The sequence below is a fragment of the Bradyrhizobium sp. NBAIM03 genome, assembly GCF_020194055.1.
Lineage (GTDB): Bacteria > Pseudomonadota > Alphaproteobacteria > Rhizobiales > Xanthobacteraceae > Bradyrhizobium > Bradyrhizobium yuanmingense.
The window spans coordinates 115,344-168,142 of record NZ_JADYVS010000017.1 but is presented as its reverse complement, the minus strand read 5'-3'; the positions used below and the strand labels follow the sequence as shown (position 1 = coordinate 168,142).

Sequence of the window (52,799 nt, the reverse complement as noted above, 5' to 3'; positions counted from 1 at the left end):
CCCTCACCCGGATTGCTGCGCAATCCGACCTCTCCCCGCAAGCGGGGAGAGGTGAACTCTCTTACTTGAACGGAATGGCGTACATCAAGCCGCCTTTGCTCCAGAGGCCGTTGAGGCCGCGATCGAGCTTGAGCGGGCTGGCCTTGCCGACATTGCGCTCGAAAATCTCGCCGTAATTGCCGCCGGCCTTGATCGCCTTGACCAGCCATTTGTTGTCGAGCCCGAGCCGCGAGCCGAGGTCGCCGCTGGCCCCTAGCAGCCGCTGGATCGCAGGCGTTTGCGACTTCGTCATCTCCTCGACATTGGCTTGCGTGACGCCGAGCTCCTCGGCCTCGATCAGGCCGTAATGCAGCCAGGCGATGATGTCGCTCCAGACCTCGTCGCCATTGCGGGTGAAGGGTCCGAGCGGCTCCTTGCTGATGGTCTGCGGCAGCACAATGTAGTCGGCTGCGTTCGGCGCGGCCGTGGTCACCGCGCCGGCGAGGGCCGAAGCGTCCTGGGTCATCGCATCGCAGCGGCCGCCGAAGAAGGTCTGGTACATGGTGTCGACGCGGTCGAACACCAGGGGCTTCCAGTCGATGCCGTTGGCGCGGCCGTAATCGCCGAGCGTGACCTCGTGCGTGGTGCCCTGCGCGACGCAGACGGTGGCGCCCTTGAGGTCCTTCAGCTCCTTGACGCCGAGGTCCTTCTTCACGACAAAACCCTGGCCGTCGTAGAAGTTGATCGGACCCTGCCGCAGGCCCAGCGTCGCGCCGCGCAAATAGGTCTGCGTCGAGTTGCGATAGAGCACGTCGATCTCGCCCGATTGCAGGGCGGTGAAGCGGTTCTGAGCCGTCAGCGAGACGTAGCGCACCTTGGTAGGATCGCCGAGCACGCCGGCCGCCAGCGCGCGGCAATAATCGACGTCGAGACCCCTGTAATTGCCTTGCGAGTCCGGCGCCGAGAAGCCGGCAAAACCGGCACTGACGCCACACACCAGCGTGCCGCGGCTCTTCACCGTATCGAGCGTCGCTGCCGCTGCGATCATCGTCGATGCCGCGAGCAGGCCCGCTGCGATAACCACTTTCCTCATACTACTCTCCCCTCACTGATTGACACTACGCAACACGCTGTCGACGGCCGTGCCCAGCTTGTCGACGATCAGGTCGATTTCGTCCGCCGAGGCGATATAGGGCGGTGCCAGCAGCACGTGGTCGCCGCGCACGCCATCGACGGTACCACCGCTGGGATAGCAGCCGAGGCCACCGGCAAAGGCCTCCGCCTTGATCTTCTGGTGCAGCTTGAGGGCCGGATCGAACGAGATGCGGCTAGCGCGATCGGCGACCAGCTCGATCGTCCAGAACAGGCCGCGGCCCCTGATGTCGCCGACATGGCGATGATTGCCGAAGCGTTCGGTCAGGCGCTGCTCGAGCTGCTTGCCGCGCTCCTTCACGCGGTCGAGCAGGCCATCCTCGCGGATCACATCCTGCACCGCGAGCGCCGCAGCGCAGGCGAGGGGATGCGCCAGATAAGTGTGGCCGTGCTGGAACGCGCCCGAGCCTGCGCGGATGGTGTCGATGATCTTGCCGCTTGCCAGCATCGCACCGATCGGCTGATAGCCGCCGCCGAGCCCCTTTGCGATGGCCTGGATGTCGGGGGCGACACCTTCTTGCTCCCACGCATGCATCGTGCCGGTGCGGCCCATGCCGCACATGACCTCGTCGAGAATGAGCAGCGCACCGTGACGGTCGCAGATCTCGCGCATCGCTTTGAAGTAGCCGTCCGGGGCGGTCACGGCGCCGGCGGTGGCGCCGACGACGGGCTCGGCGAGGAAGGCGGCGACGGTGTCGGGGCCGAGCCGCTGGAACTCGGCTTCGAGCTCGGCGGCGAGGCGCGCGACGAACCGCGCGTCCGACTCGCCCTCGCGCTTCTCGCGATAGGCGAACGCCGGCGTGACGTGGCTGAAAGCGGTCGAGAGCAGCGGCGCATAGGGAGCGCGACGCCAGGCATTGCCGCCGGCGGCGAGCGCGCCGAGCGTGTTGCCGTGATAGCTCTGCCGCCGCGCGATGAAGTGCTGCCGCTGCGGTTCGCCGCGCTCGATGAAATATTGCCGCGCCAGCTTGATGCTGGCTTCGATCGCCTCCGATCCGCCGCTGACGAAATAGGCGTAGGCGAGCCCGCCGGGCTCGTGTCCGACCAGTATTTCAGCAAGTGCTTCCGCCGGCTCGGAGGAGAAGAAAGCCGTATGCGCATAGGCGAGGGTGGACGCCTGCTTGGCCATCGCCGCGATCACGCGCGGATGCTGGTGGCCGAGGCAGGAGACCGCCGCCCCGCCGGAGGCATCGATGATGCGACGTCCGTCCTCGGCGAAGAGATAAACGCCCTCGCCGCCGATCGCCTTTGGCGGGGTTTCGCGCAGCGAGCGATGCAGCACGCGGCTGGTGCGAGTGCTCATGGGTCAACCTTTCTCCGGGACGTAGGTGGAGGCAGCAGTGAGCCGCGCCTCGGTGTTTTCCAGCCGCTTCTTCGCGGCGGCGCCGCCGAGCGAGAACGTGACCGCCGCGAGCGACTGCGCGATCGCGATCGCGCCCGTGAGACTGGGGAAAAAGCCGGGCGAGGAGGCTGCCTCGAACAGCAGCACATGGTCGGCGCCTTCGGCCATCGGTGCCGACAGGCTGTCCGCAATCGCGATCAGCGTCGCGCCGCTGCGATGCGCGGCCTGCGAGACGCGGACGCTCGCATGCGTGTAAGGCAGGAAGCCGATGACGATGACGGCTTCGCTGGGCCGGAACGCGCCGAGATCGAGGTCGTCGGGCCCGGACGTGCCGACGAGCTGCACCTGTTCGGGCCGGAACAGGCGCAGCTCGTAGTTCAGGAGTTCCGCGACGCTGCGGCAGCTGCGATAGCCCGCGATCCAGATCCGCTTGGACTCGTGCAGCGCGCGCGCCGCTTCCGCGATCGGCTGTGCCGGGATGCGCGGAAGGCCGGCGGCCTCGGCCTCGAGCTTGTCGAGGATGAGCGTAACATCGGCGTTCGGCCCGTGACGGCGGCCTCTTGTGCGGCCGGAGAAGGGCGCGGTCTGGGACGGCCGCCGCGCCTCGGTCAGCGCCGCACGCAGCTCGTCCCATCCGGAATAGCCGATCGCTTTCGCAAGCCGGGTGAACGCGGCGGGATCGGCACCGGCTTCCGCCGCGAGATCGCGCATCGAGCGGGTGGTGGCATCGTAATCATTGGCGGCGACGAAACGGCCGACCTCCTGTAAGCGCAGGGGGAGCGACGGCAATGCGATGCGCAGTTCGCTCAGGGGCGAGGATTTCGCGGGCTCGGCCATGAAACATTTGTTGCATGAATTCGAATTCGGTGCAACAGTTGACGTGCGCGCCGGAAATCGCTGCATTCGACGAAGGATTGTTGTGCTGTGACCGCCGATCATCCCAGGCCGCCGCCGCGCCGCCGCTTCGTGCTCGGCCGCAACCAATTGATGGGCCTGTTCTGGCAGGTCCTGGTGGTCGGCATCGCGATCGCAGTGATCGCCTTCCTCTGGTCCAACACCGTCACCAATCTGTCGGCCCGCCGCATCACGACCGGCTTCGCCTTTCTCGGCCGCGAGGCCGGCATGCCGATTGCCGACAGCCTGCTCGCCTACAATCCCGGGGATACCTACCTCTGGGCCTTCGTCGTCGGCGTCGCCAACACCTTGCGCGTCGCCGTGATCGGCATCGTGCTCGCGACGATCCTCGGCACCCTGATCGGGATCTCGCGGCTGTCGGCCAATTGGTTGCTGTCGCGGCTTGCGGCCGTCTACGTCGAAACGCTCCGCGACATCCCGCTGCTGCTCCAGCTACTGTTCTGGTACGTGCTGATGCAGGCGCTGCCGGCTGCACGTGCCGCCTGGCGGCCCGTCGAGGGCGTATTTCTGTCCAATCGCGGCCTGATCCTGCCGGCGATCCCGTTCGGCCCGCCGCAGCTCACGGTGCTCGGCACCGCGGTGCTGGGCTGTGCGGTGTTCTTCCTCTTCCGTCGCTGGTTGGTCGCACAGCAGATGCGCGACGGCAAGCCGCGGCCGGCCTGGCCGTCTGCGCTCGGCCTCATCGTCGTGGTGCCGGCGGCGGTCTCGCTGGTGCTCGGCGTGTCCTGGACGGTCGAGTGGCCGCAGCTGCGCGGCTTCAATTTCGTCGGCGGGCTGACGCTCGCGCCGGAATATTTCGCGCTGCTGATCGCACTGGTGACCTACACCTCCGCCTTCATCGCCGAGATCGTGCGCAGCGGCATCCAGTCGGTGCCACGCGGGCAATGGGATGCCGCCAACGCACTCGGCCTGCGTCGCAGCTTCATGCTGCGGCAGATCATCCTGCCGCAGGCGCTGCGCGTCATCGTGCCGCCGATGACGAGCCAGTATCTCAACCTGACCAAGAACTCCTCGCTCGCGGTCGCGATCGGCTACCAGGACGTGGTCTCGATCGCCAACACAACGCTGAATCAGACCGGACAGGCCATCGAAGCCATCGCGCTGATCATGGCGGTGTTCCTGACCATCAGCCTTTCGATCAGCTTCTTCATGAACTGGTACAATGCGCGCATCGCGCTGGTGGAGCGCTGATCATGACCGCGATCACGGACATCCCCGATGCACCCCGGGCCGCTCGCCGACCGCAGCTGGGCAATCCGGTGCTGCACTGGCTGCGCAAGAACCTGTTCTCCTCGATCCCGAATGGGATCATCACCGTCCTGCTGCTGGTGCTGCTCGCCAAGGGCATTTTCAGCTCCGTGCAATGGGGCATCGCCAATGCGGTCTGGCTGACGCCCACCAACGATTCCAGCGCCTGTCGCGCCGCGCGTGGCCTCGGCGCCTGCTGGGCCATCGTCCCCGAGAAGTATCGCTTCATCCTGTTCGGCACCTATCCGTTCGACGAGCAGTGGCGGCCGGCACTGTCGGTCGTGCTGTTCATCGCATTGTACTACCTCTCGACCCGCCGCGCGCTATGGCGGCGCGAGCTTGTCTATCTCTGGATCGGCGCACTGGCGCTGATCAGCGTGCTGATGTGGGGCGGCGTGATCGGCCTGTCGTTCGTCTCGCAGGACCGCTGGGGCGGCTTGCCCGTGACGCTGATCCTGGCGACGTTCGGCCTCGCTGTCGGCTTTCCGCTCGGTATCCTGGTCGCGCTCGGGCGGCGCTCGAAGCTGCCGGCGATCCGCTCGCTCAGCGTGCTCTATGTCGAGCTGATCCGCGGCGTGCCGCTGGTGAGCCTGCTGTTCATGGCGAGCGTGATGTTTCCGCTATTCATGCCGGCCGGATTCAACATCGACAAGCTGCTGCGCGCACAGATCGCGATCATCCTGTTCGCCGGTGCTTACCTCGCCGAAGTGATCCGCGGCGGGCTTCAGGCCGTGCCGCGCGGACAATACGAAGCCGCCGACGCGCTCGGCCTGTCCTACTGGCGCAAGCACCGGCTGATCATCCTGCCGCAGGCTATCCGCCACGTCATCCCGCCGCTGGTCAACACCTTCATCGCCTTCTTCAAGGACACCAGCCTGGTGCTGATCATCGGCATCTTCGACCTGCTGACGACGGCGAAGACCGCGATCATCGATCCCGCCTGGCAGCAGTTTTCGGTCGAGGTCTACATCTTCGTGGCCGCGATCTACTTCGTCTTCTGTTTCGCGATGTCGCGCTACAGCCGGAGCCTGGAGGCGCCGACAACGCCGAAGTGACGGGCGGTTTCTGGTTTGGTGCCGCTTGTTTGCGCTTGCGCCGATTTCCGATCTTGATCTCTAATACCAGAGGTTGCTCCTGCGGTCGACTTGGCGAGGCTGTCATGCGCGTGGCCGTTTTGCGGCAATTCACCGCCGCCCAGATTTGCGTCCTGATCTTCACAACCGCTCTCGGCGTGTCATCGTGCGCCGCGGAGGGGTTGCGGCGCTATCGCGCGCCGATCGGTGAGAGTTCGATTTCGGGAATTTCGTCGGGCGCGTTCATGGCCGTTCAGTTCGGCACGGCATGGTCGTCGGTGATCAAGGGCGTCGGTGTGGTCGCGGGCGGCCCTTACTGGTGCGCAAAGGCGGACGCGTTCGACGCCGTCACCTGGTACTGGGGGCCGATCCGGCGGGCCACGGGTGCATGCATGAAAGGGCCGGCGTCGGATCTGAATCCGAGGGATTTTACGGCAAAGGCCGACGCGAAGGCCGCAGCGGGCGAGATCGACCCTCTCAGCAATGTAGGCAGGCAGAAGATCTATCTCTTTCACGGCTACAATGACGCGATCGTCGACAAGGCCGCGACCGATGCGGCCGCCGATTTCTATCGCCATTATCTGGGGGATGCTAATCGCGGCAACTTGTTCTATCAGGCCACGCTCGGCGCGGGCCACTCGTTCGTCGTGGCGAAACAGGGTGCACCCGGGCTCAACGACTGCAAGGCCAACACGGCGCCCTATATCGACCAATGCGGCTATGACCAGGCCGGCGTCATCCTGCAGCATATTTACGGCCGCCTGAATCCGCCCAATGCCGCGCAGCTTGCAGGTTCGGTGAAGAGCTTTGATCAATCGATCTATACCACGCCGCATCTGCCCGACGCGTTGAGCATGGGCGATACCGGCTATGTGTTCGTACCCAGGGATTGCGAGCAGGGCAGTCCGTGTCGCGTCCATGTTGCGCTCCACGGATGCAAGCAGGACGTCGCCGATATCGGACGCAAATTCGTGGATGAGGCCGGCTACAATGAGTGGGCGGACACGAACCGCATGATCATTCTCTATCCGCAGACCAAGACCAGCCCATACTGGCCAAGCAATCCGCAGGCCTGTTGGGATTGGTGGAGTTACGTCAACCATCAGGATAGCTACGTGACGAAGTCCGGATCGCAAATCAAGGCGATCAAGGCGGTGCTGGATGCGCTCACGGCCGCTGCCGCGGCGCCCGCCGGCGCGACCGCGCCCTCGCTATCGGCGCCGCAGTCGCTCACGGTGATCGATACGTCGGATAGCGGCGCTGACCTGGCCTGGTCTCCAGGAGACGACGGAACAACCTACCGGGTTTCGCGTGCGGGACCCGATGGTGCGTTCCAATCGGTTGGCGACGTGACAGGCGCGAGCTTTGGGGATTCCGGTCTGACGCCGCAAACAACATATCGATGGCGTGTCTCGGTCATTCTGAACGGGGCGGTGGGCCCGAGCTCCGAGGAGGCGACCGGCACCACGCGATCGACGCCTCCTCGCTGCGCTAATCCCGGCTCCTGCCCGATCGCCAAATAGCGAACCGAGTAACCGCCCCAGCCTGGAGGCGGCCAGCGGGAGGTGAGGTCTCGTGTCCCGGCTCTGCGACGCAGCGCTGGCGCGCTGCCCCTTGTCCGGGACACGAGAGTGAGGCTAGTCCTTCACCTTCGGATCGATCGGCGTCGTACCGCGCAGGCCCAGAATATCCTCCAGCACCTTCGCTCCGGCGATCACCTGCGCGTCGGCGCGCGGCGCGCCGACCAACTGCACGCCGACCGGCAGGCCCGAGGCCGTGAAGCCGCAGGGCAGGGAGAGAGACGGGCAGCAGGCCAGCGTGATGGCGTAGACGATGCCGAGCCACTCGACGTAGTTTTCGAACCTCTTGCCGGCGCATTCGGCGACATAGCGATGCTCGATCGGGAAGGGTGGAACGATCGTGGTCGGCGTCAGCAATAGATCGTAGCTCTTGAAGAACTCGACTGCCCGCGCCGTCATGCCGACGCGCTGCGCCTCGGCGCGCGCGAGCTGCTCGACTGTGAGCTTCAGACCCTCCTCGATGTTCCAGATCACCTCGGGCTTGAGCAGGTCGCGCTTGGTGCGCAACAGATTGGCCTTGGTGATCGCAAAGTCGAAGGCGCGCAGCACGTGGAAGCATTCATGCGCCTCGCGCCAGTCCGGATGCGCCTCCTCGACGATGGCGCCGGCTTCGGCGAAACGTTCGGCGGCCTTTCGTGTGATCGCCTTCACTTCGGGATCGACCGGGGTGATGCCGAGATCGGGCGAATAGGCGATGCGCCTCGGCCGCTTGCCCGCCTGGGCCGCCGACAGGAACGAGGTTGCGGGAGCCGGCAGCGACAGCGGATCGTCGGCATAGTCGCCGCTCATGGCATCCAGCAGCAGCGCGAGATCCTCGACGTTGCGCGCCATCGGGCCGACCACGCCGAGATTGCGATCGATGCCGGACTTTGGGGTATGCGCGACGCGGCCGATGCTAGGCCGCATGCCGACGACGCCGCAGAAGGCCGCGGGGCTGCGCAAGGATCCGCCCATGTCGGAGCCTTGGGCGAGCCAGGCCATGCCGGTTGCCAGCGCCACCGCCGCGCCGCCGGAGGAGCCCGCGGCCGATTTCGTCGTGTCCCAGGGATTGAGCGTCGGACCGAACACCTCGTTGAAGGTGTTGGCGCCGGCGCCGAATTCCGGCGTGTTCGACTTGGCGTAGACGACCGCGCCGTTGGCCTCGAGGTTCTCGACCATGAGGTCAGACTTCGCGGGGATGTTGTCCTTGAAGATCGGCGAGCCCTGCGTGTTCAACACGCCTGCAACGTCGGTCAGATCCTTGATTGGCACCGGCAGCCCGGCGAGCAGCCCGCGCGCGCCGGCCGGCTTCTGCATCAGTGTCTTCGCACTCTCCCGCGCGCGATCGAAGCACAGCGTCGGCAGCGCGTTGACCTTGCCGTCGACCTCCTGGATGCGCGTCTCCACCACGTCCAGGAGCTCGAGCGGCGAGACGTCGCCGGAGCGCAGCTTGTCGACGACGGTGCAGGCGGTTTCGCGGATCAGATCCTGGGACACTTAGTTTGCTCCTGTCCTTATTCGAGGGCTCGTCATTGCGACGAGCGAGTTGACTAAGCAATCCAGACCGTTGCTACAGAGGCATTCCTGGATTGCTTCGCTGCGCTCGCAATGACGAGAATAGAGTTAACCCCACCCGGCGCTGATGCCGCCGTCGACGGTGTAGATCACGCCCGACGTATAGCCGGCGCGATCCGACGCCAGGAACGCCATGAGGTCGCCGATCTCGCGCGCATGCGCGGGACGGCCGAGCGGCAGGCTCTTCTGGAATTCCTTGTAGCGGCTCTCGTCGCCGAACTGGTGCTTGGCCCGCGTCTTGAGCAGGGTGACGTGGCGGTCGGTGCCGACGGGGCCGGGATTGATGCCGACCACGCGGATGTTGTCGCCCAGGCTCTTGCCGCCGAGCGCCCGTGTGAACGCCATCAGCGCGGCATTGCCGGCGCTGCCGCAGATGTAGTTGGCGTCGAACTTCTCGCCGGCCGCGCCGATGTCGTTGACGATGACGCCGCCGCCCCTGGCTTTCATCTGGGCGTAGATGTAGCGAGTCAGGTTGATATAGCCGAACACCTTCAATTCCCAGGCGTGCCGCCAGGTCGCCTCATTGATCTTGTCGATCGAGCCGCCGGGGATGTCGCCGGCATTGTTGACGAGGACGTCGATGTCGGCGGCTTCCTTCGCCAGCCGGGCCACGTCGTCCTCCTTGCGCAGATCGACGATGCTCGTTGTGGCGTCGATCTGGTGCGCGGCGCGCAAACGGTCGGCCAGCGCCTTGAGCTGATCGCCGCTACGCGCCGCGAGGAGGAGATGCGCGCCTTCCTCGGCGAAGGCCTCGGCGGCGGCTGCGCCAATGCCCTTGGACGCGCCGGTGATCAGGACGCGCTTGCCGCGCAGATGCAGATCCATGGGGATACTCGTTCGTGGGAACAGGATCAAATCAGTAGGCGCTTGGCCGCGCCATGGTCAACATTGCAGTGCAGCGTTGCACTGCCGCCGCGTTTGGTCCATTGCAGTGCAGTCAGAAGGCGGCGACTGCCGGACCAACCAAGGACGTTCTCGATGAGCAAGAAGCAATACCGGATCGCGGTCATTCCCGGCGATGGCATCGGCAAGGAGGTGATGCCCGAGGGCCTGCGCGTTTTGGAGGCGGCGGCGAAGAAGCACAACGTCTCGCTGCATTTCGACCATTTCGACTTCTCGTCTTACGACTATTACGAGAAGCACGGCCAGATGATGCCCGACGACTGGAAGGAGAAGATCGGCAAGCACGATGCGATCTATTTCGGTGCGGTCGGCTGGCCGGCCAAGATCCCGGACCACGTCTCGCTGTGGGGCTCGCTGATCAAGTTCCGCCGCGAGTTCGACCAGTACGTCAACCTGCGCCCGGTGCGGCTGATGCCCGGCGTGCCGTCGCCGCTGGCGGGGCGCAAACCCGGCGACATCGATTTCTGGGTGGTGCGCGAGAACACCGAAGGCGAATATTCCTCGGTCGGCGGCCGCATGTTCCCGGAGACCGACCGCGAGTTCGTGACGCAGCAGACGGTGATGACCCGTACCGGCGTCGACCGCATCCTGAAATTCGCCTTCGAGCTCGCGCAGTCGCGGCCCAAGAAGCACCTGACCTCGGCGACCAAGTCCAACGGCATCTCGATCACCATGCCCTATTGGGACGAGCGCGTGGAGGCGATGGCCAAGAAGTTTCCAGGCGTGAAGTGGGACAAGTACCACATCGACATTCTCACCGCGAACTTCGTGCTGCATCCGGACTGGTTCGACGTCGTGGTCGGCTCCAACCTGTTCGGCGACATCCTCTCCGACCTCGGCCCGGCCTGCACCGGCACCATCGGCATCGCTCCGTCCGGCAACATCAACCCGGAGGGCGATTTCCCATCCGTGTTCGAACCGGTGCACGGCTCGGCGCCCGACATCGCCGGCCAGGGCATCGCCAACCCGATCGGCATGATCTGGTCCGGCGCGATGATGTTCGAGCATCTCGGCGAGAAGGAAGCCGGCAAGTCGATCGTCGAGGCGATCGAGCGCACGCTCGCCGAACGCACGCTGCGCACCAAGGATCTCGGCGGCAATGCCGACACGACGGCGTGCGGCAAGGCGGTTGCGGATATGGTGGATTAGTTCGCCGCCTCACCCTCTCCCCTTGTGGGAGAGGGTGGCTTCGATGCGAAGCATCGAAGACGGGTGAGGGGTCTGTTTCCGCAGATGCAGACCTATCAGCCGTAAAATTGTTCGCCGAGAGAACCCCTCATCCGGCGCCATAGCCGAAGCTTCGCTTCGGCGTTCTTAGGAACGGCGGCCCAAGGCCGCCTATGCCACCTTCTCCCACAAGGGGAGAAGGGAACGGCAGCAGTGCTTTGGCCTACGACTACACATACGACTTCCGCGACGGATCGAATATCGGCGGATAGTCGTTCTCGTCGAGCAGATCGAGAAACGGATCGAGCCCCCTGGACTTGATCAGCCCGAGCTCCTGATGCGAGATCAGATTCACGGTCAGGATCTCCACCGGATCGCCCGCAATCTCCAGCGCCTCGGCGATCTCCTTGTCGGGTCCGATGATCGGTGTGAGCAACAGGAACGTCTGGAAGTCCGTTCCTGCAACCGGCGGCCACGGAAGCGCGACGCGATGGCCGAAGCCGAACCAGGTCGTGTCGATGAACGGCAGATTGGCCAGCCAGCGCAGATTGGCGCAAACGTCCTGCGTCGGCTCGCGGACGTACCACATCAGCTCGGCCCGGGGCTTCGCGTCGCCGGGGACGCCGTGCATCCGTTGCTCGCTCATCCCGTTTGTGAGAAGGACATAACCTTCGTCGGAGCCCTCCTGGCAGACCGGGACGAAATCGCGGCCGAAGGCGTGGATGTCGATGCGGCGCTCTGCGTTATCAGTGAATGTGCGCTCGGGCTCGCCAAGCTCGCTCTCGTAGATGGCGAGCCGTTGCCGGTAGAGATCGGATCCGGGCGACGGAAGGTTTGAGCCGGACACGAATTTTGCGAGACGGGAGAGCATGCGAACCTCGGGCGGATGCAATCGGATATCCGCATTGTCGCAAGGTCATGCGGGGCGGTTCAAACCCGTGCCGCGAGCACGTCGACATTTCGCCGCCGTCCAGTCTCTCTTGCGCGATTGGTCATGAGGCGCGAGGCGACGCCGAGGAGCGCGCCTCGCTCCGATCAGCTCGCGATCTTCTCGATGGCCGTCTGTTCCAGCCCGAACTTCTTCCCGGCATCCAGGATCTCCTGCCAGGTGGTTGGGTCGACCGGGATGCCCTCGGCGAGACGTTTCTTCTTGATCTCGCGCTCCGGCTCGCCCGCGATTCTGACCTTGTCGATGCCGGGGGCAGGCGGCGAGCCGGTGTGCCAGCTCACGAAGCTCTCAACTTCGCGTGCAAGGTTCTCGCCGGTGCCGAGCTTGCCCGGATCGATGACGATCGAGAGCATGCCGTTAAGGACGTTGTACTTGCCGTCGGACGAGCCCTTGACCACCTGGCCGCCGGAGAGCGCGCCGCCGAGGATCTCGCACACCAGCGCAAGGCCCGAGCCCTTGTGCTCGCCGAACGGGAGGATGGCACCGTAGGGCGGGATCACGGTGTAGCGCGGATTGATCGTGGGCTTGCCTTCGTGATCGATGATCGTACCGGCCTCGAGCTCGACACCCTTGTTATGTGCAACACGGGTCTTGCCCTGCGCGATCCTGCTGGTGGCGAAGTCAAGCACAATGGGATCCTTGCCGGCGCGCGGGATGCCGACGCAGAACGGGTTGGTGCCGTGGCGTGCGTCGCTGCCGCCCCAGGGCGCCACGATCGGCCGCGAGATCACGTTGACGAAGTGGATCGAGACCAGGCCGTGGTCGATGCACTGCTCAGCCCAGTGGCCGATGCGGCCGATGTGATGCGAATTTGAGAGGCCGACAAGGCAAACACCGTTCTTCTTTGCGCGCTCGGCCGCGAGCTCCATCGCTTCATGGCCGATCACCTGGCCGTAGCCGGTGAGGCCGTCGAGGGTGAGAAGCGGGCCGGTGTCGAGCACGATCTTGACGTGCGAATTCACGGCGAGGCCGCCATTGGTGACGCTCTGGACGTAGCGCTGAATCATGCCGACGCCGTGCGAGTCGTGTCCCTTCAGATTGGCTTCGACGAGATTGGTGGCCACGAGCTCGGCCTCGCGGTCCGAGGAGCCGCCGGCCCTGACGATGGCATGGATGGCCTTGGTGAGCGACTCTGCCTTGATGATGCGATAGTCGGCCATTGTTGTTGCTCTTATCCCTTCACGATCCGGCGGCAATGGACCAACGCCGCTTCAATCAGGTTCTCGCTCGCCTCCGGTGTGCGGAAGGCCGAATGCGCCGACAACGTCACGTTCGGCAGCTTCGTCAGCGGATGATCGCCGGGCAGCGGCTCGATGTTGAAGACATCAAGGCCGGCGTGGCGGATATGGCCGGACTTCAGCGCCTCGATCATGGCGGCCTCGTCGACAACAGCGGCGCGGGCGGTGTTGATGAGAATGACGCCGCGTTTCATAGCAAGGATCTTCTCGCGCGTGATCATGCCGCGCGTCTCGTCGTTGAGCAGCAGGTGCAGCGACACCACGTCGCTTCTCGCCAGCACGCTGTCGAGATCGGTAAATTCGACCCCCGGATAGCTCTTCGGCGAACGGTTCCAGGCGATCACCTTCATGCCGCTGCCGGACGCGATGCGCGCGACCTCCGCGGCGATGCCGCCGAAGCCGATCAGGCCGAGCGTCTTGCCGGTGAGCTGCATGCCGTCCTCCCGCAGCCAGTTCCCGGCGCGCATCTCGCGGTCCATCATCGCAATGACGCGGGCCGACGCCCACATCAGCGCGATCGCGGATTCCGCAACCGCCGTGTCGCCGTAGCCCTTGATCAGATGCACGGAGATGCCGAGCTCGGCGAGCTCTTCCGGATTCATGTAGCTGCGCGCGCCGGTACCGAGGAACACGACGTGCTTCAGCCCGGTGCATTTCTTCGCGACTTCGGTCGGCAGTGCGGTGTGGTCGACGATCGCGATCTCGGCGCCGTCGAGAATATCAGGATATTGCTCGGGCGTGATGTCGGGATTCCTGTTGATCCGCACCTTGGGATCACCAGGCTTCTCCAGCCGCTCCATGATCACGGCCAGCGATTCATTGGCGTCGACGAAAACTCCGCGCATGGTTCTCTCCGCTCAGGATGCGACGCCGGCGACTGCCAGCACGGTATGCATGAGGACGTTGGTGCCCGCGGCGCAGTCGCCCTGCGTCGCATCCTCTAGCTCGTTGTGGCTGATGCCGTCCTTGCAGGGCACGAACACCATCGCCGCCGGCATGATCGTGTTGAGGTTGCAGGCGTCGTGGCCGGCGCCGGAGGTGATGCGGCGCGAGGAATAGCCGAGCGTCTTAGCGGCGTTCTCGACGGCAGCAATCAGCTTCGGATCGAAATGCGTCGGCGGCTTGCGCCATACCAGATCGATCTTGACCTCGACCTTGCGGCGCGCGGCGATCTCGGCGATTGCCGCCCGCAGATCGCGGTCGAGCGCATCCATGATGGCGCCATCGGCACTGCGGCAGTCCATGGTGAAGGCGATCTCGCCGGGAATGACGTTACGCGAGGGATTGGCGATGACGGCCTCGCCGATGGTGCCGACGGCGTTCGGTCCGTGCTTCCTCGCAATCGACTCCATCGCCAGCACGATTTCGGACAAGGTCGCCAGCGCATCGCGCCGCAGCGGCATCGGCGTGGAGCCCGCATGGCTCTCGAAGCCGGAGATCTTGCCGTCGTACCAGAGCACGCCCTGGCCGGAATCGACCACGCCGATGGTCTTGCCTTCGGCTTCCAGGATCGGCCCCTGCTCGATGTGCAGCTCGACGAAGCAGCCGAGCTTCTGGAAGCCGACCGGCTTGTCGCCGCGATAGCCGATGCCGTCGAGCGCCTGGCCGACGGTGGTACCCTCGGCGTCCTTGCGCGACAAAATGTCGTCTGTGGTGAAGTCGCCGACATAGGCGGCGGAAGCCATCATCGCCGGTGCGAAGCGCGAGCCTTCCTCGTTGGTCCAGTTCACGACGCAGATTGGCGCCTCGGTTTCGATGCCGGCATCGTTCAGCGTGCGAATCACCTCCAGCGCGCCGAGCGTTCCCAGGATGCCGTCATACTTGCCGCCGGTCGGCTGGGTGTCGAGGTGCGAGCCGATGCCGACGGGCAGCTTCGACATGTCGCGGCCCTTGCGCAGGCCGAACTGTGATCCGAGCGCGTCGACGTGGACTTCCAGTCCGGCATCCTCGCAGGCCTTGCGGAACCAATCGCGCACCTGCTTGTCTTCACGGCTCAACGTCAGCCGCCGCACGCCGCCTTTGGCCGTCGCGCCGAATTGCGCGGTCTCGTGGATGGAGCCCCACAGGCGGGCGGAATCGATTTGCAGGTTGGTCGCGGCTCGGCTCATGCGGTCGTTCTCTCTTTTGTCCGGCGCCTTTTTCAATGACGCGCCTGTGCGGGCGCGTCAACCGCGAGGCTGCTCTGCGCAATTTGCCGTGCAAGCTCGGCGACGCGCTCCACGGCGACGACATCGGGCGAGGCCAGCCAGCTCGCGGTGAAGGTCAGCGGCGCGATGGAAAGATCGGTGTCGAGCAGCTGCAGCCGTCCGTCGGCGAGCTCGTTCTCGACGATGGCGTCGGGGATCACGGCGATGCCAAGGCCCTCGACCGCCATGTGGATGACGGTCGCCAGCGAAGCGGACGCATGCAGGCGGATCGGCGGCAGCTCCGGCCGGTCGAACACCTCGCGCACGACCTCGTAGGGCTTGGTCTTGCGCGGGAAGGTGATGATCGGAAACCGCGCGAGGTCCGCCGGCGTCACCGGGCCCTTGCCGAGCCCGAGCGAGGGACTCGCGAGGAAGCCGATCGGATAATCGGCGAGCACGCGGTTGTGCACGCCGGAGGCGGACAGCGGTCCGACCACGAAGGCGAGCTCGATCTCCTGTGCGAGCAGGCGCGCGGTGAGGTTCGGCGTGATGTCGACCTCGATCTCCAGCGACAGGTTCGGATAGACCTCGTTGACGCTCTTGACGAGCCGCGGCAGCCAGGTGTGCACGATGGTCTCGGCGACGCCGAGCCGCATCACGCCGCGCATCGCCGAAGCATCGCCGATCTCCGCCATCATCGCAGCGCGCAGGCCGATCAGCTTCTCCGCATAGACCATCATCTGCCGGCCGCTCGGTGTCGGTGAGGCGATGCGATGATCGCGGTTCAGGAGCTTCACGCCCATCTCGCGCTCGAGCTGGGCGATGCGCTGGGAGATCGCCGGCTGGGTGGTGTTGAGCCGTTGCGCGGCGCCACGGAAGCTACCGAGCTTCACAACCCATAGGAACGTCTCGATCGACCTGAAGTCCAGCATTGGAAGGATTTCCCCAGTCGATAAATCAGATTTATCGAGATTGATTAGAAACGAAGATTAGACTTTATAGCACGCTTGGTGTTGGCTTGTCTTTGTCGAGTTTATAGGCAGGTCGATCACATGACTGTTTTGGTGGCAGCGCAGCAGACTGAAACACCCGACGCCCTCCCGAGCCGCAAGGCCCGGCTCGCCTACCGCGAGGGGCTGGCCGCCTCCACCGCCGGTGTCGCCCCCGGATACGTCCAGGGCAATCTGGCGATCCTGCCGGCGGAATATGCCGGTGCCTTCCACCGCTTCTGCCAGCTCAATCCCAAGCCGTGCCCGATCATCGGCATGTCCGACGTCGGCAGCCCTTACATCCCCTCGCTCGGCGCCGATCTCGACATCCGCACCGACGTTCCGCGCTACCGCGTCTGGCGCGACGGCGAGGTCGTGGACGAGCCCACCGACGTGAAGAGCTACTGGCGCGACGATCTCGTCACCTTCGTGCTCGGCTGCTCGTTCTCGTTCGAGGAGGCGTTGCTCGAGGAGGGCATGCCGATCCGCCACATCGAGAAGAACGTGCGCGTGCCGATGTACCGCACCAACATCGCCTGCGGTGTATCAGGTCCGTTCGCCGGTCCCATGGTGGTGTCGATGCGTCCGTTCAAGCCGGCCGATGCGATCCGCGCGGTGCAGATCACCTCGCGCTATCCGGCCGTGCACGGCGCGCCCGTGCATCTCGGCCATCCGCATCTGATCGGCATCAAGGATATCGCCAAGCCCGACTACGGCGATCCGGTGCCGGTCGCCGACGACGAGATCCCGGTGTTCTGGGCCTGCGGGGTGACGCCGCAATCGGTCATCAACGCCGCGAAACTGCCGTTCGCGATCACGCATTCGCCCGGCCTGATGCTGGTGACCGATCTCAAGAACAGAAACATGGCCGTGATTTAGTGGGCAGCGTCTGCTGCTTCTTCGGGCTTTACCGCATCCACCAATCGCTTCATTCGATCAGCCGAAATTCAGTAACAGGGGACTTTGCCATGACGATCACTCGCCGCGACGTGTTGTTGGGGGCCACCGCCACTGCCGCCCTAGTGCCGCTGGCAGCGCGCGCACAGAGCTCGGAAGTCGTGATCGGCGTGATCTATCCCTTCTCCGGCGGCAGCGCGCAGCAGGGCGTCGACGCGCAGAAGGCCTATGAGACCGCGCTCGAAGTCATCAACAAGGACAGCGATTTCGACCTGCCGCTGGCGAAGGGCGAAGGCCTGCCGGGCCTCGGTGGCGCCAAGATCCGACTCGTGTTCGCCGACCATCAGGCCGATCCGCAGAAGGGCCGCGCCGAGGCCGAGCGCCTGATCACGCAGGAGAAGGTCTGCGCCGTCATCGGCACTTACCAGAGCGCGGTGGCCGTCACCGTCAGCCAGATCTGCGAGCGCTATCAGGTCCCGTTCCTGTCCGCCGACAATTCCTCGCCGAGCCTGCACCGCCGCGGCCTGAAATATTACTTCCGCGCCTCGCCGCACGACGAGATGTACTCGGCTGCGATGTTCGACTTCTTCGACGCCATGAAGAAGAAGGGCACCAAGATCGAGACGCTGTCGCTGTTCCACGAGGACACCATCTTCGGCACCGATTCCGGCAATGCCCAGACCAAGATCGCCGGCGAGCGCGCCTATAAGATCGTCACCGACATCAAGTATCGCGCCAACTCGCCCTCGCTCTCTGCCGAGGTGCAGCAGCTCAAGACCGCCAATGCCGACGTGCTGATGCCGTCGAGCTACACCACCGACGGCATCCTCCTGGTCAAGACCATGGCCGAGCTCGGCTACAAGCCGAATGCGATCGTGGCGCAGGACGCCGGCTTCTCCGAGAAGGCGCTCTACGATGCCGTCGGCGACAAGCTCGAAGGCGTGATCTCGCGCGGCACCTTCTCGCTCGACCTCGCGCAGAAGCGGCCGATGGTCGGCAAGATCAACGAGATGTTCAAGGCCAGGTCCGGCAAGGATTTCAACGACCTCACCTCGCGGCAGTTCATGGGCCTGATCATCCTCGCCGACGCCATCAGCCGCGCCAAGTCGACCGACGGCGAGAAGATCCGCGACGCGCTGGCCGCGACCGACATCCCGGGCGAGAAGACCATCATGCCCTGGAAGCGCGTCAAGTTCGACGAGATGGGCCAGAACAACGACGCCGATCCGGTGCTGCTGCAATATGTCGGCGGCAAGTTCGTCACCATCTTCCCGCCGCAGGCCGCGATCGCCGAGGCGATCTGGCCGATGAAGTAAGCGCTGCGGGGGCAGCGGAGCAGGCGCTGTGGGAAGCAAGCTGCTCCCACACCGTCATTGCGAGGAGCGAAGCGACGAAGCAATCCAGACTGCTTCCTTCGAAACATTTCTGGATTGCTTCGCTTCGCTCGCAATGACGAAGCCTGTCGTGACGTTTCGAACGGGGGACCAGAGTTGACAGCCCAAGCCATTATCCAGAGTCTCGCGAGCGGCCTTCTGATGGGCCTGCTCTACGGATTGATCGCGGTCGGCCTCGCGCTGATCTTCGGCCTGATGGACGTCACGAACTTCGCCCATGGCGAGTTCCTGATGATCGCGATGTATCTGTCCTTCTTCCTGTTCGCGTTCTTCGCGATTGATCCCTTGCTGTCGGCGCCGTTGGTCGCTGCGGCACTCTTCATATTCGGAGCGGTCGTCTACCTGCTCCTTGTACGCTTCGCCATGCGGGCCAAGGCCAACGCCGGCATGGTGCAGATCTTCACCACCTTCGGCCTCGCCATCGTCATGCGCGGCCTTGCGCAGTATTTCTTCACGCCGGACTATCGCAGCATTCCGCAGTCCTGGCTCGGCGGCAAAACCATCTCGGTCGGCGGAATCTTCCTGCCGGAGCCGCAACTGGTCGGCGCGCTGGTCTCGATCGCCGCTTTTGCAGGTCTCTACTTCTTCATCCACCGAACCGATTTCGGCCGCGCGATCGAAGCGACCCGCGAGGATCCCGGTGCAGTCGCGCTCGTCGGCATCGACAAGAACCGCGTCTTCGCGTTCGGCTGGGGGCTCGGCGCCGCGCTGGTCGGTCTCGCCGGCGCGATCATGGCGGTGTTCTTCTACATCTATCCCGACGTCGGCGCGTCCTTTGCGCTGATCGCCTATGTCACGGTGGCGCTCGGCGGATTCGGCAGCGTGTTCGGCGCCTTCGCCGGCGGCATCATCGTCGGTCTCGTCGAAGCGGTCACCGCGCTGGTGCTGCCGCCGTCGCTGAAATCGGTCGGCATTTACTCGGTCTATCTGCTGGTCGTCTTCATCCGGCCGCGCGGCCTGTTCGGATCGATGTGATGGACAAGGATTTTGCAGCGCGGCGCCGCCGCAACCTCATCATCGCCGCAGCGCTCGCTACCATTGCCGCGCTGACGCCGTTGTTCGTGAAGGACGTCGTCGTCCAGAACATCCTGATCCTGACACTGATGTATGCGGGATTGTCGCAGAGCTGGAATATCCTGTCCGGCTATTGCGGGCAGATCTCGCTCGGCCACGCGCTGTATTTCGGCCTCGGAGCCTATACCACCGAGCTGCTGTTCACGAAGTTCGGCGTGCTGCCCTGGTTCGGCATGCTGGCGGGCGGGGTGGTGTCGGCGCTGATCGCGATGGGGCTCGGCTATCCCTTCTTCCGCCTCCGCGGCCATTACTTCGTGATCGCCACTATCGTCATCGCCGAAATCGGCTTGCTTCTGTTCCACAACTGGGAATGGGCAGGCGCTGCGATGGGTATCACCATTCCGATCCGCGGCGACAGCTGGCTGAAATTCCAGTTTCTGCGCACCAAGCTGCCCTACTTCTATTTCGCGCTGGCGCTGTGCTGCCTCGCCTGGTTCGTGACATGGTGGCTGGAAAACTCCAAATGGGGATTTTGGTGGCGCGCCGTCAAGGACAACCCGGAGGCGGCCGAGAGCCTCGGTGTCGACGTGTTCAATTCCAAGATGGGTGCGGCCGCGGTCTCCGCCTTCCTTGTCGCGGTCGGCGGCAGCTTCTACGCCCAGTTCGTCTCCTACATCGATCCGGAAAGCGTCATGGGCTTTCAGTTTTCGCTGCTGATGGCGCTGCCGGCCGTGCTCGGCGGTATCGGCACCCTGTGGGGGCCGGTGTTAGGGGCGGCCATCCTGATCCCGCTGACTGAGCTGACGCGCTTCAAGTTCGGCGGCTCGGGGCGGGGTGTCGACCTCATTGTCTACGGCACGCTGATCGTTCTGATCTCGCTGGCCCTGCCGCGCGGCCTGCTGAGCCTGTTTTCACGCCCGAAGAAGACGGGAGCTGCCCGATGAGCGCGCTGCTCGAAACCCGCGGCGTCTGGCAGCGCTTCGGCGGCCTCGTCGCCAACAGCGACATCTCGATCTCGGTCGGCCGCGGCGAGATCGTCGGCCTGATCGGTCCCAACGGCGCCGGCAAGTCGACGCTGTTCAATCTCATCGCCGGCGTGTTGCCGCCGACCCAAGGCTCGATTCTATTCGACGGCGAGGACGTCACCCGCATGCCGGCGGCCGCGCGCTGTCAGCGCGGCATCGGGCGCACCTTCCAGGTCGTGAAGAGCTTCGAGACCATGACTGTCATCGACAACGTCATTGTCGGTGCGCTCGTGCGTACCACCGTGATGCGCGAGGCGCGCCGCAAGGCGCATGAAGTGCTGGAATTCACCGGGCTCGCAGCGCGCGCCGACGTGCTCGCGAGCGACCTCGTTCCGGCCGAGAAGCGCCGCCTCGAAGTCGCGCGGGCGCTTGCGACCGAACCGAAGCTGCTGCTGCTCGACGAAGTCCTCACCGGACTGACGCCGACCGAGGCGCAGACCGGCGTCGCCTTGGTGCGCAAGGTGCGCGATACCGGCATCACCGTGCTGATGGTCGAGCACGTCATGGAGATCGTGATGCCGCTGGTCGATCGCGCCATCGTGCTCGATCTCGGCAAGGTGCTGGTCGAGGGCAAGCCCGCCGACGTCGTGCGCGATCCCAAGGTGATCAAGGCATATCTGGGAGATCGTCATGCTGTCGGTGCGTGAAGTCACCACCGCCTATCAGGGCCTGGTTGCGATCTCCGCGGTCTCGATCGAGGTCCAGAAGGGCGAGATCGTCTGCGTCGCCGGCGCCAACGGCGCGGGCAAGTCGACGCTGCTGAAGTCGATCGCCGGCGCCGAGCGTCCGCGCTCGGGCAGCGTGACCTTCGACGGCAAGCGCCTCGACGGCATGGCGCAGCATCACATCACGGCCACCGGCATCGCCTATGTGCCGGAAAACCGCCGTTTGTTTCCGCGTCTGTCGGTGCGCGACAACCTTCGCCTCGGCAGCTATCTCTACAGGGGCGAAGCGAACCGCGAAGAGCCGCTCGATCTCGTCTTCAAGCTGTTCCCGCGCCTCCAGGAACGTCTGGAGCAGCGCGCCGAGACGCTCTCTGGCGGCGAGCAGCAGATGCTCGCGATCGGCCGCGCGCTGATGACGCGTCCGCGGCTGTTGATGCTGGACGAGCCCTCGCAGGGCATCATGCCGAAGCTGGTCGACGAAATTTTCCAGGCGGTGAAGCTCATCCGTGACTCCGGCATGACCGTCCTCATCGTCGAGCAGCGCATGGCCGAATGCCTGGAGATCGCCGACCGCGCCTACATCCTGCAGACCGGCCGTGTGCTGATGCAGGGCGCAGCCAGCGAGATAAAGGGCAATCCGGATGTGCGGAAGGCATATCTGGGGCTGTAGCCGAATAGTATCGGGCACGCCCGCGCAACATACCCGGTGTCATCGCCCGACTTGATCGGGCGATCCAGTACTCCGAGACGTCAGAGATATGCGGAGAAGCCGCGGCGTACTGGATTCCCCGCTTTCGCGGGGAATGACAGCGGTGGTGAGGCGACGCTCGTCCACCCCTTACCGCAAGTCGCTAATACTCGTGCCCGTGCTCCGGCAACGTCACCCCGAACACCTGCACCAGATCCTTCACCTGCTCCGGCGACAGGTAACGTGGGTTCATCCCGCGCAGCAGCAGGTACAGCCTCGCCGTCTCCTCCAGCTCTTCCGTCGCGAACACCGCCGCTTCCAGCGTGTCGCCGGCGACGACCGGGCCGTGATTGGCGAGCAGCACGGATGAGTACTTCCCAGCCAGCCCCTTGATCGCATCTGCGACCGCGGGATCGCCAGGGCGGTAATAGGGCACGAGCGCGGTGGCGCCGCATTTCATCAAATAATAGGCCGTCATCGGCGGCAGCGCGGCGCGCGGATCGATCTCGGGCAGCATCGACAGCGCCACCGAATGCGTGGAGTGCAGATGCACGATGGCCCGCGCGCTGCCGCGCGTGTCGTAGAGCGCATTGTGCAGCGGAACTTCCTTGGTCGGGGCATCGCCCGAAACCAGCCGGCCCTGCTGGTCCAGCCGTGACAGTTTCGCGGGATCGAGGAAGCCGAGCGAGGCGTTGGTCGGCGTCACCAGCCAGCCGCCATCGTCCAGCTTGACGCTGATATTGCCGGAGGAGCCCGGCGTCAGCCCGCGCTCGAACAGGGACCGTCCGAAGCGGCAGATGTCCTCGCGCAGCAATGTCTCATTGCTCATGGCCGTCATGCCTGCTTGTCTCACGCTTTGGCAGCGCGGCCAAGCCGTGTTATTCGGTTGCCAAGCTGCCGCAAAGGGCGGCCATCTGGGAAACGCTCGCAAGGGTCAGTTGCATATGTCCGCCTCCACCTCACAAAATCAGCGTATTGCCGTCGTCGGGCTCGGCTCGATGGGATTTGGCATGGCGACCTCGCTCAAGAGCGCCGGCCATGCCGTGACCGGCTGCGACGTCTCGGCGGATGCCGTCGCGCGCTTCGTGAAGGACGGCGGCGCGGGGGCCAAGACGCCGGCCGAAGCGGCCAAGGACGCAGACATCGTCGTCAGCGTGGTGGTCAATGCCGCGCAGACCGAAACCATCCTGTTCGGCAAGGATGGCGCCGCCGAGACCATGCCCAAGGACAGCGTGTTCATCTCCTCGGCGACGATGGATCCCGACGTGGCGCGCCGTCTTGCCAAGCAGCTGGAGGCGACCGGCCGGCACTATCTGGATGCGCCGATCTCCGGCGGGGCGCAGCGCGCCGCGCAAGGCGAATTGACGATTCTTGCCTCCGGCAGCTCGGCCGCCTTTGCCAAGGCGCGGCCGGCGCTCGATGCCATGGCTGCAAAGCTCTACGAGCTCGGCGATGCGGCCGGGCAGGGCGCTGCGTTCAAGATGATCAATCAGCTGCTCGCCGGCGTTCACATCGCCGCCGCCAGCGAAGCCATGGCGTTCGCAGCCAAGCAGGGCCTCGACATCCGCAAGGTCTACGAGGTGATCACGGCCTCGGCCGGTAATTCCTGGATGTTCGAGAACCGCATGCCGCATGTGCTCGACGGCGACTACACGCCGCGAAGCGCGGTGGAGATCTTCGTCAAGGACCTCGGCATCATCCAGGACATGGCGCGCACGGCCCGATTCCCCGTGCCGGTCTCCGCCGCCGCGCTCCAGATGTTCCTGATGACATCGGCCGCCGGCATGGGCCGCGACGACGACGCATCGGTCGCGCGCATGTATGCGCAGGTCACCGGCGTCAAGCTGCCCGGCGACAAGTAACAGAGGATCTCCAATGCCCCGTTTCGCCGCCAATCTCTCGATGATGTTCACCGAGGTGCCGTTCCTCGACCGCTTCGACGCCGCCGCGCAAGCGGGCTTCACCGCGGTGGAATTCCTGTTTCCGTACGAGCATGCCGCCGAGGCCGTCGGCGAACGGCTCAAGCGCAACGGCCTGACCCAGGCGCTGTTCAACCTGCCGCCGGGCGACTGGAACGCCGGCGAGAAGGGCTTTGCGGCGCTGCCATCGCGCTTTTCCGATCTCAAGGCGAGCCTGGAGACGGCGCTGCCTTATGCCAAGGCGACGGGCGTCAAGCGCCTGCACCTGATGGCCGGCATCGCCAATCGCGGCGAGCGCGTCGCGATCGAGGCCTTCTACAAATCGGTGGCCTGGGCCGCCGAGTTCTTCGCGCCGCACGGCATCGACATCGTGATCGAGCCGATCAATGCGCGCAACGTGCCCGGCTACTTCCTCAACGATTTCGGCTTTGCGCGGGATCTGATCCAGGAGCTGAGGCTTGCGAACCTGAAGCTCCAGTTCGACATCTATCACTGCCAGATCATCCATGGCGACGTCACCATGCGGCTGCGCGAGATGATGTCGATCATCGGCCACATCCAGATCGCGAGCATTCCCTCGCGCAACGAGCCCGATGGCGAGGAGCTGAACTATCCGTTCCTGTTCGGTGAGCTCGACCGGCTCGGCTATGCCGGCTTTGTCGGCTGCGAATACAATCCGCGCGGCAAGACCACCGATGGCCTCGCCTGGTTCAAGCCCTATGCGGGAGTGAAGCCGTGACCCCAGCGTTAGGCTGCATCGCCGACGATTACACCGGCGCCTCCGATCTCGCCAACACGCTGACGCGCGCCGGCCTGCGCACCGTCCAGACCATCGGCATCCCTGCCGACGATCTGATGCTGCCCGAGGTCGATGCCGTCGTGGTGTCGCTGAAGAGCCGCTCGATCGAGGCCGGCCTTGCCGTGTCGCGCTCGCGCGCGGCGGACAAATGGCTGCGCGGCCGCGGCGTGGGCCACGTGCTGTTCAAGATCTGCTCGACCTTCGATTCCACCGACGCCGGCAATATCGGCCCGGTCATGGATGCGCTGCGCGCCGATTGCGGCGAGGGAGCCGTGCTGGTGACGCCTGCCTTTCCGGAGACCGGGCGCACCGTCTATCAGGGCAATCTGTTCGTCGGCGCCGTGCCGCTCAGCGAGAGCCCGCTAAAGGACCATCCGCTCAACCCGATGCATGATTCCAACTTGGTGCGCGTGCTGGCGCGCCAGAGCAGCACGCAGATCGGCCTCGTCGATCTCGCCACCGTCGCGCGCGGCGCGGAGGCCGTGCGGGCACGGCTGGCCGAGCTCGCCGCCAGGGGCATCGGTGCTGCGATCATCGACGCCGTGTTCGACCGCGACCTCGAGACCATCGGTCTCGTCGCCGCTGAACATCTTCTGTCGGTCGGCGCGTCCGGCATGGGCCTCGGGCTTGCGCGCGCGCTGGTGTCGACGGGCAAGGTGAAGTCGGCACCGAGCGGCGAAACCGGCGCGGCCGTCGGCGGCCTGGCGGCATGCCTTGCCGGCAGCTGCTCGCAGGCGACGCTTCAGCAGATCGCCAGCGCCGAACGCAACATGCCGGTGCTTCATCTCGATCCGGAGCGGATCGTCGCGGGCGCTGCTGAAGCGCAGCGTGCGCTGGACTGGGCGAGGCCGCGGCTTGCGGAAGGTCCGGTGCTGATCGCTTCGAGCGCGACGCCGGACGCCGTTGCGGCCGTGCAGGCACGCCATGGCCGCGATGCCGCAGGCCACGCGATCGAGCAGGCCATGGCCGGTATCGCCGAGGGTCTGGTGCAGGCCGGCGTCCGTCGCTTGATCGTCGCCGGTGGCGAGACATCCGGCGCCGTGGTCGATCGGTTGAAAATTCCTGGATTTCTCGTAGGAGTAGAAATCGCGGCGGGAGTCCCGGTGCTGCGCGCGGTCGGTGCAAGCTCCGGCGAGATGTTGCTCGCTTTGAAATCTGGAAACTTTGGCGGTCCGGACTTCTTCTCCGACGCGCTTAGGCTCATGCGCTGAGCGCAGAGCCTCCTTAGTCCATCGTTCATTTCTTTCGGCTTCGGTACTCGTACGGAGCCGCAGTTAACATTTGCGCAGGTGCTCTGCGCTCAGATGTCGCCGCAGCTCCTCTTTGGTTGATTCTTAGAGCTTCGACGCGCATCCGCGCCAGCACAACGAGATCCGATTATGTTCGCCAACATTTCCATCCGCGCCAAGATCATCAGTGTCGTGGCATTCCTGCTCGTCGCGATGGCCGGCATGGGCCTGCTCGCCATCATGAAAATGCGGTCGATGAACGCCAACACGGTCGACATCACGATGAATTGGATGCCCAGCGTGCGGGTGCTGGGCGAGCTTCGGGCGAGCGTCATCACCTATCGCAACGTGGTCCGCCAGCACATGCTTTCCGACACGCTGGACGAGAAGCTCGCCAACGAAAAGACGGCCGTGACGGTGCTCGAGGCGCTTGCCAAATACCGCAGCCGCTACGAGCCGATGATCACCTCGCCGGAGGAGAGGGCGCTCTACACCCAATGGGCAAAGCTCTGGGACGATTACAAGAGGGGCACCGAAGAGGTGATGGCGCTCTCGCGCAAGGAAGCCGGCAAGATCCCACACGAGGCCCGGGAGCTAAATACGAAGACCGTCAACAAGCTCGGTCTTCAGGCAGACGAGGTCCTGACCAAGGACATCGAGCTCAACACCAAAGGCGGAGAACAGGCCGCCCAGGACGCCGCCGACAGTTACGCCTACGCCTTCATGCTGGTCTCGGCCATTCTCGGCGCTGCTATCGTCATCGGCATCGCCGTCAGCTTCTATCTCGTCCGCGACGTCTCTAGCGGCATCAACTCGATCACCCTGCCGATGCAGGCCCTGGGCCGAGGCGACCTCTCCGCCGAAGTCCCGCATCGCGGCGAGAAGACCGAGATCGGCGCCATGGCCGACGTGCTCCAGATCTTCAAGGAGGCGTTGATCGCCAAGAAGGCCGCCGACGAAGCCGCCGCGGCCGACGCCGAAGCCAAGATCGAGCGCGGCCGCCGCGTCGACGACATCACCCGCGAATTCGAAACGATGATCGGCGAGATCGTCCAGACCGTGTCATCGGCCTCGACCCAGTTAGAGGCCTCCGCCTCGACCTTGACCGCGACCGCCGACCGCTCGCAGCGGCTGGCGACCACGGTGGCCGACGCTTCGGAGGAAGCCTCCACCAACGTGCAGTCGGTGGCCTCGGCGACCGAGGAGATGGCCTCGTCGGTCGGCGAGATCAGCCGCCAGGTGCAGGAATCGGCGCGGATGGCGGGCGATGCAGTCGGTCAGGCCCGTGCCACCACCGAGCGCGTCAGCGAATTGTCCAAGGCCGCCGCGCGCATCGGCGACGTCGTCGAGTTGATCAACACCATCGCCGGCCAGACCAACCTGCTGGCGCTGAACGCCACCATCGAGGCGGCGCGCGCCGGCGAAGCCGGCCGCGGTTTTGCCGTCGTCGCCTCCGAGGTGAAGGCGCTCGCCGAGCAGACCGCGAAGGCGACCGGCGAGATCGGCCAGCAAATCTCCGGCATCCAGGCGGCGACCAACGACTCTGTCGGCGCCATCAAGGAGATCTCCTCGACCATCGAGCGCTTGTCGGAGATCTCGTCGGCCATCGCGGCTGCGGTGGAAGAGCAGGGCGCCGCGACGCAGGAGATTGCCCGCAACGTGCAGCAGGCGGCGCAGGGCACCCAGCAGGTGTCGTCCAACATCACGGACGTGCAGCGCGGCGCGACCGAGACCGGCACGGCCTCCTCGCAGGTGCTGTCCGCGGCGCAGATGCTGTCGAATGATTCGGGCCGGCTGAAGAACGAGGTCAGCAAGTTCCTGACCAACGTCCGCGCCGCGTAGACAGACGTGGGTTCCACAAGCAAGGGCGGCGCCATCGGCGCCGCTCATAGTTTTTCCTGCGCGCGTTGCGCTGTCGATATGCCCGTAGAATTGCGACGTACTCTTCAGCGAAAGCTCCGTACTACTGCGTAGCGTCGTTAAACCTAACAATCCTGAGCGACGGTAAGATCGTGGCGGAAGTCGTAGCACGATCGGAGCCGGTCCGGACCAGCAACTCCCGACCGTCAGCATTGGGGAGGATTTAATGTCTTGGATCAACAACCTTCGTATTTCCATTAAGGTTTCCGCCGTATTCGCGGCGATCTGTCTCGTCGTCGCCGGCAGCACCGCAGCCATCTACAACTCGCTGAGCGTAATGAATTCCACGGCGAAGATGACAGTGCATACCTATCAGGTGCTGGAGCAGCTTTCCGAGCTTGTCGGTGCGATGGTCAATCAGGAAACCGGCGTTCGCGGCTATCTCGTGTCTGGCGATGCCGGCTTTCTCGCTCCTTACGAAGCCGGGCTGAAACAATTTCAGACTGCGGCGGCCAAAGTCGACAGCCTGACCTCGGACAACGCCACGCAGCAGAAGCGACTCGAGCAGGTCAAGGCGCTTGCCAACGACTGGGCAACCAACGTCGCGCAGCGCGAAATCGCGCTGATGAAGGATCCGGCAACCCAGGCGAAGGCGCGTGAGCTCGAGGCTTCCGGAGCCGGCAAGAAGTCGATGGATGGCCTCCGCGCCGTCGTCCAGGAAATGGACAGGGAAGAGCGGTCGCTGTTGTCAGTGCGGGCGGCTGCCTCCGACGCCGCCTCGTCCAGCGCCACCATGGCCATGCTGATCGGAGGCCTCGTCACCCTGCTGCTCTCGCTCGTGGGCGCCTTCGGCGTCGCCTTCGCGGTCACCCGCCCGATCCAGCGCATCACGACCGAGATGGGTGTTCTCGCGAATGGGGACACCTCGGTGATCGTATCGGGTATCGAACGCAAGGACGAGATCGGTGAGATGGCTCAGGCGGTCCAGGTGTTCAAGACCAATGCCATCGAGGTCGAGCGGCTGAAGGCGGAACAGGCTGAAACCGAGCGTCGCAATGCCGAGCAGCGCAAACGCGACATGGTCAGGCTCGCCGACGACTTCGAGAGCGCCGTCGGCCAGATCATCGGAACAGTGTCGTCGGCATCGACCCAGCTGGAAGCATCGGCCACCACCCTCACAGGTACGGCCGAGCGGTCCCAGAAGCTCGCGACCACGGTGGCCGGCGCTTCGGAGGAAGCCTCCACCAACGTGCAGTCGGTGGCCTCGGCGACCGAGGAGATGGCCTCGTCGGTCGGCGAGATCAGCCGCCAGGTGCAGGAATCGGCGCGGATGGCGGGCGATGCAGTCGGTCAGGCCCGTGCCACCACCGAGCGCGTCAGCGAATTGTCCAAGGCCGCCGCGCGCATCGGCGACGTCGTCGAGTTGATCAACACCATCGCCGGCCAGACCAACCTGCTGGCGCTGAACGCCACCATCGAGGCGGCGCGCGCCGGCGAAGCCGGCCGCGGTTTTGCCGTCGTCGCCTCCGAGGTGAAGGCGCTCGCCGAGCAGACCGCGAAGGCGACCGGCGAGATCGGCCAGCAGATCTCCGGCATCCAGGCGGCGACCAACGACTCCGTCGGCGCCATCAAGGAGATCTCCTCGACCATCGAGCGCTTGTCGGAGATCTCGTCGGCCATCGCGGCTGCGGTGGAAGAGCAGGGCGCCGCGACGCAGGAGATTGCCCGCAACGTGCAGCAGGCGGCGCAGGGCACCCAGCAGGTGTCGTCCAACATCACCGACGTGCAGCGCGGCGCAACCGAGACCGGCACGGCCTCCTCGCAGGTGCTGTCGGCGGCGCAGATGTTGTCGAACGATTCGAGCCGGCTGAAGAGCGAGGTCAGCAAGTTCCTGACCAACGTCCGCGCCGCGTAAGGCGCGGCCGAAGGATAGATCAAACCGGGAGCGGCGCCCAAAAGCGCCGCTCTTTTTTTTCTGCGGTAGCGTGATGTCGTCTGGCGGTAGGATCATGGGGAGCCGACCGTAAACATACGGGGCGCCCGTTTCATGGATAGTTAAATTCGATTCACGAGAATCGGCGGAAGGCGCCTCGAGCAGCGGCCGTCCTGTCTTGGAATGAACGCATACCGCATTGTTTGGGGGCTCTGATGCGCAAGAATCTTCCCGTCACCACCGTTGAATATCCGGTCAGTGATGAGACGTTGATCGTTTCGCGGACCGACCTGAAGGGCAAGCTCGCCTACTTCAACGAGGACTTCCTCGCTGCCGCCGGATTCACGTCGGCGGAACTGATGGGCCAGCCGCACAACATCGTCCGCCACCCCGACATGCCGCCGGAGGCATTCGACAATCTCTGGGACACGCTGAAGGCCGGCAAGCCCTGGCTCGGCGCAGTCAAGAACCGACGCAAGAACGGCGACTTCTATTGGGTGCTGGCGACGGCTTCTCCGATCCGCGAGAACGGCGAGGTCAAGGGCTATACGTCGATCCGCACCAAGCTGCCGGCCGACCAGCGCAAGCTCGCCGAAGAGGTCTATGCCGCCATCCGCGAGAAGAAGCCGCATGGCTATCGCATCGACGCCGGCATCATCCGCCGCCGCTCCTGGCTCGACCACTTCAGCATCTTTACCGGGACGCTGAAGGCGCGCCTGATCACGATGATGGTGCTGCAGTCGCTGTTCATGCTCGCGCTCGGCATCGGTGGCGCGGTCGCCACCGGCGGTTCGACCAGCCTGATCCTGTCGCTGCTGGCTGTCGCCGGTGCGGCTATCGTCGGCTTCGCAGGCCTTGCGACCATGCGTGCTATTCAGGGACCGATGCGGCAGCTCAACGACACGCTGGTCAACCTCGTGCAGGACAAGCTTGACAATCGCATCGTGATCGAGCGCGACGACGAGATCGGCGAGGCGCTGCGCAACCTTCAGACCGTGCAGACCATCGTCCGTTTCAGCCGCGACGAGGTGCAGGCGGTGCAGCGCCGCGCCGAGGCGCAGCGCAAGGCCGACATGACCAAGCTTGCCGACGGTTTCGAGGCGGCGATCGGGGAAATCGTCGAGACCGTATCGGCCGCCGCGACTGAGCTTGAGGCATCGGCCTCGACCCTGTCCTCGACCGCGGGCCGGGCGCAGGAGCTGGCCACGGTAGTTGCGTCCGGCTCGGAGGCCGCCTCCAGCAATGTCCATTCGGTGGCTTCGGCTGCCGAGGAGATGTCGTCCTCGGTGCGCGAGATCGGGCGGCAGGTGCAGGATTCCTCCCGGATCGCGAGCGAGGCGGTCAGCCAGGCGCATGCCACCACCGAGCGTGTTAGCGAGCTGTCGCGGGCTGCGGCGCGGATCGGCGATGTCGTCGAGCTCATCAATGCGATTGCCGGCCAGACCAACCTCCTGGCACTCAACGCTACCATCGAGGCGGCGCGGGCTGGCGAAGCCGGCCGCGGCTTCGCGGTGGTGGCCTCCGAGGTCAAGGCGCTCGCCGAGCAGACGGCCAAGGCCACCGGCGAGATCGGCCAGCAGGTCGGCGGCATCCAGGCGGCGACGCAGGATTCGGTCAGCGCCATCGGGGAGATCAGCGGCACCATCGCGCGTCTGTCGGAGATCGCTTCGGCCATCGCGACGGCCGTGCAGCAGCAGGGCGCAGCGACCCAGGAGATCGCCCGCAACGTGCAGCAGGCCGCCCTGGGCACCCAGCAGGTCTCGTCCAACGTCGGCGACGTGCAGCGCGGCGCCTCGGAGACGGGATCAGCGTCCACGCAGGTGCTGTCGGCGGCCCAGATGCTGTCCCGCGATTCCAACCGCCTCAAGCTCGAGGTCGGCAAGTTCCTGAACTCGGTTCGCGCCGCCTGACTCTCGACCGCGTCGGAAAAAACAGGCGCCGAAGGGCTGAGATCTCGTAGGGTGGGCAAAGGCGCTCTTGCGCCGTGCCCACCATTCTTTCCGGATCACACGAAGGCCGTGGGCACGCTTCGCTTTGCCCACCCTACGAGATCACGCCACCCGCCACTCGGGCACGTTATCTTCTGCCATAGCGATTTCGCCGAACGAGCCGACCGGGGTGCGATCCATGGCGAGCAGCTGCGCCAGCGTCGCGCCGTCGCTCGCCGGGACCCGCGCCAGCGTGCGGCGATCGTCCTCTGTCCGCAGCATCACGACGCCATGCTCGATATTGCCGCCGCGGCCGTAAAGCACGGTGAAGCTCTCGACCGTGCCCTTGCCAGTGGCCTCCGCGACGAACTCCGGCACCGCGCGCTTGTTGCGGTCCGCATCGGCCTGCACGCTCGTTTCCTGCACCAGCGCCTCGCGCGGCGCCGTCTTCGACACCACCAGCGCGTGGTGCTTGGTGACGAAGCCGCCCTGGCCATAGAGCAGGCCGAGCTTGGCGCCGTCGCGCAGCCGCCGCACCATAGCGCAGGCGGCATGCGTCATGTAGGTGTTGAGCGGCGCGCCGAAGAAGGTGAGGCCGCCCGTCACGGTCGGCTGCACGTCGGCACCTAAGCCCAGTGTCCGCCGCGCCATTTTGGGCACGCAGGGGAAGCAACTGTAGAGCTCGATCGCGTCGAAGGACTTGCCGTCGCCGCCGGCGAGGTCCATCGCCGCTTTCAGCACGGCGTTCTGCGGGTGGCTCTCGTAAAACTGGTCGCGCAGCAGATAGTCACGCGGCTCTTCCGCGGAGGCGCCGCCGAGCGGGTAGACCAGTTTGTCTTCGGCGATCCCGGCTGCGCGTGCCTTGGCGAGACTGGTGAGCAGCAGCGCACCGCCCATGTTGACGCTGGGGTTCGCCACCATCAGCTTGTTGTAGGGCCAGGCGATCAGGCGATTGTCCGCGGTCGGCGTCGTAATCTCCTCCGGCGTGTAGCGCCGCTTCAGCCAGGCGTTCGGGTTCTCCGCGGCGGCTTCCGAATAGCGCGACCACAGCGTGCCTGACTCCGCCATGGCTTCGCGTGGCGTCTGACCCCAATGCGCGGAGGAGGCCGCTTCATAGAATGGATAGACGGTCACAGGTCGAAACACGCCGAGCTTCACCGCCAGCGGCTTCTGGAACGCCGCGCCGCGCTTGGGTTCCTCGACGTCATAGGCGAACGGCGTCCACGGCAGCTTGACGCCGGCGCGCTCCGCCTTGGTAGCGCTCGATTGCGCTTCCGCGCCGCACACCGCCGCCACGCTGCACTCGCCGCGCGCGATGCGCTTGGCCGCCTCGTGGATGTAGCGGATCGGGCTCTCGCCGCCGACTGGGCCGTAATAGCAATGCGCGGGCGAGATGCCGAGGCGCTGAGCCAAAAGCTGCTCCGGATCGCGATAGCGCCAGCTCAGGAAATTGACGACGTCGAGCGATTGCACCTCGCCGAGCAGCTTTGCGCCGGCGTCTTGTTCAGCCCGCCGCAGCGCCTGTTCGAGCAGGTCGAGCGGTTCGAGACCCTCGGCGATCTCCTTGGGGCGATCGACGATCTCGCCGATGCCGACGATGACGGGGATGCGGTCTTCGGGGATATTGGTCATTTCTTCTTGCTTCAGTTCACGATGTCAGTTGTTCGTCATTGCGAGCGCAGCGAAGCAATCCAGGATCTTTCCGCGGAGGCAGTCTGGATTGCTTCGCTGCGCTCGCAATGACAAGTGGGATCGTCACTCCGCCACCAGCGCATTCATGTGCTCGACGGCTTCGGCGAAATCCTGCTTGAACTCCTGTACCACCGCACCCGCCGACTTGACGCTGTCGATCAGGCCGACGCCCTGGCCGACGAAATAGCTGACGAGATCGCGCGCCTTGGCGTTGCCGCTTGCGGCGGCTCGGTCGATCGAATGGAAGGCGTCGCGGCTAATGATGCTTTGCAACGGCATCGGCAGCGCGCCCGGGCTATCCGGCGCGCGGTCCCAGGCGTCGGTCCAGACTGAGCGGAGCTGCCGGGCCGGCTTGCCGGTGCGGCCCTTCGAGCGCACCGCATCGCGCGAGGATGCCGCGATCATCTTCTCGCGAAAGATCTCGCTTGTCTCGGACTCGACCGTGGCCAGCCACACCGAGCCGGTCCAGACGCCGGCCGCGCCCATCGCCATGCAGGCCGCCATCTGCCGTCCCGTCATGATGCCGCCGGCTGCCAGCACCGGCACGTCTCGGATAGTCTTGATCGCCTTGATCACCTCCGGCACCAGCACCATGGTCGAGACCTCGCCGCAATGGCCGCCGGCCTCGGTGCCCTGCACGACGAGAATATCGACGCCGGCCGCGACCTGGCGCAGCGCGTGCTCCTTGGCGCCGACCAGCGCTGCAACCGGCACGCCGTGCTTCTTGCCCATCTCGATCATCGCCTTCGGCGGCACGCCCAGCGCATTGGCGATCAGGCGGATCGGATGATTGAAGGAGACCTCGAGCAGCTGAAGCGCGGTCTTGCCGTCGAACGGCTGCGGCTGGTTGTCCGCGACCTCGGTGGTGGTCAGCTCGATGTCGTACTTCTTCAGGAGATCGCGCGTGTAGTTGCGGTGCTCCTGCGGCACGCGCGCTTCCAGGCTCTTCCAGGTGACGTCCTTCTCGCCGGCCGTCGAGATGTTTTCCGGGATGAGCACGTCGATGCCGTAAGGCTTGCCGTCGACGTGATCATCGATCCACGTCAGCTCACGCTCGAGCGTGTCCGGCGTATGCACGGTCGCGCCCAGCACGCCGAAGCCGCCGGCGCGGCTGACGGCGGCAACGACGTCGCGACAATGGCTGAAGGCGAGCAGCGGGAATTCGATCCCCAGCATGTCGCAGATCGGCGATTTCATGGCTCTCTCCCGGCGGCAGGCTTCGCATTCTCGTTGCTTTCGCTGGCAAAGCAAAGTGACGCTAGCCGATCGATGACATGCCGGATCTGGCGAGGCATCTTGTGTGCAGACGTCGCGCTCTATCCGCGGGCCGCAGGCCCTGCGGGCACCCGGGAATGACGGAGGGGAGGGGCTGCCATGACAAAACGCAGAGTTGTCCCATCCGGCAATGCATTGCGGCGCCCTTGTCATCGGCCGTTTGCGGGCTAATTAATGCAGACGCATCCTTTTTGCCCGGAGCCCCGCATGACCGACGCCCCTTACGTGCCGCCCAGAGTCTGGACCTGGAACAAGGAGAACGGCGGGCAATTCGCCAACATCAACCGCCCGATTGCCGGCCCCACCCACGACAAGGAGCTGCCAGTCGGCAAGCATCCGCTTCAGCTCTACTCGCTGGCGACGCCGAACGGGGTCAAGGTCACCGTGATGCTGGAGGAGCTCCTGGCGCTCGGCCACAAGGGCGCCGAATATGACGCCTGGCTGATCAAGATTGGCAATGGCGATCAGTTCGGCAGCGGCTTCGTCGACATCAATCCGAATTCCAAGATCCCGGCGCTGATGGATCGCTCCGGTCCCGAGCCTGTCCGGGTGTTCGAGTCAGGCTCGATCCTGTTCTACCTCGCGGAGAAGTTCGGCGCCTTCCTGCCGAAGGACGTCAAGGCCCGCACCGAGGCGATGTCCTGGCTGTTCTGGCAAATGGGCAGCGCGCCCTATCTCGGCGGCGGCTTCGGCCATTTCTACGCCTATGCCCCGACCAAGATCGAATACGCCATCGACCGTTTCGCGATGGAGACCAAGCGCCAGCTCGACGTGCTCGACCGGCGTCTCGCCGACAACGAATATCTCGCGGGCAAGGACTACACCATCGCCGACATGGCGGTGTGGCCCTGGTATGGCGCGCTCGCCAAGGGGCTGGTCTATGGCGCCGGCGAATTTCTGTCGGTGCAGGACTACAAGAACGTGCAGCGCTGGACCGACCAGATTGCGCAGCGCCCCGCCGTGAAGCGCGGCCGCATGGTCAACCGGGTCTCCGGCGATCCCGCCAGCCAGCTCCACGAGCGCCACGACGCGAGCGACTTCGAGACCAAGACCCAGGACAAGCTCGTGCCCGCAACGTAGCTGACGGGTTCATCACCTCTCCCCGCAAGCGGGGAGAGGTCGAATTCGATCGCAGATCGAATTCGGGTGAGGGGGTACAGGTCCCTCGACAGTCTCGCGCGTGGAGAAAGCCCCTCACCCCAACCCTCTCAGCGCGAGCCAAGCTCGTCGCGGCCCCGTAAGAATGGGGCGAGGGAGCGCACCGTTGCTGCGGCCTATTTCTTCATGCCCTCCGCCGCCGGAAACACCACGCGGTCATCGGTGCGGCAGTAACGGTCGGCGAACATGCGGCCGATCGGGTGATAGCGGTCCATGTGCACCCGCATCGCCTTGTCGTCCCAGAGCTCGTCGCGGATGTGGAAGTGGAGGCCTTCGCCCATGATCAGCCGGCGATCGTCGTTGACGTCGATCAGCTTCCAGAGCTTGCACTCCATCGCCCAGGGCGTGTCAGCTAGCCGTGGCACCCCGATCTTCGTCGAGGGCGCAAGCTTCAGCCCGAGATAATCGGGCTCGCTGATCTCAGGCGGAAAATCGCCGCTGCTCTCGTGCATCGCCCGCGCCAGCGGCTCGTCCGTGAGGTTGACCACGAATTCACCGGTGCGCTGGATGTTGAGAAACGTGTCCTTGTCCTCGCCGTTCGGCTTGCGGTTGGCCGCGAACATGCAGAGCGGCGGATCCTCGCAGAAGGCGTTGAAGAAGCTGAACGGGGCGGCGTTGACCACGCCGGTCGGCCCGAGCGTGGTCACCCACGCGATCGGCCGCGGCAGAATGAAGGACGTCAGCACCTTGTAGCGCTCGCGTGGCGTCAGCTCGCTGGCGGCGTAGTCCATGGTGGCTCCGTTTCTTTCTGCGCCTCTCCCCGTGGGCGGGGAGAGGCCGACGCGCGCCAAGAGAGCGGCTCACGCCATGCTCAGCTCGTGGCGGCCCACCACCATCCAGTGCACCTCGTCCGGACCGTCGGCGAAGCGCAGGTGCCGCACGTCCTGATACATCTCGGCGAGCGGGGTCCAGTGCGAGATGCCGGTGGCGCCGTGCATCTGGATGGCCTGATCGATGATCTTGCAGGCGCGCTCGGGCACCATGGCCTTGACCATGGAGACCCAGACGCGGGCCTCCTTGTTGCCGAGCACGTCCATTGCCTTCGCCGCTTTCAGCACCATCAGCCGCATCGCCTCGATCTCGCAGCGCGCCTGCGCGATGATCTGCATGTTGCCGCCGAGATGGGCGATCTTCTTGCCAAAGGCCTCACGCGTGAGGCCACGCTGCACCATCAGGTCGAGCGCCTTCTCGGCCTTGCCGATGGTGCGCATGCAGTGATGGATACGGCCGGGGCCGAGGCGGAGCTGCGAGATCTCGAAGCCTCGGCCTTCGCCGAGCAGGATGTTCTCCTTCGGCACGCGCACATTGTTGAAGCGCATGTGCATGTGGCCGCGCGGGGCGTGGTCCTGGCCGAACACGTACATGGGACCGAGCACCTCGACGCCGGGCGTGTCGCGCGGCACCAGGATCTGCGACTGCTGCTTGCTCGGCGCCGCGTCCGGGTTGGTCTTCACCATCACGATGAGGATCTTGCAGCGGGGATCGCCGAGGCCCGAGATGTAGTACTTCTCGCCGTTGATCACCCATTCGTCGCCGACGAGCTTTGCGGTGGTCGAGATGTTCTTGGCGTCGGAGGAGGCGACGTTCGGCTCGGTCATGACATAGGCCGAACGGATCTCGCCGTTGAGCAGCGGCTTCAGCCATTTCTCCTTCTGCTCCTTGGTGCCGACCCGTTCCAGCACTTCCATGTTGCCGGTGTCGGGCGCCGAGCAGTTCATGGTCTCCGAGGCCAGCGGACTCTTGCCGAGCTCTGCCGCGATATAGGCGTAGTCGAGATTTTTCAGGCCCTGGCCGGTCTCGTCATCGGGCAGGAAGAAGTTCCAGAGGCCTTCCTGCTTGGCCTTGTTCTTGGCCTTCTCCAGCACCTCGAGCTGCTTCGGCGTAAAACTCCAGCGATCTTCCTTGCCCTCGCCGGCCTTGGCGAACTCGATCGACATCGGCTCGACGGTATCGCGGATGAACTTCTTGACGTGATCGTAAAGCGGCCGGACCTGGTCCGACATCCGCAAGTCGTTGAGCTCGTCGCCGGGATTGAGCGTGTAGTTGGTGGTGCGGGGAATGTAGGTGTGTTTTGTCATTGGTCCTCCCGGGATCGCTAGAACGTGTTGTGCGCAAGAATAGTCGCAGCGCCGGCAAAGTGCGAGGGCGCATTTTCACGCGTGAGGCCATGCCATGCGATGGAATATCGCAAGGCCGTTTGAAATGTTGTTTGAATGGGCGCGGCGCACTGGGCACGCCCGCGCCACGCTCTCCGCCGTCATCGCCCGCCTTGTGCGCACTTGCGCACTGGGGCGGGCGATCCAGTACTCCGAGACGGCAGTGATTGAACAGAGTAGCTGCGGCGTACTGGATTCCCCGCCTGCCGCCTACGCTAAAGCTTCGGCGCCCCTGGACCTCAACCCTGGCGAAGCCTTGGCGTAGCCGGGTCGCGGGGAATGACAGCAGTGGATGTGGCTAGTTCGCCATCCGATGCATCGCGCAGATTTTGTTGCCATCGAGATCGCGCAGGTAGGCCAGATAGAGCTTGCCGCCCGGGCCCTGGCGAATGCCGGGCGGATCCTCGATCGATTTTGCGCCGGCTGCAACGCCCGCCGCGTGCCACGCATCGACCTGTTCCGGCGAATTGGCGGCAAAGCCGATCGTGCCGCCGTTGGCGCAGGTCGCCGGCTCGCCGTTGATCGGCTTCGATACCGAGAACACTCCGGTCTTGGTGATGTAGAAGATGCGGTGGCCGTCGACCCTGGCCGGCCGCACCTCGAGCGTGCCGAGCAGTTGGTCGTAGAACGCCTTGGCCTTGTCCAGGTCGTTGGTACCGATCATGACGTGTGAAAACATTTGCCCGTTCCCTCAGTGTTGTAGCCCGGATGGAGCAGAGCGAAATCCGGGTCTTGCTTGCTTTTGGCCGTCCCGGATTCGCTGCGCTCCATCCGGGCTACGAGAATCAAAAAGCGGTATAGCCGCCGTCGATCACGAACGTATCCGCGGTGTGATACGACGACGCCTTGCTCATCAGATACACCGCGATGCCGCCGAAATCGGAGGCTTCGCCGAAGCGCCGCATCGGAATCCGCGGCATCACGTTGGCTACGAACTTGTCGTTCGCCATGAGCCCTGCGGTCATGTCGCTCTTGATCCAGCCCGGCAGGATCGCATTGGCGGTGACGCCGTGACGTGCCAGCTCGACGCCGAGCGCGCGCACCAGCGCGTTGATGGCGGCCTTGGTCGCGGCATAATGCTCGTTGCGCGCCGTGCCGAAGATCGAGGCGAGGCTCGAGGTCGCGACCAGCCGGCCAAAGGGATCGCCGGCATTGGCGCGATCCGTCATGTGCTTGGCGGCGGCCTGGAACGCGTGGAACACGCCGTCGAGATTGGTCGCGAACATCGTGCGCCATTCCTCCTCGGTGCGCTCGATGAAGGCGCGCCGGCCACCGCCGCCGATGCCCGCATTGGCGAAGCAGCCATCGACCCGGCCGAAGGTGTCGAGCGTCGCCTTCATCGCTGAAGCGACCGAGGCCGGATCGGTGACGTCGCAGACGCGGCTGTCGACCTTGCCGGACAGGCCCTCCATGCTCGCGGCAGCGGCCTTGTTCTTGTCAGCATTGCGGCCCCAGATCGAGACGTTGCAGCCCTGGCCCGCGAGCGCCTGCGCGATACCGAGCCCGATGCCGCCATTGCCACCGGTGATCACGGCCACGCGGCCGGAAAGGTCGAAGAGGTTCATGGCGCGTTTCCTGTTTTTTGACTGCGGCGCATCAGCCGCTGCGCACAAGATGCTTGCTATGCTCCGATCACCATGGACAAGACCGCGCCAAAAATCAAATATGCGCCCCGGCAAAACGAATTCCGGCCTGCGAAACTGGTGCGGGCCGCAACTGATGAGGAAACCATGCAGTTCAAACACGTCACGCTCGACTTCGATGGCTCGGTCGCGATCCTCAAGCTCGACCATCAGGAGGTGATGAACGCGGTCTCCGTCGACATGCTGGGCGGTCTTTCCGAGGCGCTCGATGCGATCGAGGAGAAGAAGGACGAGGTGCGCTGCGTGGTGCTGACCGGTGCGGGGCGGGCGTTCTGCACGGGCGCCAATCTGCAAGGCCGCAACAACCAGGCGAAGAAGACCAAGGCCGGCCTTACGCTGGAGACCGGCTTTCATCCCTTCCTGCGCCGCATCCGCAACCTGCACTGCCCGATCGTCACCGCGGTCAATGGCCCGGCCGCCGGCGCCGGCATGAGCTTCGCGCTGCTCGGCGACATGATCCTATGCGCGCGCTCGTCCTATTTCCTGCAGGCCTTCCGCCGCATCGGCCTCGTGCCGGATTGCGGCTCGACCTGGCTGTTGCCGCGCCTCGTCGGCCGCGCGCGCTCGATCGAATTGTCGTTGATGGGCGAGCGCCTGCCGGCCGAGAAGGCGCTGGAATGGGGCCTTGTCAACCGCGTCTATGATGACGGCGTCTTGATGGAGGAAGCGATGAAGCTGGCGCGCGATCTCGCCAGCGGGCCGACCGTGGCGCTGTCGCTGATCCGCAAGCTCTATTGGGACAGCCCGGAAAATTCCTTCGAGGATCAGCTCAATCTGGAATTCCAGTGCCAGCTCCGCGCCGGCGACACCGAGGATTTCCGCGAGGGCGTCGGCGCCTTCCTCGAGAAGCGGCCCGCGCAGTTCAAGGGCAAATGATCGAGGCGGCGCTTTCACGCAGCGTCCAGCGCTGGTGCAAAGGGGCGACCGGCGCGACCTGTGCGGCAAAGCTCTCCGGCGGCGCCAGCCAGGAAACCTGGCGCTTCGACATCTCCCATCCCGACGGGCCGATCGGCGCGATCCTGCGGCGCTCACCAAAGGGCTATGGCGCCGCGCCGACCCGCGCGGCCGGTCTTGCCGCGGAAGCGCAGTTGATGCAGCTCGCCTATGAGGCCGGCGTGCCGTCGCCCCGCGTCCTGCATGTGCTGGTGCCGGAGGACGATCTCGGCACCGGCTTCATCATGCAGCGGGTCGAGGGCGAGACCATTGCGCGCAAGATTCTTCGCGATGAGGAGTTTGCTGCGGCGCGACCCATTCTGGCGCGGCAGATCGGCGGCATTCTCGCCGGCCTGCACAAGCTGCCGCTGGACAGACTGCCCGAGCTGCGCAGCCGCGGCGCAACCCAGGAGATCGCCGAGTTCGAGCGCGACTATCGCAGCCTGAACTGGCCCAAGCCGGTATTCGAGCTGGCGCTGCGCTGGCTGCGCGATCACGATCCCGGTCCCGCGGCCGAGACCACGCTGGTGCACGGCGATTTCCGCAACGGCAATCTCATCATCGGCGCCGAGGGCGTTCGCGCGGTGCTGGACTGGGAGCTCGCCCATCTCGGCGATCCCATGGAGGACCTCGGCTGGGTATGCGTGAACTCCTGGCGCTTCGGCGAGATCGACAAGCCCGTCGGCGGCTTTGGCGCGCGCGAGGAACTGTTCGCGGGCTACGAGGCCGCGGGCCGCAAGGTCGATCCCGCGCGCGTCAAGTTCTGGGAGGTGATGGGCACGCTGCGCTGGGGCATCATGTGCGGCGGCATGATGCAGCGCTTTCGCGAGGGGCCCGACCATTCCATGGAGCGCGCCATGATCGGCCGCCGCGCCAGCGAGACCGAGATCGATCTGTTGCGGCTTTTGGCGCCGCGCGGGAGCTGACACATGCAGGACGAGCCGACCCCGATCGAGCTGACCAAGGCAGTCGCCGATTTCCTCCGCAGCGACATCACGCCGCTGATCTCCGGCCACCAAGCCTTCAAGCTGCGCGTCGCCATCAACATCCTCGACCTCGTCACGCGGCAGCTGACGCGGGAGGAGGGAAGCGATGCGAAGGAGGTGGAGCGCCTGCGCGCGCTGCTCGGCCTGGATGGCTCAATCGCCGAACTCAACCGCGTGCTCGCCGAGCGCATCGCCAGGGGAGAAGTCGATCTCGCGACCCCCGGTCTCGCCGAGCATCTCTGGGCGACCACGATGGACAAGCTCGCGGTGGATCAGCCGAACTACGCGTCCTACAAGCGCGAGCTGGGGCGGGGCGGATAGCTCTCTCCCCGTCATTGTGAGGAGCCCTTGCGACGAAGCAATCCAGACTGTCTCTGCTGGGCAGCCTGGATTGCTTCGCTACGCTCGCAATGACAGTGTTGAGAGAGGGGGCGCTCCTCTCTCCGCCGTCATTCCGGGGCGTCGCGAAGCGACGAACCCGGAATCCATTCATCCGCACGTTCTGTCGCTCAATTGGTTCCGGGCTCGCGCCTGTCGGCGCGCTCCGCAATGACGAGTGGGGAGACCCGTTTCCTACTTTCCCACCCATTTCGGCGGCCGCTTCTCGGAAAACGCCTTCGGGCCCTCGATATAATCCTGCGAGGCGACCATCGCCTGCACGGCCGGATAGTCCCGTTGCTCCGCGATCGCCTGCTCCAGCGACACGCCAAGCCCCTTCTGAATCGCCTGCTTCGAGGCCCGGATCGACATCGGCGAATTCTTGGCGATCATCTCGGCCCAGCGCAGCGCGGCCGCGAGCGCCTCGCCCTGCGGCACCACCTCGTTGACGAAACCGAGCTCGAGCCCTTCCTTGGCGCTGACATGGCGCGCGGTGAGGATCATGCCCATGGCGCGCTTCAGCCCGATCTGGCGCGGCAGCCGGTGCAAGCCGCCGGCGAGCGCGGCAAGGCCGACGCGCGGCTCGGGCAGGGCGAAGGTCGCGTTCTCCGCGGCGATGATGAGGTCGCAGGCGAGCGCGATCTCGAAGCCGCCGCCCATGGCAACGCCGTTCACCGCGGCGATGATCGGCTTGTCGCAGTCGAAGCGTGAGGTGAGGCCGGCGAAGCCGCCCTTGTCCCAGCCGCGTTTTCCCCCCGCTGCCTGCCACTTCAGATCGTTGCCGGCGCAGAACGCCTTATCGCCGCTGCCCGTGACGATCGCGATCCACTGCTCGGGATCGGCGGAGAAATCGTCAAACACCTTCTGAAGCTCGAAGTGCGCATCGGTGTGCAGCGCGTTGTAGACCTCGGGCCGCGACAGCGTCACGATCGTGATCGGCCCCTTGCGTTCCACCTTTGAGAATTTCAGCTCCATCGCGCGCTCCCGGATTTTCTTTCGAAGGAATATTGGCCCCATACTACCGTGCGGGTGCGCCAGAGCACCATCGAATTGCGCGGGCGCGCCTTGCGCTCCTCACATCTCGGCTTGCTTGACTTGCACGCGCTCTTCTCACCTTAATCGCACCAAGCAAGAATGCGCCCAGCGCCTTAACGCAAAACGATAAAATCAATCCGGGAGAGAACCTGTGGATTTCTCATTGCCTGCCGATCTCGTCGCCTATCTCGGAGAACTCGACCGTTTCATCGAACGCGAGATCAAGCCGCTGGAACGGGCCGACGACAACATCCGCTTCTTCGACCATCGCCGCGAATGGGCGCGCACCGATTTCGACAATGGCGGCCTGCCGCGTCACGAATGGGAGGCGCTGCTGCGCAAGGCCAAGGATCTTGCGGATGCCGCCGGGCATTTGCGCTTTCCTGTGCCGAAGCAATATGGCGGCAAGGACGGCTCCAACCTCTGGATGGCCGTGATCCGCGAGCATTTTGCCGCAAAGGGCCTCGGCCTGCATAACGACCTCCAGAACGAGCATTCCATCGTCGGCAACTTCCCCGTCGTCACCATGCTCGACCGCTACGGCCGCGACGACCAGAAGGCGATGATCGACGGCTCCATTAAGGGCAAGTACCGCATCACCTTTGGCCTGACCGAGCCGCATCACGGTTCGGATGCCACCCACATGGAGACGCGCGCGGTGGCAGCCACCCGCGACAACGTCAAGGGCTGGATCATCAACGGCGAGAAGATGTGGACGACCGGCATGCACGTCGCCACGCACTGCGCGCTGTTCGCGCGCACCAGCGGCAACGATGGCGACGCCCGCGGCATCACCTGCTTCCTGGTGCCGGCGAAGACCCATGGTGTGAAGGTCGAGGAGTACATGTGGACCTTCAACATGCCGACCGACCATCCGCGCGTCAGCTTCACCGACGTCTTCGTGCCGGAGGATGCGCTGTTCGGCGAGGTCGGCCGCGGCCTGTCGCTGGCGCAATGCTTCGTGCACCAGAACCGCATTCGCCAGGCGGCAAGCTCGCTCGGCGCCGCGGTCTACTGCATCAACGAGAGTGTGAAATACGCGCGTGAGCGCAAACCGTTCGGCAAGGCGCTGGCCGAGAACCAGGCGATCCAGTTCCCGCTGGTCGAGCTTGCGACCCAAGCCGAGATGCTGCGCCTCTTGATCCGCAAGACCGCCTGGGAGATGGACCAGCTCAATGAGGAGCAAATCGAGCGCACCCTGTCCGACCGGGTCTCGATGTGCAATTATTGGGCAAACCGCCTCTGCTGCGAGGCCGCCGACCGCGCCATGCAGGTCCATGGCGGCATGGGCTATTCACGCCACAAGCCGTTCGAGCACATCTATCGCCACCATCGCCGTTATCGGATCACCGAAGGCAGCGAGGAGATCCAGATGCGGAAAGTGGCGGGATTCCTGTTCGGGTATATGGGGCCGGGGAAGCATTAGACGCTCGCACTGCTATCGTAGGGTGGGTTAGCGCTGCGATTGCGCGAAGCGCGATCGCAGGGCGTAACCCACCAGCGCCATCCGCGTGGATTGCAAAGAGGTGGGTTACGCCTACGGCTAACCCACCCTACGGCACCGCGGATCAATTCACCCGCCGATCCTTCCCCGCCCAATACGGCTCGCGCAGCTGCCGCCGCAGGATCTTGCCAGACGGATTCCGCGGCAGCGCAGGCAGGAATTCCACGCTCTTCGGCGTCTTGTAGCCGGCGATGCGCGTCCGGGTGAAGTTGATGATCTCGGTGGCAGTCGCCTGCTTGCCCGGCTTCATCACCACGATCGCCTTCACGGCTTCGCCCCATTTGTCGTCAGGCACGCCGATCACGGCGGCTTCCGCGACATCGGGGTGGTCGCACAGAGCGCTCTCGACCTCGGCCGGATAGATGTTCTCGCCGCCGGAGATGATCATGTCCTTGATGCGGTCATGGATGTAGAGATAGCCGTCCTCGTCCATGTAGCCGGCATCGCCGGTGCGCAGCCAGCCGTCGCTGCGCAGCGTGGATGCGGTCGCCTCCGGCAGGTTCCAGTAGCCGGCCATGTTGGAGCCCGAGCGCGTTGCGATTTCGCCGACCTGCCGCGGCGGCAGCGGCTTGCCGTCCGGATCCAGGATCGCGATCTCGACGCCCGGCAGCGCCTTGCCGGCCGAGCGCATCCGCTCCAGCCCCTCGACGTGATCCTCCGGCGGCAGCGCGACGATGGTGCCGGTGGTCTCGGTCATGCCGTAGAGCTGCACGAAGCCGCATTTGAAGACCTCGATGCATTCCTTCAGCAGCGCTGCGGGAATCGGCGAGGCGCCGTACAGCATGTATTTCAGCCGCGAGAAGTCGACCGTCCTGGCGCGTGGCTGCCGCACCACGAACTGCATCGCCGCCGGCACCATGAACAGTTTTGTGATGCCCGACTGCTCGAAGAAATCCAAAACCTTGGTCGGGTCGAACTCGCGCGCGATCACGCCGCGGGCGCCGTGATAGAGCCCCATGACGCCCCACCCCGAACCGCCGATGTGAAAGATCGGCATCGCCACCAGCGAGACATCGTCGGTCGACCACCGGTTCCACTCCGGCTTGTCCTCGGCATTGCCGGATTGCACCAGGTTGAGGAAGTTGGCATGCGACAACATCGCGCCCTTCGGCTTGCCCGTCGTGCCCGACGTGTAGAGCTGGATCGCGATGTCCGTGGTTTCGATCGGCACCTTCGGATCATCGCCGCTCTGCGCATCGCGCCATGCCGTAAAATCCGGCCATTTCGGCGCGCCGCCCTCGGTGGTGATGACGGTGCGCACGCTTGGTATCTGCTCCCTGATCTGGCGCACTTGAGTGATGAACTCCGGCCCGGCGAACAGCACCGGCGCCTTGCAATCTGAGACGATGAAGGCGACCTCGGGCCCTGCTAGCCGCCAGTTCACCGGCGCCATCACGACGCCTGTCTTCATCGCCCCCATCAGGAGCTCGAAATAGATGTCGCTGTTTTTGCCGAGATAGGCGATGCGGTCGCCCTTCTTCACGCCCATTGCGAGGAGCGCGTTCGCGACCTTGTTGGTCTTGATGTCGAACTCGGCGAAGCTCGTGGTGCGGCCCTCGAATTCATAGGCGATGGCGCTGCCGCGGCTCTTCGCACGCTCGCGCACCATGTCGGCGAGGTTCGCCAGTTTCTGTGTGGACATGTTTCTCCCGCAGGCGTTTGTTTTTATGCCCGGGAGTGTGGCGTCATCCGCCGGTGAAGACAAGATGGGCTCCGCTGTCGTCCCGGACAAGCGCGCCTCAAGCGCGCGCAGATCCGGACCCATAGCGACAGGAAGTTGTTTGGCGAAGACATGCAGTTACCTGTCTCGCGCCACGACTGCTCCCTGTGGTTATGGGTCCCCGCCCCCGTGCGCTTTGCGCACTAGGCGGGGACGACGACTGGGGGCGTGGTGAAAACGTCAGCCCCTTACATGTCCGCGCATTTGCAATGCGCCGTCATCCCCGCTTCGCGCGGTCCTTCTCGTTCTGCGCCATGATGCTCTCGCGCGCGGTCTTCCAGTCGTCGTCGCTCCAGTCGCGGAGCTGGTAGAAGTTGCCGCCCATGGCGAGCGCCTGGGCGCCGTCCATGGCGATGGTCTCGCCGTTGATCCAGTCGCAGCCGCCGGAGATCAGGAACACGGCCACGTTCTGCAGTTCCTCCATGGTGCCGACCCGGCCCATCGGGTTCATCGCCTTGGTGCGCGCGCCGGCTTCGTCACCGGGCTTGATGCGCTTGCTCATGCCCTCGGTCGGGATCTCGCCCGGGGCGATGGTGTTGAGGCGGATGCCGTGTCGTCCCCATTCGGTGGCAAGCGACATCGTCATGGCGTGGATCGCCGACTTGCTCATCGCCGAGGGCACCACGTAAGGCGAGCCGTTGCGCACCCAGGTTGTGGTGATCGAGACGACGTTGCCGGGCTGCTTCAAGGCGATCCAGCGCTTGCCGACCGCATGTGTCACGTAGAACGTGCCGTGCATGACGATGTTGGCGACCGCATCGAAGCCGCGCGGCGAGAGCTCCTCGGTCCGCGAGATGAAATTGCCGGCCGCATTGTTAATGAGATCGGTGAGGGGGCCATCGCGGAAGATGCTCTCGATCATCTCCTCGACCGCAAGCGCGTTGCGGATGTCGACGCCATGGCTGGTGACGCGGCCGCCGTAGAGATCCATCAGCTCGGTTGCGGTCTCGTCGCACACGATCTTGCGCCGACCGCAAATGTGCACCTCGGCGCCGAGTTGGAGAAAGCGCGCCGCCATCGATTTGCCGAGACCGGTGCCGCCGCCGGTCACGAGAATGCGCCGGCCGGCCAGAAGATTTTCCTTGAACATGGCTGTTTCCTCTGCCGCGATTGTCAGTTAATTGGTCGATTGACTAAATCCGGCCGCCGGCGTCCTGTAAAGCGGCACTGAACAAGAACAGGCAAGAACTAGGGGAGAATTCGTCCATGGACGACCGCGTCTCGATCTCGATCTCGGAAGGCGTCGCCGATGTGCGCCTGGTGCGCGCCGACAAAATGAACGCGCTGGATCAGCCCATGTTCGAGGCCCTCGTCGCCGCAACCGACCGGCTGTCGAAGGAGAAGGGCGTGCGCGCCGTCGTGCTCTCGGGCGAAGGCCGTGCCTTCTGCGCCGGATTGGACATGGGGCGTTTTGCCGCCATGAAGGAGAAGGGCGGCAACGGAATTCCGGGTGGCGAAAATCGCGATCTCACGGTGCGGACCTATGGCAAGGCCAACTTCGCGCAACAGGCGGTGTGGGGCTGGCGTCAGCTTCCGATGCCCGTGATCGCGGCCGTGCATGGCGTCGCCTTCGGCGGCGGCTTCCAGCTCTCGCTCGGCGCCGACATGCGCTTTCTCAGCTCGGATGCGCGCATGTCGATCATGGAGATCAAATGGGGCCTCGTCCCCGACATGGCTGGCACGCCGATCCTGGCCTCGCTGGTGCGCGATGACATCCTGCGCGATCTCACCTACACCGGGCGGATCTTCTCGGCGCAGGAGGCGCTGGCTTACGGCCTTGCCACGCGCATCTGCGACGATCCGCGCGCTGCGGCGCTTGATGTCGCGCGCGAGATCGCAGGGAAAAGCCCCGATGCGATCCGCGCGGCCAAGCGGATGCTGAACAATCTCTCGGTCGATCCGGGCCCGGCGCTGCTCGCCGAATCCGTCGAGCAGCAGAAGCTGATCGGCAGCCCCAACCAGACCGAGGCCGTGCGCGCCAATCTGGAAAAGCGCGCGCCGAATTTTGCGGATTAGCTTTGGGTCATTCCGGGATGCGCCGTAGGCGCAGGCCCGGAATCCATCGAGCCGCATCGTTCGCTGTGAAATGGATTCCGGGTTCGATGCTGCGCATCGACCCGGAATGACGGCACAAACAACAACAAAGAAAAACAACAATGAGCCAAACGTCCCCCTTCCTCGGCATCGTCTCCGGCGAGCGCCGCCGCTCTCACGGCGAGGTCACTGAGCGCGCCGACCGCATCGCCTCCGGCCTCGCCAAGATCGGCGTCCGCCAAGGCGATTGCGTCTGCATGCTGATGCGCAACGACATCGCCTTCCTGGAAGCCGCCTACGCCGCGATGCGGCTGGGCGCCTATGGCGTGCCGATCAACTGGCACTTCAAACCGGAGGAGATCACCTACATCCTGAAGGATTCCGGCGCCGCCGTGCTGATCGCTCATGCCGACATGCTGCACGGTTTGCGCGATGCGATTCCTGAGGGAGTCACCGTGCTCAGCGTGCCGACGCCGCCGGAAATCCGCTCCAACTACAAGATCGATCCCGATCATCTGAAGACGCCGGACTTCGCGATCGATTTCGAAGCCTGGCTCGCGCAACACCCGCCCTATGACGGCCCGATCGTGCCGCAGCCCATGAACATGATCTACACGTCGGGCACGACAGGCCATCCCAAGGGCGTCCGCCGCAACGCGCCGACGCCGGAGCAGCAGGCTGCCGGTGAGCGCATGCGTGCGATGATCTATGGGCTCAAGCCCGGCGCCCGCGCATTGCTGCCGGGGCCGCTCTATCATTCCGCGCCGAACTCGTTCGGCATCCGCGCCGGCAAGCTCGGCGGGGTGCTGGTGCTGATGCCGCGCTTCGAGGCGGAGGAATTCCTGCAGGCGATCGAGCACTACAAGATCGACACCATCTTCATGGTGCCGACCATGTTCATCCGCCTGATGAAGCTGCCCGAGGAGGTGCGCAGGACGTACGACGTCTCCTCGCTCCGCCACGTCATCCACGCCGCCGCGCCGTGCCCGGCCGACGTCAAGCGCGCCATGATCGAATGGTGGGGGCCGGTGATCTACGAGTTCTACGGCTCGACCGAATCCAGCGCCGTGACCTTCGCGACGTCGGAGGACGCGCTGAAGAAGCCCGGCACCGTCGGCAGGATCTCGCCCGGCGCCGAGCTGCGCTTCATCGGCGACGACGGACGCGTACTCGGCGTCGGCGAGATCGGCGAGATCTATTCGCGCATGGCCGAGATGGCCGATTTCACCTATCACAACAAGCCGGAGAAGCGCGCCGAGATCGACCGCGACGGCTTCATCACCTCCGGCGACGTCGGCTATATCGATGAAGACGGCTACGTCTTCATCTGCGACCGCAAGCGCGACATGGTGATATCAGGCGGCGTCAACATCTACCCGGCCGAGATCGAATCCGTGCTGCATGCGGTGCCCGGCGTGCATGATTGCGCCGTGTTCGGCATCCCCGACGCCGAGTTCGGCGAGGCGCTGATGGCGGTGGTGGAGCCGCAACCCGGGGTCACGCTCGCTGCTTCCGATGTCCGCGCCGCGCTGAAGGCGCATCTGGCCGACTACAAGGTGCCCAAGCACATCGAGATCCGCACCGGCCTGCCGCGCGAAGATTCCGGAAAAATCTTCAAGCGCCGCCTGCGCGATCCCTATTGGGAGCAGGCGGGCCGGAAGATCTAGCTACTTCGTAGCCCGGATGGAGCGAAGCGTAATCCGGGATCTCTCGCCGTGGAAAGATCATCCCGGATTACGCTTCGCTCCATCCGGGCTACGCCCCGCGCGCTGGAAGCGTCCTGGCACGAACAAATTCCGAGCCTATATGAATGGGATCATCCACCTCCGGATCATCCCATGGCCCCCGTTTCCATCCTTCTCAACATCCTCTGGATCCTCATCGGCGGCGCCTGGATGGCGTTCGGCTGGCTGATCGCGGCCGTTGTCATGGCGATCACCATCATCGGCCTGCCCTGGGCGCGGGCGGCGTTCAACATCGCCGTCTACACGCTGCTGCCGTTCGGCTCCCGGGCGGTCAACCGCTACGATGTCACCGGCGTCGAGGATATCGGCACCGGCCCGCTCGGGGTGATCGGCAATATCATCTGGTTCGTGCTCGCCGGCTGGTGGCTCGCACTCGGTCACCTCCTGACCGCGCTCGTCCTCGCCGTCACCATCATCGGTATCCCGTTCGCCTGGGCTCATCTGAAGCTCGCCGGCATCGCGCTCTGGCCGATCGGCAAGGTGATCGTGCCGGCTTAGGACGTTGCCTCAACATCGGCGCTCGGCGGCAGAGCGGAGCCGTGTGGCGCCGTCGCGGACTCAATCGCGCGGGCTACTTCTTTTTTGGTGTCAACCAGTCCTCGTCTTCCAGAGACGGTGCTTGTTTCTGCTGTTCCAGGATTTTTCTGTACTCCTCCGGGATCACCTGGCTGCGAGATGCTTCATGCAGCGTGTGCGGGAACCAGGTCGCAATGCCGGGGAAGGCAATCATCAGGCCAACGCAGATCACCTGCAGCACCATGAACTGGAACATGCCAGCGTAGATCGTTCCGAGGCTCCAGCCCTTGACCACCTGCTTGAGATAGTACGCTGACATGGCGACGGGCGGCGACAGGAAAGCGGTCTGCAGCACCACCGCAACCAACGCTCCGAACCATATGAGGTCGATGCCCATGCCTTTCACGACAGGATAGAAGATCGGCAGAAACACCAGGATGATGGCCGGCCACTCAAACGGCCACCCCAGCAGGAAAATGAGAAGGAGCACGACAATCAGCATGAGGCTCGGCGGCAACTGCAGGCCGAGCATCGTCTCGGTGATCCAGTTCGCTGAGCCAAGGCGGGCGAACACCGCACCGAAAATGTTCGACGTGACCGCCAGCAGGAGGACCATGCTCGACGTCGCCATCGTCGAGATCAGCGCCCGTTGCAGTCCGCTGAGCGAGAACCTGCGATATGCGATGGCCAGGATCAGCGCGCCGACGCTGCCGATGCCGGCGGCCTCCGTCGGCGTCGCAAGCCCCCCGATGATCGAGCCGAGCGTCGCCGTGATGAGCCCGAGCAGCGGCAGCGTGCCGACGGCCACCTCGCGTGCAATGTATCCAGCGGAGTAGATCCGCTCATCCTTTGGCACTGGCGGCCCGAGCTTGGGATTGATGAAGGAGCGGCCCATCAGATAGATGATGTAGACGCCGGCCAGCAGAAAGCCCGGTCCGAAGGCTGCAGCATAGAGATCGGCGACCGAAACCCCGAGCACCGGCCCCATCACGATCAGCATGACCGACGGGGGAATGAGAATACCGAGCGTGCCGCCCGCCGTGATGGTGCCCGCTGAAAGCTTGGCATCATAGCCCGCCTTCGTCATGATCGGCGATGCCATGATGCCAAGAACGGTGACGGCTGCGCCGACGATGCCTGTCGCCATCGCGAACACGGTCGAGGTCAGGATGACGACGAGGAAGAGTGCGCCGCGCACCGGCGCAAGCAGCATGCGGAACGCGGTAAAAAGGCGCTCCATGAGTCCCGCCTGCTCGGTGATGAAGCCCATGAAGATGAACAGCGGTACGGCGGCGAGAAGTTCTTCCTTCATCATGCCGATGGTCTGGAAGTAACCAAGCTCGAAGACCGTCCCGCCCATGCCCCAGTAGCCGAACGAGAAGGCGAGAAACAGCAACGTGAACGAGATCGGCACACCGATGAAGATCGCGCCCAGCAGCACCAGCAGCATGATGAGGCCGATGAGCGCTTCTGCGGTCATATCTCGACTTTCTCCTTATGCTCCAGCTCGACGCCGGTGCGCGCCATGTAGATGCTCTTGATCAACTCGGACACGCCCTGGACCAGCAGCAGGAGGCAGGCGAGCGGCACGACGAATTTGAACGGCCACAGCACGGGCCGCCAGGGAGTCTGGTCCGAAGTCTCGTTGATCAGCCAGGCGTAGTGGAATTCGTTCCAGCTGATCAGGAACAGCATGATCAGGCTCGGGAAGAAGAAGACGACATAGGAGATCGTATCGATCCAGCCCTTCCTACGGATCGAGAACTTCTCCCAGAAGAAGTCGGTACGGATATGAGCACCCTTGTGCAGCGCGTAAGCGGCGCCAAGCATGAAGAGCGAGCCGTAGAGCATGTAGGTTGCGTCGTAGGCCCATATGGTCGGCGCGTTGAACAGGTAACGCGCCCCAACCTCATAGGCGACGGCGAGAACCAGCGGCACCGAGAGCCACGAGATGATCGTGCCGGTCCGGTCGGTGAAGCCGTCGATCATCCTGATGATAGCCAGAAGCGCCGGTGGCTGCCCGCCTGTTATCTCAGCCATGCCTCGCCCCTTTCGCCGATCATTCGTGCGGCGCAAAGCAGGCCGCCTGCGTGCGAATTGAGGGCGGTCAAATCGGCCGCCCTCGGAGGAAGTCCTATTTCTCGGTTGGGAAGTAGTAGTTCGCCATGAAGGAGTATGGCGGGAAGTAAGACCTCTTGTACGGGACCACAGCGCTGGCATACGCCTTCTGCGAGTCGTGCACCTTCTTGAAGAACGGGTTCCTGGCGCCCTCGGCGGCCGCGATCTCGTCCCACTTCTTGATGAAGGCCAGCAGGATCTCCGTCGGCGTGCGGAGAATCTGTACGCCGTGCTTCTGCTGCATCTCAATCAGCGCATCGGCGTTCTGGCGCTGCCACTTGGTCCACCAGACGAGGAATGTCTCGTTGGCCGCCGACTTGATGATCTCCTGATGTTGCGG

47 protein-coding genes (1 of these 47 only partly in view) are annotated in these 52,799 nt (G+C 64.8%); 24 read left to right on the top strand and 23 right to left on the bottom strand.

Going from position 1 to position 52,799, the window contains the following annotated elements:
- Positions 1-61 precede the first annotated feature (61 nt).
- From I6F21_RS24605 to I6F21_RS24595, 3 genes are read right to left on the bottom strand one after another with little or no spacing between them, the layout of a single operon-like run.
- Complete coding sequence (locus I6F21_RS24605; RefSeq protein ID WP_057027076.1) at positions 62-1,072, bottom strand: amino acid ABC transporter substrate-binding protein; 1,011 nt, start codon at positions 1,070-1,072, stop codon at positions 62-64.
- A 12-nt stretch (positions 1,073-1,084) separates the two neighbouring features.
- A complete protein-coding gene (locus I6F21_RS24600) occupies positions 1,085-2,434 on the bottom strand; it encodes an aspartate aminotransferase family protein (protein WP_225139563.1) in 1,350 nt (449 codons plus the stop codon).
- A 3-nt stretch (positions 2,435-2,437) separates the two neighbouring features.
- The gene (locus I6F21_RS24595) at positions 2,438-3,310 is read right to left on the bottom strand and encodes a MurR/RpiR family transcriptional regulator (RefSeq protein WP_074447505.1); all 873 of its coding nucleotides are present in this window, start codon (positions 3,308-3,310) and stop codon (positions 2,438-2,440) included.
- An 87-nt stretch (positions 3,311-3,397) separates the two neighbouring features.
- Here I6F21_RS24595 and I6F21_RS24590 point away from each other — a divergent pair, with 87 nt between their 5' ends.
- The 3 genes from I6F21_RS24590 to I6F21_RS24580 all read left to right on the top strand — a co-directional run bounded on the left by I6F21_RS24590 (position 3,398) and on the right by I6F21_RS24580 (position 7,232).
- Entirely contained in the window at positions 3,398-4,579 is a 1,182-nt protein-coding gene (locus I6F21_RS24590; RefSeq protein WP_225139562.1) for an ABC transporter permease subunit, read from the top strand.
- A 2-nt stretch (positions 4,580-4,581) separates the two neighbouring features.
- Positions 4,582-5,691: an amino acid ABC transporter permease gene (locus I6F21_RS24585; RefSeq protein ID WP_225139561.1), complete on the top strand. Its 1,110-nt coding sequence runs from the start codon at positions 4,582-4,584 to the stop codon at positions 5,689-5,691.
- A gap of 104 nt (positions 5,692-5,795) precedes the next feature.
- Entirely contained in the window at positions 5,796-7,232 is a 1,437-nt protein-coding gene (locus I6F21_RS24580; protein ID WP_225139560.1) for a hypothetical protein, read from the top strand.
- A gap of 114 nt (positions 7,233-7,346) precedes the next feature.
- Here the strand turns inward: I6F21_RS24580 and I6F21_RS24575 are convergent, their stop codons facing one another.
- Together I6F21_RS24575 and I6F21_RS24570 are read right to left on the bottom strand one after the other, a co-directional pair.
- The gene (locus I6F21_RS24575; protein ID WP_225139559.1) at positions 7,347-8,765 is read right to left on the bottom strand and encodes an amidase family protein; all 1,419 of its coding nucleotides are present in this window, start codon (positions 8,763-8,765) and stop codon (positions 7,347-7,349) included.
- A 126-nt stretch (positions 8,766-8,891) separates the two neighbouring features.
- Positions 8,892-9,668 (bottom strand): SDR family oxidoreductase, encoded by a 777-nt coding sequence (locus tag I6F21_RS24570; RefSeq protein WP_225139558.1) that lies wholly within the window; start codon positions 9,666-9,668, stop codon positions 8,892-8,894.
- A 153-nt stretch (positions 9,669-9,821) separates the two neighbouring features.
- Here I6F21_RS24570 and I6F21_RS24565 point away from each other — a divergent pair, with 153 nt between their 5' ends.
- Complete coding sequence (locus tag I6F21_RS24565) at positions 9,822-10,895, top strand: tartrate dehydrogenase (protein WP_225139557.1); 1,074 nt, start codon at positions 9,822-9,824, stop codon at positions 10,893-10,895.
- Between the two features lie 247 nt (positions 10,896-11,142).
- Here the strand turns inward: I6F21_RS24565 and I6F21_RS24560 are convergent, their stop codons facing one another.
- The 5 genes from I6F21_RS24560 to I6F21_RS24540 form a co-directional block, all read right to left on the bottom strand.
- The gene (locus tag I6F21_RS24560) at positions 11,143-11,784 is read right to left on the bottom strand and encodes a suppressor of fused domain protein (RefSeq protein WP_036004875.1); all 642 of its coding nucleotides are present in this window, start codon (positions 11,782-11,784) and stop codon (positions 11,143-11,145) included.
- A 164-nt stretch (positions 11,785-11,948) separates the two neighbouring features.
- Complete coding sequence (locus tag I6F21_RS24555; protein ID WP_225183530.1) at positions 11,949-13,022, bottom strand: malate/lactate/ureidoglycolate dehydrogenase; 1,074 nt, start codon at positions 13,020-13,022, stop codon at positions 11,949-11,951.
- 11 nt (positions 13,023-13,033) lie between these two features.
- Complete coding sequence (locus I6F21_RS24550; RefSeq protein WP_225139555.1) at positions 13,034-13,945, bottom strand: NAD(P)-dependent oxidoreductase; 912 nt, start codon at positions 13,943-13,945, stop codon at positions 13,034-13,036.
- A gap of 12 nt (positions 13,946-13,957) precedes the next feature.
- Positions 13,958-15,208, bottom strand: a complete 1,251-nt coding sequence (locus tag I6F21_RS24545) for a Zn-dependent hydrolase (protein WP_225127336.1) — start codon at positions 15,206-15,208, stop codon at positions 13,958-13,960.
- A gap of 32 nt (positions 15,209-15,240) precedes the next feature.
- Entirely contained in the window at positions 15,241-16,158 is a 918-nt protein-coding gene (locus I6F21_RS24540; RefSeq protein ID WP_036004923.1) for a LysR family transcriptional regulator, read from the bottom strand.
- 120 nt (positions 16,159-16,278) lie between these two features.
- Between I6F21_RS24540 and I6F21_RS24535 the strand changes: the two genes are divergently transcribed.
- The 6 genes from I6F21_RS24535 (at position 16,279) to I6F21_RS24510 (ending at position 21,880) form a co-directional block, all read left to right on the top strand.
- The gene (locus tag I6F21_RS24535; protein WP_225139554.1) at positions 16,279-17,094 is read left to right on the top strand and encodes a putative hydro-lyase; all 816 of its coding nucleotides are present in this window, start codon (positions 16,279-16,281) and stop codon (positions 17,092-17,094) included.
- A gap of 89 nt (positions 17,095-17,183) precedes the next feature.
- Positions 17,184-18,428 (top strand): ABC transporter substrate-binding protein, encoded by a 1,245-nt coding sequence (locus I6F21_RS24530; protein WP_036043192.1) that lies wholly within the window; start codon positions 17,184-17,186, stop codon positions 18,426-18,428.
- Positions 18,429-18,602: 174 nt separating this feature from the next.
- Entirely contained in the window at positions 18,603-19,481 is an 879-nt protein-coding gene (locus tag I6F21_RS24525; RefSeq protein ID WP_036004931.1) for a branched-chain amino acid ABC transporter permease, read from the top strand.
- The gene (locus tag I6F21_RS24520; RefSeq protein WP_057027087.1) at positions 19,481-20,464 is read left to right on the top strand and encodes a branched-chain amino acid ABC transporter permease; all 984 of its coding nucleotides are present in this window, start codon (positions 19,481-19,483) and stop codon (positions 20,462-20,464) included. Before I6F21_RS24525 ends, I6F21_RS24520 begins: the two co-directional genes overlap by 1 nt.
- Positions 20,461-21,192, top strand: a complete 732-nt coding sequence (locus I6F21_RS24515; protein WP_225139553.1) for an ABC transporter ATP-binding protein — start codon at positions 20,461-20,463, stop codon at positions 21,190-21,192. Before I6F21_RS24520 ends, I6F21_RS24515 begins: the two co-directional genes overlap by 4 nt.
- A complete protein-coding gene (locus I6F21_RS24510) occupies positions 21,176-21,880 on the top strand; it encodes an ABC transporter ATP-binding protein (RefSeq protein ID WP_061878149.1) in 705 nt (234 codons plus the stop codon). The genes I6F21_RS24515 and I6F21_RS24510 overlap by 17 nt, the downstream gene beginning before the upstream one ends.
- A gap of 181 nt (positions 21,881-22,061) precedes the next feature.
- On the opposite strand, the gene I6F21_RS24505 is transcribed toward I6F21_RS24510, so the two are convergent.
- Positions 22,062-22,736 (bottom strand): aldolase, encoded by a 675-nt coding sequence (locus tag I6F21_RS24505; RefSeq protein WP_225139552.1) that lies wholly within the window; start codon positions 22,734-22,736, stop codon positions 22,062-22,064.
- A 106-nt stretch (positions 22,737-22,842) separates the two neighbouring features.
- Here I6F21_RS24505 and ltnD point away from each other — a divergent pair, with 106 nt between their 5' ends.
- From ltnD to I6F21_RS24475, 6 genes are all read left to right on the top strand, one after another.
- Positions 22,843-23,760: an L-threonate dehydrogenase gene (gene ltnD, locus I6F21_RS24500; RefSeq protein WP_225139551.1), complete on the top strand. Its 918-nt coding sequence runs from the start codon at positions 22,843-22,845 to the stop codon at positions 23,758-23,760.
- A 13-nt stretch (positions 23,761-23,773) separates the two neighbouring features.
- The gene (gene otnI, locus I6F21_RS24495; protein ID WP_225139550.1) at positions 23,774-24,556 is read left to right on the top strand and encodes a 2-oxo-tetronate isomerase; all 783 of its coding nucleotides are present in this window, start codon (positions 23,774-23,776) and stop codon (positions 24,554-24,556) included.
- Complete coding sequence (otnK, locus tag I6F21_RS24490; protein ID WP_225139549.1) at positions 24,553-25,827, top strand: 3-oxo-tetronate kinase; 1,275 nt, start codon at positions 24,553-24,555, stop codon at positions 25,825-25,827. The genes otnI and otnK overlap by 4 nt, the downstream gene beginning before the upstream one ends.
- Before the next feature lie 168 nt (positions 25,828-25,995).
- Entirely contained in the window at positions 25,996-27,687 is a 1,692-nt protein-coding gene (locus I6F21_RS24485) for a methyl-accepting chemotaxis protein (RefSeq protein WP_057027090.1), read from the top strand.
- Positions 27,688-27,931: 244 nt separating this feature from the next.
- Entirely contained in the window at positions 27,932-29,620 is a 1,689-nt protein-coding gene (locus I6F21_RS24480) for a CHASE3 domain-containing protein (protein WP_225139548.1), read from the top strand.
- A gap of 233 nt (positions 29,621-29,853) precedes the next feature.
- Positions 29,854-31,548 carry a methyl-accepting chemotaxis protein gene (locus tag I6F21_RS24475; protein ID WP_225114884.1) on the top strand — a complete coding sequence of 565 codons (1,695 nt, stop codon included), beginning with the start codon at positions 29,854-29,856 and terminating at the stop codon, positions 31,546-31,548.
- Positions 31,549-31,689: 141 nt separating this feature from the next.
- On the opposite strand, the gene I6F21_RS24470 is transcribed toward I6F21_RS24475, so the two are convergent.
- Both I6F21_RS24470 and I6F21_RS24465 read right to left on the bottom strand, forming a co-directional pair.
- Positions 31,690-33,198, bottom strand: coding sequence for an acetyl-CoA acetyltransferase (locus tag I6F21_RS24470; RefSeq protein ID WP_225139547.1), 1,509 nt, complete (start codon positions 33,196-33,198; stop codon positions 31,690-31,692).
- Positions 33,199-33,321: 123 nt separating this feature from the next.
- Positions 33,322-34,455, bottom strand: coding sequence for a nitronate monooxygenase (locus tag I6F21_RS24465; RefSeq protein ID WP_225139546.1), 1,134 nt, complete (start codon positions 34,453-34,455; stop codon positions 33,322-33,324).
- A 285-nt stretch (positions 34,456-34,740) separates the two neighbouring features.
- On the opposite strand from I6F21_RS24465, the gene yghU reads away from it, so the two are divergent.
- Positions 34,741-35,613, top strand: a complete 873-nt coding sequence (gene yghU / locus I6F21_RS24460) for a glutathione-dependent disulfide-bond oxidoreductase (protein WP_225139545.1) — start codon at positions 34,741-34,743, stop codon at positions 35,611-35,613.
- Between the two features lie 194 nt (positions 35,614-35,807).
- On the opposite strand, the gene I6F21_RS24455 is transcribed toward yghU, so the two are convergent.
- From I6F21_RS24455 to I6F21_RS24440, 4 genes are all read right to left on the bottom strand, one after another.
- Entirely contained in the window at positions 35,808-36,422 is a 615-nt protein-coding gene (locus I6F21_RS24455) for a flavin reductase family protein (protein ID WP_036016244.1), read from the bottom strand.
- A 69-nt stretch (positions 36,423-36,491) separates the two neighbouring features.
- Positions 36,492-37,769: an acyl-CoA dehydrogenase family protein gene (locus I6F21_RS24450; protein WP_036023003.1), complete on the bottom strand. Its 1,278-nt coding sequence runs from the start codon at positions 37,767-37,769 to the stop codon at positions 36,492-36,494.
- A gap of 376 nt (positions 37,770-38,145) precedes the next feature.
- Positions 38,146-38,526 carry a VOC family protein gene (locus I6F21_RS24445; RefSeq protein WP_036023004.1) on the bottom strand — a complete coding sequence of 127 codons (381 nt, stop codon included), beginning with the start codon at positions 38,524-38,526 and terminating at the stop codon, positions 38,146-38,148.
- A gap of 106 nt (positions 38,527-38,632) precedes the next feature.
- Positions 38,633-39,412 carry an SDR family oxidoreductase gene (locus tag I6F21_RS24440; RefSeq protein ID WP_036044683.1) on the bottom strand — a complete coding sequence of 260 codons (780 nt, stop codon included), beginning with the start codon at positions 39,410-39,412 and terminating at the stop codon, positions 38,633-38,635.
- Between the two features lie 165 nt (positions 39,413-39,577).
- Between I6F21_RS24440 and I6F21_RS24435 the strand changes: the two genes are divergently transcribed.
- Genes I6F21_RS24435 through I6F21_RS24425 form a run of 3 tightly spaced genes read left to right on the top strand, consistent with a single transcriptional unit; the run spans position 39,578 to position 41,730 of the window.
- On the top strand, positions 39,578-40,366 hold the full coding sequence (locus I6F21_RS24435) for an enoyl-CoA hydratase/isomerase (protein ID WP_036044702.1): 789 nt from the start codon (positions 39,578-39,580) through the stop codon (positions 40,364-40,366).
- Positions 40,363-41,349, top strand: coding sequence for a phosphotransferase family protein (locus I6F21_RS24430; protein ID WP_225139544.1), 987 nt, complete (start codon positions 40,363-40,365; stop codon positions 41,347-41,349). The genes I6F21_RS24435 and I6F21_RS24430 overlap by 4 nt, the downstream gene beginning before the upstream one ends.
- A gap of 3 nt (positions 41,350-41,352) precedes the next feature.
- On the top strand, positions 41,353-41,730 hold the full coding sequence (locus tag I6F21_RS24425) for a DUF6285 domain-containing protein (protein WP_036023007.1): 378 nt from the start codon (positions 41,353-41,355) through the stop codon (positions 41,728-41,730).
- A 252-nt stretch (positions 41,731-41,982) separates the two neighbouring features.
- On the opposite strand, the gene I6F21_RS24420 is transcribed toward I6F21_RS24425, so the two are convergent.
- Positions 41,983-42,762, bottom strand: coding sequence for an enoyl-CoA hydratase-related protein (locus tag I6F21_RS24420; RefSeq protein ID WP_036016254.1), 780 nt, complete (start codon positions 42,760-42,762; stop codon positions 41,983-41,985).
- A 211-nt stretch (positions 42,763-42,973) separates the two neighbouring features.
- Here I6F21_RS24420 and I6F21_RS24415 point away from each other — a divergent pair, with 211 nt between their 5' ends.
- Positions 42,974-44,248 (top strand): acyl-CoA dehydrogenase family protein, encoded by a 1,275-nt coding sequence (locus tag I6F21_RS24415; RefSeq protein ID WP_225139543.1) that lies wholly within the window; start codon positions 42,974-42,976, stop codon positions 44,246-44,248.
- 142 nt (positions 44,249-44,390) lie between these two features.
- Here the strand turns inward: I6F21_RS24415 and I6F21_RS24410 are convergent, their stop codons facing one another.
- Positions 44,391-45,968, bottom strand: a complete 1,578-nt coding sequence (locus I6F21_RS24410; protein WP_225139542.1) for a fatty acid--CoA ligase — start codon at positions 45,966-45,968, stop codon at positions 44,391-44,393.
- A gap of 295 nt (positions 45,969-46,263) precedes the next feature.
- Positions 46,264-47,136 carry an SDR family oxidoreductase gene (locus tag I6F21_RS24405; protein WP_109144463.1) on the bottom strand — a complete coding sequence of 291 codons (873 nt, stop codon included), beginning with the start codon at positions 47,134-47,136 and terminating at the stop codon, positions 46,264-46,266.
- Positions 47,137-47,252: 116 nt separating this feature from the next.
- On the opposite strand from I6F21_RS24405, the gene I6F21_RS24400 reads away from it, so the two are divergent.
- The 3 genes from I6F21_RS24400 to I6F21_RS24390 all read left to right on the top strand — a co-directional run bounded on the left by I6F21_RS24400 (position 47,253) and on the right by I6F21_RS24390 (position 50,323).
- Positions 47,253-48,062, top strand: coding sequence for a crotonase/enoyl-CoA hydratase family protein (locus I6F21_RS24400; protein WP_225127324.1), 810 nt, complete (start codon positions 47,253-47,255; stop codon positions 48,060-48,062).
- Between the two features lie 140 nt (positions 48,063-48,202).
- On the top strand, positions 48,203-49,747 hold the full coding sequence (locus tag I6F21_RS24395; protein WP_225139541.1) for an acyl-CoA synthetase: 1,545 nt from the start codon (positions 48,203-48,205) through the stop codon (positions 49,745-49,747).
- A gap of 171 nt (positions 49,748-49,918) precedes the next feature.
- Positions 49,919-50,323 (top strand): YccF domain-containing protein, encoded by a 405-nt coding sequence (locus tag I6F21_RS24390; protein ID WP_036023017.1) that lies wholly within the window; start codon positions 49,919-49,921, stop codon positions 50,321-50,323.
- Between the two features lie 73 nt (positions 50,324-50,396).
- On the opposite strand, the gene I6F21_RS24385 is transcribed toward I6F21_RS24390, so the two are convergent.
- The 3 genes from I6F21_RS24385 to I6F21_RS24375 form a co-directional block, all read right to left on the bottom strand.
- Positions 50,397-51,791 carry a TRAP transporter large permease subunit gene (locus I6F21_RS24385; protein ID WP_225127319.1) on the bottom strand — a complete coding sequence of 465 codons (1,395 nt, stop codon included), beginning with the start codon at positions 51,789-51,791 and terminating at the stop codon, positions 50,397-50,399.
- A gap of 26 nt (positions 51,792-51,817) precedes the next feature.
- The gene (locus I6F21_RS24380) at positions 51,818-52,381 is read right to left on the bottom strand and encodes a TRAP transporter small permease subunit (protein WP_085968941.1); all 564 of its coding nucleotides are present in this window, start codon (positions 52,379-52,381) and stop codon (positions 51,818-51,820) included.
- A gap of 94 nt (positions 52,382-52,475) precedes the next feature.
- Positions 52,476-52,799: the final stretch of a TRAP transporter substrate-binding protein gene (locus I6F21_RS24375; protein ID WP_036006206.1), read on the bottom strand. Its footprint extends 783 nt past the window's final position; 324 of the gene's 1,107 nt are visible here — the last part of the coding sequence; the start codon falls outside the window, past its right edge; its stop codon occupies positions 52,476-52,478.

Bases quoted from the DNA above. Each gene is read 5' to 3' on its own strand.
- I6F21_RS24390 (WP_036023017.1), top strand. From the start codon at position 49,919: ATGGCCCCCGTTTCCATCCTTCTCAACATCCTCTGGATCCTCATCGGC.
- I6F21_RS24440 (WP_036044683.1), bottom strand. From the start codon at position 39,412: ATGAACCTCTTCGACCTTTCCGGCCGCGTGGCCGTGATCACCGGTGGC.
- I6F21_RS24530 (WP_036043192.1), top strand. From the start codon at position 17,184: ATGACGATCACTCGCCGCGACGTGTTGTTGGGGGCCACCGCCACTGCC.
- I6F21_RS24445 (WP_036023004.1), bottom strand. From the start codon at position 38,526: ATGTTTTCACACGTCATGATCGGTACCAACGACCTGGACAAGGCCAAG.
- I6F21_RS24555 (WP_225183530.1), bottom strand. From the start codon at position 13,022: ATGGCCGACTATCGCATCATCAAGGCAGAGTCGCTCACCAAGGCCATC.
- I6F21_RS24480 (WP_225139548.1), top strand. From the start codon at position 27,932: ATGTCTTGGATCAACAACCTTCGTATTTCCATTAAGGTTTCCGCCGTA.
- I6F21_RS24560 (WP_036004875.1), bottom strand. From the start codon at position 11,784: ATGCTCTCCCGTCTCGCAAAATTCGTGTCCGGCTCAAACCTTCCGTCG.
- I6F21_RS24400 (WP_225127324.1), top strand. From the start codon at position 47,253: ATGGACGACCGCGTCTCGATCTCGATCTCGGAAGGCGTCGCCGATGTG.
- I6F21_RS24585 (WP_225139561.1), top strand. From the start codon at position 4,582: ATGACCGCGATCACGGACATCCCCGATGCACCCCGGGCCGCTCGCCGA.
- I6F21_RS24505 (WP_225139552.1), bottom strand. From the start codon at position 22,736: ATGACGGCCATGAGCAATGAGACATTGCTGCGCGAGGACATCTGCCGC.
- I6F21_RS24455 (WP_036016244.1), bottom strand. From the start codon at position 36,422: ATGGACTACGCCGCCAGCGAGCTGACGCCACGCGAGCGCTACAAGGTG.
- I6F21_RS24485 (WP_057027090.1), top strand. From the start codon at position 25,996: ATGTTCGCCAACATTTCCATCCGCGCCAAGATCATCAGTGTCGTGGCA.
- I6F21_RS24540 (WP_036004923.1), bottom strand. From the start codon at position 16,158: ATGCTGGACTTCAGGTCGATCGAGACGTTCCTATGGGTTGTGAAGCTC.
- I6F21_RS24380 (WP_085968941.1), bottom strand. From the start codon at position 52,381: ATGGCTGAGATAACAGGCGGGCAGCCACCGGCGCTTCTGGCTATCATC.
- yghU (WP_225139545.1), top strand. From the start codon at position 34,741: ATGACCGACGCCCCTTACGTGCCGCCCAGAGTCTGGACCTGGAACAAG.
- I6F21_RS24580 (WP_225139560.1), top strand. From the start codon at position 5,796: ATGCGCGTGGCCGTTTTGCGGCAATTCACCGCCGCCCAGATTTGCGTC.
- I6F21_RS24435 (WP_036044702.1), top strand. From the start codon at position 39,578: ATGCAGTTCAAACACGTCACGCTCGACTTCGATGGCTCGGTCGCGATC.
- I6F21_RS24410 (WP_225139542.1), bottom strand. From the start codon at position 45,968: ATGTCCACACAGAAACTGGCGAACCTCGCCGACATGGTGCGCGAGCGT.
- I6F21_RS24425 (WP_036023007.1), top strand. From the start codon at position 41,353: ATGCAGGACGAGCCGACCCCGATCGAGCTGACCAAGGCAGTCGCCGAT.
- I6F21_RS24475 (WP_225114884.1), top strand. From the start codon at position 29,854: ATGCGCAAGAATCTTCCCGTCACCACCGTTGAATATCCGGTCAGTGAT.
- I6F21_RS24450 (WP_036023003.1), bottom strand. From the start codon at position 37,769: ATGACAAAACACACCTACATTCCCCGCACCACCAACTACACGCTCAAT.
- I6F21_RS24550 (WP_225139555.1), bottom strand. From the start codon at position 13,945: ATGCGCGGAGTTTTCGTCGACGCCAATGAATCGCTGGCCGTGATCATG.
- I6F21_RS24535 (WP_225139554.1), top strand. From the start codon at position 16,279: ATGACTGTTTTGGTGGCAGCGCAGCAGACTGAAACACCCGACGCCCTC.
- I6F21_RS24605 (WP_057027076.1), bottom strand. From the start codon at position 1,072: ATGAGGAAAGTGGTTATCGCAGCGGGCCTGCTCGCGGCATCGACGATG.
- I6F21_RS24570 (WP_225139558.1), bottom strand. From the start codon at position 9,668: ATGGATCTGCATCTGCGCGGCAAGCGCGTCCTGATCACCGGCGCGTCC.
- I6F21_RS24395 (WP_225139541.1), top strand. From the start codon at position 48,203: ATGAGCCAAACGTCCCCCTTCCTCGGCATCGTCTCCGGCGAGCGCCGC.
- I6F21_RS24420 (WP_036016254.1), bottom strand. From the start codon at position 42,762: ATGGAGCTGAAATTCTCAAAGGTGGAACGCAAGGGGCCGATCACGATC.
- otnI (WP_225139550.1), top strand. From the start codon at position 23,774: ATGCCCCGTTTCGCCGCCAATCTCTCGATGATGTTCACCGAGGTGCCG.
- I6F21_RS24545 (WP_225127336.1), bottom strand. From the start codon at position 15,208: ATGAGCCGAGCCGCGACCAACCTGCAAATCGATTCCGCCCGCCTGTGG.
- I6F21_RS24430 (WP_225139544.1), top strand. From the start codon at position 40,363: ATGATCGAGGCGGCGCTTTCACGCAGCGTCCAGCGCTGGTGCAAAGGG.
- I6F21_RS24515 (WP_225139553.1), top strand. From the start codon at position 20,461: ATGAGCGCGCTGCTCGAAACCCGCGGCGTCTGGCAGCGCTTCGGCGGC.
- I6F21_RS24510 (WP_061878149.1), top strand. From the start codon at position 21,176: ATGCTGTCGGTGCGTGAAGTCACCACCGCCTATCAGGGCCTGGTTGCG.
- I6F21_RS24465 (WP_225139546.1), bottom strand. From the start codon at position 34,455: ATGAAATCGCCGATCTGCGACATGCTGGGGATCGAATTCCCGCTGCTC.
- I6F21_RS24595 (WP_074447505.1), bottom strand. From the start codon at position 3,310: ATGGCCGAGCCCGCGAAATCCTCGCCCCTGAGCGAACTGCGCATCGCA.
- I6F21_RS24565 (WP_225139557.1), top strand. From the start codon at position 9,822: ATGAGCAAGAAGCAATACCGGATCGCGGTCATTCCCGGCGATGGCATC.
- ltnD (WP_225139551.1), top strand. From the start codon at position 22,843: ATGTCCGCCTCCACCTCACAAAATCAGCGTATTGCCGTCGTCGGGCTC.
- I6F21_RS24385 (WP_225127319.1), bottom strand. From the start codon at position 51,791: ATGCTGCTGGTGCTGCTGGGCGCGATCTTCATCGGTGTGCCGATCTCG.
- I6F21_RS24470 (WP_225139547.1), bottom strand. From the start codon at position 33,198: ATGACCAATATCCCCGAAGACCGCATCCCCGTCATCGTCGGCATCGGC.
- I6F21_RS24405 (WP_109144463.1), bottom strand. From the start codon at position 47,136: ATGTTCAAGGAAAATCTTCTGGCCGGCCGGCGCATTCTCGTGACCGGC.
- I6F21_RS24600 (WP_225139563.1), bottom strand. From the start codon at position 2,434: ATGAGCACTCGCACCAGCCGCGTGCTGCATCGCTCGCTGCGCGAAACC.
- I6F21_RS24520 (WP_057027087.1), top strand. From the start codon at position 19,481: ATGGACAAGGATTTTGCAGCGCGGCGCCGCCGCAACCTCATCATCGCC.